The sequence below is a fragment of the Actinomycetospora soli genome (genome assembly GCF_021026295.1).
Taxonomy (GTDB): domain Bacteria; phylum Actinomycetota; class Actinomycetes; order Mycobacteriales; family Pseudonocardiaceae; genus Actinomycetospora; species Actinomycetospora soli.
In genome coordinates this window covers 1-53203 of the sequence record NZ_JAJNDA010000027.1, presented here as the reverse complement: position 1 = coordinate 53203, position 53203 = coordinate 1, and the positions used below count along the sequence as shown (strand labels likewise).

The 53203-nt window shown below is 74.8% G+C and carries 46 protein-coding genes, 4 tRNA genes, 1 rRNA gene and 1 pseudogene; 31 read left to right on the top strand and 21 right to left on the bottom strand.

Annotation, left to right across the window (positions count from 1 at the left end; translation table 11 throughout):
- Positions 1-64 (bottom strand): 16S ribosomal RNA (locus LN037_RS28370); the annotation flags it as partial.
- Positions 65-486: 422 nt separating this feature from the next.
- Positions 487-2397 carry a bifunctional copper resistance protein CopD/cytochrome c oxidase assembly protein gene (locus tag LN037_RS28365; RefSeq protein ID WP_230759796.1) on the bottom strand — a complete coding sequence of 637 codons (1911 nt, stop codon included), beginning with the start codon at positions 2395-2397 and terminating at the stop codon, positions 487-489.
- A gap of 72 nt (positions 2398-2469) precedes the next feature.
- On the opposite strand from LN037_RS28365, the gene LN037_RS28360 reads away from it, so the two are divergent.
- From LN037_RS28360 to LN037_RS32970, 3 genes are all read left to right on the top strand, one after another.
- Positions 2470-2546, top strand: a tRNA-Arg gene (locus LN037_RS28360).
- A 304-nt stretch (positions 2547-2850) separates the two neighbouring features.
- Positions 2851-3459 (top strand): alpha/beta fold hydrolase, encoded by a 609-nt coding sequence (locus LN037_RS28355; RefSeq protein WP_230759794.1) that lies wholly within the window; start codon positions 2851-2853, stop codon positions 3457-3459.
- A gap of 173 nt (positions 3460-3632) precedes the next feature.
- Entirely contained in the window at positions 3633-3767 is a 135-nt protein-coding gene (locus LN037_RS32970) for a hypothetical protein (RefSeq protein ID WP_255695151.1), read from the top strand.
- Here the strand turns inward: LN037_RS32970 and LN037_RS28350 are convergent.
- A complete protein-coding gene (locus tag LN037_RS28350) occupies positions 3716-4570 on the bottom strand; it encodes an NAD-dependent epimerase/dehydratase family protein (protein WP_230759793.1) in 855 nt (284 codons plus the stop codon). The genes LN037_RS32970 and LN037_RS28350 overlap by 52 nt on opposite strands.
- A 57-nt stretch (positions 4571-4627) precedes the next feature.
- On the opposite strand from LN037_RS28350, the gene LN037_RS28345 reads away from it, so the two are divergent.
- Both LN037_RS28345 and LN037_RS28340 read left to right on the top strand, forming a co-directional pair.
- Positions 4628-5056 (top strand): nucleoside 2-deoxyribosyltransferase, encoded by a 429-nt coding sequence (locus LN037_RS28345; RefSeq protein ID WP_230759791.1) that lies wholly within the window; start codon positions 4628-4630, stop codon positions 5054-5056.
- A 97-nt stretch (positions 5057-5153) separates the two neighbouring features.
- Positions 5154-6584 (top strand): WS/DGAT/MGAT family O-acyltransferase, encoded by a 1431-nt coding sequence (locus LN037_RS28340; protein WP_230759789.1) that lies wholly within the window; start codon positions 5154-5156, stop codon positions 6582-6584.
- Here LN037_RS28340 and LN037_RS28335 read toward each other — a convergent pair.
- On the bottom strand, positions 6581-8071 hold the full coding sequence (locus LN037_RS28335) for a gluconokinase (protein WP_230759787.1): 1491 nt from the start codon (positions 8069-8071) through the stop codon (positions 6581-6583). The two genes, LN037_RS28340 and LN037_RS28335, sit on opposite strands and share 4 nt — an antisense overlap.
- Positions 8064-9530, bottom strand: coding sequence for a GntT/GntP/DsdX family permease (locus tag LN037_RS28330; protein ID WP_230759785.1), 1467 nt, complete (start codon positions 9528-9530; stop codon positions 8064-8066). The genes LN037_RS28335 and LN037_RS28330 overlap by 8 nt, the downstream gene beginning before the upstream one ends.
- Positions 9531-9673: 143 nt before the next feature.
- Here LN037_RS28330 and LN037_RS28325 point away from each other — a divergent pair.
- The 7 genes from LN037_RS28325 to selB all read left to right on the top strand — a co-directional run bounded on the left by LN037_RS28325 (position 9674) and on the right by selB (position 19631).
- Positions 9674-9769: transfer RNA gene (locus LN037_RS28325), tRNA-Sec, on the top strand.
- A gap of 59 nt (positions 9770-9828) precedes the next feature.
- Positions 9829-13065 carry a formate dehydrogenase gene (fdh, locus tag LN037_RS28320; protein WP_230759783.1) on the top strand — a complete coding sequence of 1079 codons (3237 nt, stop codon included), beginning with the start codon at positions 9829-9831 and terminating at the stop codon, positions 13063-13065.
- 34 nt (positions 13066-13099) lie between these two features.
- Positions 13100-14197 (top strand): 4Fe-4S dicluster domain-containing protein, encoded by a 1098-nt coding sequence (locus tag LN037_RS28315; RefSeq protein ID WP_230759780.1) that lies wholly within the window; start codon positions 13100-13102, stop codon positions 14195-14197.
- Between the two features lie 49 nt (positions 14198-14246).
- Positions 14247-15335, top strand: a complete 1089-nt coding sequence (nrfD, locus tag LN037_RS28310; protein WP_230759778.1) for an NrfD/PsrC family molybdoenzyme membrane anchor subunit — start codon at positions 14247-14249, stop codon at positions 15333-15335.
- 98 nt (positions 15336-15433) lie between these two features.
- Complete coding sequence (locus tag LN037_RS28305) at positions 15434-16480, top strand: permease (RefSeq protein ID WP_230759776.1); 1047 nt, start codon at positions 15434-15436, stop codon at positions 16478-16480.
- Positions 16477-17820 carry an L-seryl-tRNA(Sec) selenium transferase gene (gene selA, locus LN037_RS28300; protein WP_230759774.1) on the top strand — a complete coding sequence of 448 codons (1344 nt, stop codon included), beginning with the start codon at positions 16477-16479 and terminating at the stop codon, positions 17818-17820. The genes LN037_RS28305 and selA overlap by 4 nt, the downstream gene beginning before the upstream one ends.
- Positions 17817-19631 (top strand): selenocysteine-specific translation elongation factor, encoded by a 1815-nt coding sequence (selB, locus tag LN037_RS28295; protein ID WP_230759772.1) that lies wholly within the window; start codon positions 17817-17819, stop codon positions 19629-19631. Before selA ends, selB begins: the two co-directional genes overlap by 4 nt.
- Here selB and LN037_RS28290 read toward each other — a convergent pair.
- The 3 genes from LN037_RS28290 to LN037_RS28280 all read right to left on the bottom strand — a co-directional run bounded on the left by LN037_RS28290 (position 19607) and on the right by LN037_RS28280 (position 21457).
- Positions 19607-20395 carry an RNA polymerase sigma factor SigF gene (locus LN037_RS28290; protein WP_230759771.1) on the bottom strand — a complete coding sequence of 263 codons (789 nt, stop codon included), beginning with the start codon at positions 20393-20395 and terminating at the stop codon, positions 19607-19609. The genes selB and LN037_RS28290 overlap by 25 nt on opposite strands.
- Positions 20392-20859 (bottom strand): ATP-binding protein, encoded by a 468-nt coding sequence (locus tag LN037_RS28285; protein ID WP_230759804.1) that lies wholly within the window; start codon positions 20857-20859, stop codon positions 20392-20394. The genes LN037_RS28290 and LN037_RS28285 overlap by 4 nt, the downstream gene beginning before the upstream one ends.
- Before the next feature lie 196 nt (positions 20860-21055).
- Complete coding sequence (locus LN037_RS28280) at positions 21056-21457, bottom strand: STAS domain-containing protein (RefSeq protein WP_230759769.1); 402 nt, start codon at positions 21455-21457, stop codon at positions 21056-21058.
- Positions 21458-21739: 282 nt separating this feature from the next.
- Between LN037_RS28280 and LN037_RS28275 the strand changes: the two genes are divergently transcribed.
- Positions 21740-22054, top strand: a complete 315-nt coding sequence (locus LN037_RS28275; RefSeq protein WP_230759767.1) for a WhiB family transcriptional regulator — start codon at positions 21740-21742, stop codon at positions 22052-22054.
- Positions 22055-22095: 41 nt separating this feature from the next.
- Here the strand turns inward: LN037_RS28275 and LN037_RS28270 are convergent, their stop codons facing one another.
- Positions 22096-22647, bottom strand: a complete 552-nt coding sequence (locus LN037_RS28270; protein WP_372460551.1) for a proteasome activator — start codon at positions 22645-22647, stop codon at positions 22096-22098.
- Between the two features lie 117 nt (positions 22648-22764).
- On the opposite strand from LN037_RS28270, the gene LN037_RS28265 reads away from it, so the two are divergent.
- The gene (locus tag LN037_RS28265; RefSeq protein ID WP_230759765.1) at positions 22765-23526 is read left to right on the top strand and encodes an ATP-binding protein; all 762 of its coding nucleotides are present in this window, start codon (positions 22765-22767) and stop codon (positions 23524-23526) included.
- 8 nt (positions 23527-23534) lie between these two features.
- Here the strand turns inward: LN037_RS28265 and LN037_RS28260 are convergent, their stop codons facing one another.
- Positions 23535-24584 (bottom strand): DNA topoisomerase IB, encoded by a 1050-nt coding sequence (locus LN037_RS28260; RefSeq protein WP_230759763.1) that lies wholly within the window; start codon positions 24582-24584, stop codon positions 23535-23537.
- A 75-nt stretch (positions 24585-24659) separates the two neighbouring features.
- Between LN037_RS28260 and LN037_RS28255 the strand changes: the two genes are divergently transcribed.
- The 3 genes from LN037_RS28255 to malQ all read left to right on the top strand — a co-directional run bounded on the left by LN037_RS28255 (position 24660) and on the right by malQ (position 29057).
- Positions 24660-26339, top strand: coding sequence for a RecQ family ATP-dependent DNA helicase (locus LN037_RS28255; protein WP_230759761.1), 1680 nt, complete (start codon positions 24660-24662; stop codon positions 26337-26339).
- A 78-nt stretch (positions 26340-26417) separates the two neighbouring features.
- Entirely contained in the window at positions 26418-26792 is a 375-nt protein-coding gene (locus LN037_RS28250) for a hypothetical protein (RefSeq protein ID WP_230759759.1), read from the top strand.
- A 219-nt stretch (positions 26793-27011) separates the two neighbouring features.
- Positions 27012-29057 (top strand): 4-alpha-glucanotransferase, encoded by a 2046-nt coding sequence (gene malQ / locus LN037_RS28245; RefSeq protein WP_230759758.1) that lies wholly within the window; start codon positions 27012-27014, stop codon positions 29055-29057.
- 79 nt (positions 29058-29136) lie between these two features.
- On the opposite strand, the gene LN037_RS28240 is transcribed toward malQ, so the two are convergent.
- Entirely contained in the window at positions 29137-29997 is an 861-nt protein-coding gene (locus LN037_RS28240) for a glycosyltransferase family 2 protein (RefSeq protein WP_230759756.1), read from the bottom strand.
- A complete protein-coding gene (gene rfaE2, locus LN037_RS28235) occupies positions 29990-31462 on the bottom strand; it encodes a D-glycero-beta-D-manno-heptose 1-phosphate adenylyltransferase (RefSeq protein WP_230759754.1) in 1473 nt (490 codons plus the stop codon). The genes LN037_RS28240 and rfaE2 (LN037_RS28235) overlap by 8 nt, the downstream gene beginning before the upstream one ends.
- A 182-nt stretch (positions 31463-31644) precedes the next feature.
- On the opposite strand from rfaE2 (LN037_RS28235), the gene LN037_RS28230 reads away from it, so the two are divergent.
- The gene (locus LN037_RS28230) at positions 31645-32004 is read left to right on the top strand and encodes an STAS domain-containing protein (RefSeq protein ID WP_230759752.1); all 360 of its coding nucleotides are present in this window, start codon (positions 31645-31647) and stop codon (positions 32002-32004) included.
- Positions 32005-32015: 11 nt separating this feature from the next.
- Here LN037_RS28230 and LN037_RS28225 read toward each other — a convergent pair whose 3' ends face one another.
- The 7 genes from LN037_RS28225 to LN037_RS28195 all read right to left on the bottom strand — a co-directional run bounded on the left by LN037_RS28225 (position 32016) and on the right by LN037_RS28195 (position 38871).
- Entirely contained in the window at positions 32016-32702 is a 687-nt protein-coding gene (locus LN037_RS28225; protein ID WP_230759751.1) for an SDR family oxidoreductase, read from the bottom strand.
- Positions 32699-34156, bottom strand: a complete 1458-nt coding sequence (rfaE2, locus tag LN037_RS28220; RefSeq protein WP_230759749.1) for a D-glycero-beta-D-manno-heptose 1-phosphate adenylyltransferase — start codon at positions 34154-34156, stop codon at positions 32699-32701. Before rfaE2 (LN037_RS28220) ends, LN037_RS28225 begins: the two co-directional genes overlap by 4 nt.
- On the bottom strand, positions 34153-34776 hold the full coding sequence (locus LN037_RS28215) for a D-sedoheptulose-7-phosphate isomerase (protein ID WP_372460549.1): 624 nt from the start codon (positions 34774-34776) through the stop codon (positions 34153-34155). Before LN037_RS28215 ends, rfaE2 (LN037_RS28220) begins: the two co-directional genes overlap by 4 nt.
- The gene (locus tag LN037_RS28210) at positions 34773-36032 is read right to left on the bottom strand and encodes a glycosyltransferase (RefSeq protein ID WP_230759748.1); all 1260 of its coding nucleotides are present in this window, start codon (positions 36030-36032) and stop codon (positions 34773-34775) included. The genes LN037_RS28215 and LN037_RS28210 overlap by 4 nt, the downstream gene beginning before the upstream one ends.
- A gap of 179 nt (positions 36033-36211) precedes the next feature.
- Positions 36212-37255: a glycosyltransferase gene (locus LN037_RS28205; RefSeq protein WP_230759746.1), complete on the bottom strand. Its 1044-nt coding sequence runs from the start codon at positions 37253-37255 to the stop codon at positions 36212-36214.
- A gap of 51 nt (positions 37256-37306) precedes the next feature.
- Positions 37307-38353 (bottom strand): glycosyltransferase family 9 protein, encoded by a 1047-nt coding sequence (locus LN037_RS28200; protein ID WP_230759744.1) that lies wholly within the window; start codon positions 38351-38353, stop codon positions 37307-37309.
- Positions 38353-38871, bottom strand: coding sequence for a D-glycero-alpha-D-manno-heptose-1,7-bisphosphate 7-phosphatase (locus LN037_RS28195; RefSeq protein ID WP_230759742.1), 519 nt, complete (start codon positions 38869-38871; stop codon positions 38353-38355). Before LN037_RS28195 ends, LN037_RS28200 begins: the two co-directional genes overlap by 1 nt.
- 199 nt (positions 38872-39070) lie before the next feature.
- On the opposite strand from LN037_RS28195, the gene LN037_RS28190 reads away from it, so the two are divergent.
- From LN037_RS28190 to LN037_RS28175, 4 genes are read left to right on the top strand one after another with little or no spacing between them, the layout of a single operon-like run.
- Positions 39071-39511, top strand: a complete 441-nt coding sequence (locus tag LN037_RS28190) for an ATP-binding protein (protein ID WP_230759740.1) — start codon at positions 39071-39073, stop codon at positions 39509-39511.
- Entirely contained in the window at positions 39508-40356 is an 849-nt protein-coding gene (locus LN037_RS28185; protein WP_372460547.1) for a SigB/SigF/SigG family RNA polymerase sigma factor, read from the top strand. The genes LN037_RS28190 and LN037_RS28185 overlap by 4 nt, the downstream gene beginning before the upstream one ends.
- Before the next feature lie 2 nt (positions 40357-40358).
- Complete coding sequence (locus tag LN037_RS28180) at positions 40359-41516, top strand: glycosyltransferase family 9 protein (RefSeq protein ID WP_308286205.1); 1158 nt, start codon at positions 40359-40361, stop codon at positions 41514-41516.
- Positions 41513-42379, top strand: a complete 867-nt coding sequence (locus tag LN037_RS28175) for a DUF1206 domain-containing protein (protein WP_230759738.1) — start codon at positions 41513-41515, stop codon at positions 42377-42379. The genes LN037_RS28180 and LN037_RS28175 overlap by 4 nt, the downstream gene beginning before the upstream one ends.
- Before the next feature lie 53 nt (positions 42380-42432).
- Here the strand turns inward: LN037_RS28175 and ligD are convergent, their stop codons facing one another.
- A complete protein-coding gene (gene ligD / locus LN037_RS28170; protein WP_230759736.1) occupies positions 42433-43443 on the bottom strand; it encodes a non-homologous end-joining DNA ligase in 1011 nt (336 codons plus the stop codon).
- Between the two features lie 195 nt (positions 43444-43638).
- Here ligD and LN037_RS28165 point away from each other — a divergent pair, with 195 nt between their 5' ends.
- Positions 43639-43833, top strand: a complete 195-nt coding sequence (locus LN037_RS28165; RefSeq protein ID WP_230759733.1) for a hypothetical protein — start codon at positions 43639-43641, stop codon at positions 43831-43833.
- Positions 43834-43837: 4 nt separating this feature from the next.
- Here the strand turns inward: LN037_RS28165 and LN037_RS28160 are convergent, their stop codons facing one another.
- Complete coding sequence (locus LN037_RS28160) at positions 43838-45019, bottom strand: acyl-CoA dehydrogenase family protein (protein WP_230759732.1); 1182 nt, start codon at positions 45017-45019, stop codon at positions 43838-43840.
- Between the two features lie 81 nt (positions 45020-45100).
- Here LN037_RS28160 and LN037_RS28155 point away from each other — a divergent pair, with 81 nt between their 5' ends.
- The 8 genes and pseudogenes from LN037_RS28155 (at position 45101) to LN037_RS28125 (ending at position 52477) form a co-directional block, all read left to right on the top strand.
- Positions 45101-46006 carry an AraC family transcriptional regulator gene (locus LN037_RS28155; RefSeq protein ID WP_230759730.1) on the top strand — a complete coding sequence of 302 codons (906 nt, stop codon included), beginning with the start codon at positions 45101-45103 and terminating at the stop codon, positions 46004-46006.
- A gap of 137 nt (positions 46007-46143) precedes the next feature.
- On the top strand, positions 46144-48189 hold the full coding sequence (locus tag LN037_RS28150) for an SDR family oxidoreductase (RefSeq protein WP_230759728.1): 2046 nt from the start codon (positions 46144-46146) through the stop codon (positions 48187-48189).
- On the top strand, positions 48186-49814 hold the full coding sequence (locus tag LN037_RS28145; protein ID WP_230759726.1) for an AMP-binding protein: 1629 nt from the start codon (positions 48186-48188) through the stop codon (positions 49812-49814). Before LN037_RS28150 ends, LN037_RS28145 begins: the two co-directional genes overlap by 4 nt.
- A gap of 69 nt (positions 49815-49883) precedes the next feature.
- Entirely contained in the window at positions 49884-50972 is a 1089-nt protein-coding gene (locus tag LN037_RS28140) for an acyl-CoA dehydrogenase family protein (protein ID WP_230759725.1), read from the top strand.
- Between the two features lie 104 nt (positions 50973-51076).
- The gene (orn, locus tag LN037_RS28135; protein ID WP_230759723.1) at positions 51077-51685 is read left to right on the top strand and encodes an oligoribonuclease; all 609 of its coding nucleotides are present in this window, start codon (positions 51077-51079) and stop codon (positions 51683-51685) included.
- A pseudogene (locus LN037_RS34080) lies at positions 51682-52137 on the top strand (cupin domain-containing protein); the annotation flags it as partial. The gene orn and the pseudogene LN037_RS34080, both read left to right, overlap by 4 nt.
- Before the next feature lie 132 nt (positions 52138-52269).
- Positions 52270-52342: transfer RNA gene (locus tag LN037_RS28130), tRNA-His, on the top strand.
- A gap of 62 nt (positions 52343-52404) precedes the next feature.
- Positions 52405-52477: transfer RNA gene (locus tag LN037_RS28125), tRNA-Lys, on the top strand.
- The last annotated feature ends 726 nt before the right edge of the window (positions 52478-53203 follow it).

Below are 53203 nucleotides of genomic sequence, written 5' to 3'. Positions count from 1 at the left end.
CGACTTGCATGTGTTAAGCACGCCGCCAGCGTTCGTCCTGAGCCAGGATCAAACTCTCCAACAAAAAACGTTAGAGACCAATCAAGACCTCTGACAAAAACTAGCTACTCAAAGAAACCCCAAAAAATATTTGGGGCCAGAACACAAAACGTCAGCACACTGTTGAGTTCTCAAAGGACGACCACACGCGTTTCTAACCAGCCGATTTCCCGGCGGTTTCCTTCGCGGTGTTTCCCACTGTACCGGAAGCGATTCGGGCCCGTTCCCGGGGGGTCGACCCCCGGCGCGGCCCGCCCGAAGGCGACCGGTGAGGCAGTCCGTTCCCCGGCTCGGAGCCGGCGGAGCGCCTCTGTCTTCGACTGTACCGGACCCGGAGGAGAGCTCCTCATCGTCGATCCGCTCTCCCGGCCGGCCGCTCGGCGTCCGTTCCCCGGGAGCGATGAGAACACTACGCCCCGCCGAAACGGCCCGTTCACCGGGGGTCGGTCAACGCGAAACCTGCACGTCGGAGCGGGTGCGGGCCACGACGAGGAGTGCGAGCAGCGGAACCACCGCCGCGCCGAGGACGAACCCACCCGCGGTCTGGTCGACGGCACGGTCCACGAACGGGAGCGCGAGCTGGCGCCAGTGGTCGGCCCCGACGACGCGGGACGACGTGGCCACGGTCACCGCGAGCGCGACCTGTCCGACGACGGCCACGGCGACCATGCCCACCCGGGCGCGTACCGGGAGGGTCGCGTTCGCGACGACCCGCGCGAACAGACACCCGGCGGCCAGTGCCCCGACCGTCATCGTCAGGTGGCCCACGTGCTCGGGGACCAGGGCGTCGAACAGCCCGCCGGCGTCGAGCACCCAGCCCGTGCCGACGAGGACGACGGTCGCCACCACCGGGGCCGTCGCCCACCGACCCACCCGCGAGCGCCGCAGCGCCGGGAGCCACTCCCCCGGGCCGGGCAGCTCGTCGGTCCCGGGCGGCCGGACCGCCCGCAGCAGGGCCACCGGGCGGCCGAGCACCCAGGCCGGCGCGACCACGAACGCGACGAGGACCTGCTGGATCATGTGCACGCTGAGCTGCGCCGGTGCGTAGGCGCCGATCCCGCTCGACGTCGCGAGGAGCAGGACGGCACACCCCACGAGCCAGGAGGCCGTCCGCCGTCCGGCCCACACCGCACCGCGGGCACACAGCCGGCGCACCCCGGCGAGGTATCCGAGCGCGGCGACCACCGCGGCGGTTCCCAGCAGCAGATCCGGTCGGGCGTCCATCACCAGGCCGACCAGGTCGAGCGGCCGGTCCAGCGAGTACCCGAGCAGTGCCTCGACCCGGCTCGGCAGCGGCGTCGTCATCTCCGGCGGCGGCGTCCGCCCGAGGGCGACCGCCACGCCCACCGTCGCGAACATGATCAGGACCTCGACGCCGCCCAGGCGTACGAGCGCCGAGCGCGAGCCGGCCGCGACGTCGGGCAGCGTCCGCGTGCGGTGCGCGGCTCCGAAGACACCGAGCACGACGAGGCCCGCGACCTTCGCCAGCAGCAGCAGGCCGTAGGTGCTCACGAGGAGATCGGCCGGGTTCACCCGGAGCAGGGCGTTCACGGTCCCGGAGAGCGCGAGGACCACCCAGCACCAGAAGGCCGTCGTCGAGAACCGTCCCAGGGCCGTCGGGAGGTCGGCTCCTCCCACGACGGCGTGCACGAGCACCGCGAGCAGTCCCCCGACCCAGAGCGCCGCCGCGACCACGTGCAGCGCGAGGCTGTTCATGGCCACGTCGTGGGCCGTGCCGGTCCCCGAGTGGCCACCGAACGCCGCCGGGAGCACCCCGAGGACGGCCAGCGCGAAGGCGCCCACCGCCGCGTGCCAGGACAGGGCGAGACGCGCGACGAGCGCGCAGCACACGGCCACACCCGCCGTCAGGAACCAGATGCGGGCCGCCGGGAGGCCGCCGAGGGACTCGGTCAGCGTGCTCGTCGTCAGGACTGCCGAGAGCGGGCGCGCGAAGGCGTCCGCGATCGCGAAGATCCCGGTGACCAGGGCCCCGCCGGCCCAGGCCGCGGCGGACCAGGAGGCGACGCGCACCGCGCGGTAGCCGTCCGCGGCGAGCCACCCGAGCCCGCGGGGCGGGACGAGGAAGGCCGCGAGGAGCAGGGCGCCGACGGTGACGACGGCGGCCGACTCGGTGAGCGCCCGCACCACCGGGAGGCCGTAGGTGACGACGGGCCCCGGGTCGGGCAGGCCGAGGCGGGCGTAGGTCTCCGCCCCGGACAGTGCGGTGAGCGCGAGGGCCACGACGGCGGCCACGGCCGCGCCGGGCAGGGCCTGGGAGAACACGGCCGACGCGGTGGACGGGCGCCGGTCCGCGGGGTCGGTGGGCACCGCGGCGTCGCGCGTGCTCGGTCGGGCCACGCCACCAGGGTAGGTGCCGCCTCGGGCAGCGGCTGCGATCCGGGCCACCCCGACTACGCTGGTCGCGGGTCGGCCCCCGTAGCTCAGCTGGACAGAGCAAGGCCCTTCTAATGCCAAGGTCGCAGGTTCGAGTCCTGCCGGGGGCGCCACGGTGGAGGGTGCGGGCATGCACACGGTGCGGGCGGGCGTCCTCGAGGTCGCCTTCCTCGACGACGGTCCGGTCGACGGGTGGCCCGTGGTGCTCACCCACGGCTTCCCCTACGACGTCCACGCCTACGACGAGGTCGTCCCGCTGCTGACCGCGCGGGGCGCCCGCGTCGTCCGGCCCTGGCTGCGGGGCCACGGCCCGACGCGCTTCCGGTTCCCGACGACGCCGCGCAGCGGGCAGCAGGCCGCGCGCTCGGCTCCGACCTGCTCGCCCTGCTCGACGCGCTGTCGCTCGACGCACCGGTCGTGGCCGGCTACGACTGGGGCGGCCTCGCCTCCTGCGTGCTCGCCGCGCTCCGACCCGACCGGGTCGCGGGCCTGGTGGCCCTGGGCGGCTACGACGTCATCGACGTCGCGGCCCAACGCCGGCCGCAGGCCCCGGGCCTCGAGCACGCCGTCTGGTACCAGCACCTGCTGCAGTCCGAGCGGGGTCGCGCTGTACTGGAGACCCACCGGCGGGAGCTCTGCCGGATGCTGTGGCACCAGTGGTCGCCCCGCTGGCGGTTCGACGACGCCCTCTTCGCGCGCACCGCCGAGGCGTTCGACAACCCCGACTTCGTCGACGTCGTGGCCCACGCCTACCGCCACGCCCTCGGCAACGCTGCCGGCGACCCCGCCTACGAGGCGCTGGAGGCCACGCTGGCCGCACGTCCGCCGATCACCGTCCCCGCCGTGACGGTCGACGGCACGGACGATCCCCTCAAGCCCGGCGGTACCGCCGACCACGCCGGGATGTTCACGGGCCGCCACGAGCACCGCGTCGTCGACGTCGGCCACGCCCTGCCCTACGAGGCACCGGCCGCGTTCGCCGACGCCATGCTGAGGGTGCGCGCCTGGACGACGTCCGCCGGCTGAACCCGTCCCTCAGGGGCCGACGAGGTCGGTGAGGATGCGCCGCAGTTCCTGCCGGTCGCCCGGGGAGATGCGCGTCAGGCGCCGGTCGAACTCGGCCGCCAGCACCGCGAGCGCCCGGTCCCGCGTGGTCCGGCCTGCGGCTCTGGGAGCTCGCCCCGAACCCCGTCGACCTCATGGTGGTCGAGGGCGCGGGCCACTACGAGATGTACGACGAGCCCGCGTACGTCGATGCCGCGGTCGCCCGGCTCGCGACCTTCTACGCCGAGTACCTCGGGAGCGACGTCCAGGCGTCCGCCACGATGCGCTGAGGGTCCGAGCGGTGGGGTCGCCAGCCGAGGTCGTCGGCGATCCGCGACGGGTCGGCGACGAGCCGGGCGGGTTCGGCGACGGCGGGCCCGTGCTCGACCGGGACGGGCACCCCGGTCACGCGCCCCACGACGTCCACGAGGTCGGCCAGCGCCGTGCCCCGCCCCGATCCCACCGTGTACGCCCGCCACGTCCCCGCCTCGGCCGCGTCGACCGCGGCGACGAACGCGTCGGCCAGGTCGGCGACGTGGAGGTAGTCGCGGACCGCCGAGCCGTCGCCGTGCACCGTGAACGGGCGTCCGGAGAGCAGGGCCGGGAGCACGCGGGAGGTGTCGGGGTCGCCCGGGCCGGCCACGTTGAAGGCCCGGAGGCTCACGACGCCGGGTCCTCCCGCGGCGGCGAGGTCGCGCGCCAGGAGGTCGGCGGCGAGCTTGCTCGCGGCGTAGGGACTGGCGGGGTCGAGCGGCGCGTCGGGGCCGATCGGGGTGTCGGCGGTCGCGTGCACCGCCGCGGTCGAGGCGAGGACGACCCGGGTCGCGGGTGAGCAGGCCGCGAGCACGTGGCGCGTCCCGTCGAGGTTCGTCCGCCAGTACGACGACGGGTCCCGGCGGGACTCGCGCACGCGCACCCGGGCCGCGAGGTGGCAGACGACGTCCGCACCCGCGACCGCCCGCGTGACCGCGGTCGGATCGGTGACGTCGAGGGCCGCGCGGTCGAGTGAGGACACCGCGTGACCCGCCGTCGAGAAGGCCCGGGCGACGTGGCCCCCGACGAAACCGCCCGCTCCCGTGATTACGACGCGCATGCCGGCTCTCCTGCCACTGGATGACAGCGACGACGCCTCGCTGCCAGCGTGGTCCGCATGATCGCCTACGTCGCCAGTCCCTACGGGTTCGCCGAGTCCACGCGCCCCTTCTACGAGGAGCACCTGCTGCCCCTCGTCCGGCGGCACGTCGACGTGATCGACCCGTGGACGGTCGACCTGCCGACCGGGGACGACCGCTGGCTCGCGCTCGGCGACGTCCACCTGGCGTCGATCGCGGAGCGCGCCGACCTGGTCGTCGCGTGCCTGGACCAGGAGCCGCCGGACAACGGCACGGTGGTCGAGGTCGCGTGGGCGGCGGCGCACGGGAAGCCCGTGCTCGCCTACCGCAACGACCTGCGCCAGGGCGGCGAGGAGGGGCTGCGCTACAACCTCATGATCGGCGCCGCGGTGCGACGCAGCGGCGGCGTCGAGGTCGGCACGCTGGCCGAGCTGGAGGCGGCCCTGGCCCGTTTGGTCGCCCCGTGAGACGGGCATCACGAAGATCGCGGTGGGGGCGGCGTCATCCGCGGGTCGCGCGACGCGTCCTTCCCTGCACAGGAACCGCGGCGGGAGGATGGGCAGCATGGGTGTGATGTCGTTCCGGGACTCGATGTTCCTGCTCGCCGAGTCCCGGGAGCACCCGACCCACGTGGGGTCCCTGCTGCTCTTCGACCGACCCGAGGACGCGGGTCCGGACTTCCTGGGGGACCTGCACCGTCGGCTCGTCTCCTCGCACGACGTCGCGAAGCCGTTCGCGCGCAAGGCGGTGCGCAGCGTCGGCACGCTCGGGCAGTGGGCCTGGGAGGACGACGACGACCTCGACATCGAGTACCACGTCCGCCTCTCGGCGCTGCCGAAGCCGGGACGCATCCGCGAGCTGCTCGAGCTGGTCTCCCGCCTGCACGGTTCGCTGCTCGACCGGCACCGGCCCCTGTGGGAGTTCCACCTCATCGAGGGCGTGGAGGGCGACCGCTTCGCCGCCTACTTCAAGTTCCACCACGCGATGATGGACGGCGTCACCGGGGTGAAGCACCTGCAGAAGACGCTCTCCACCGACCCCGAGGACCTCGACACTCCCCCGTTCTGGCAGGTCGACCCGCGGCCGCGGCGCACGAAGCCCTCGACCGAGGTCGCGACCCGCTCGCCGGGCGTGCTGGACCGCATCGGGGCGACGGTGACCGAGGGCGCCCGCACGGTCGGCTCGGCGATCGCCGACACCGTGCGCACCACGAACTCCGCGCTGGGCGTCGCACCGGCCCTGGCCAACGCGTTCTACGACGGGCTCGCCCACCGCGACACCGCGCTGCCCTTCGAGGCACCGCACAGCATGCTCAACGTGCCGATCACCGGCGCCCGGCGCTTCGCGGCGGAGTCCTGGCCGCTCAAGCGCATCCAGCGGGTGCGGGAGCGCACGGGATCGACGGTCAACGACATCGTCCTCGCGATGTGCTCCGGCGCGCTGCGCCGCTACATGGCCGAGCTCGACGAGCTGCCGGACCGCTCCCTGGTCGCCGCCCTGCCCGTCTCGCTGGGCTCCACCGGCTTCGGCAACCAGCTCGGCGCGATCCTCGTGACCCTCGCGACCGACGAGCCCGACCCCGGCGTCCGGCTCGAGCGCATCAAGGCCTCCGGCAAGGCCGCGAAGAGCAACCTCGACCAGCGCGACCCGATGGCGGTCGCCGCCCTGTCGCTGGCCGTCGCGGCGCCGCTGCCACTCGGCACGGTCCCCGGGCTCTCGTCGGTGATCAACCCCGGCTTCAACGTCATCATCTCGAACGTGCCCGGGCCGAAGTCGCCGCTGTACTGGGAGGGCGCGAAGCTCTCCGGCATCTACCCGGTGTCGATCCCGCTCGACGGCCAGGCGCTGAACATGACCGTCGTGTCCTACGCCGACAACATGGAGTTCGGCCTCACCGGCGACCGGCGCGCGGTGCCGAGCCTGCAGAAGCTGCTCGGCTACCTCGAGGAGTCGCTGGTCGAGCTGGAGGACGTCGCGGACGCGGCCGACTCCTAGGAGCCGCCGGCGCGCAGCTCGCCGACCACGTCGGCGAGCTGGTCGTGCACCCGCTCCACCACGTCCCGGCGACGGGTGTGACCGGCCGCGGCGGGCCCCGGCTCGAGGGTCTCGGCGATCGTGACGTGGTCCGCGGCGTCCGCGAGCGCCTCCGCCGTGTCCGCGAGCAGACCGACGCCCTGCATCCCGAGCAGGGCGGCGCCGTGCGCGGAGCCCTGGTGGCCCTCGGCGAACCCGACCGGGACACCGAGCACGTCGGCCAGCAGCTGCCGCCAGAAGGCGCTGCGCGCGAACCCGCCGGTCGCCCGGACCTCCTCGACCGCCATGCCCGCGTCGCGCACCGAGTCCAGCACGAGCCGCAGCTGCAGGCAGACGCCCTCGAGCAGCGCACGCGTCAGGTGCCCGCGGCCGTGGGCGCGCTGCAGGTTGAGGAACGTCCCGCCGAGCCCGCCGTCCCAGCGCGGGGCGCGTTCGGCCAGCAGGTGCGGGACGGCGAGCAGCCCCGCCGCGCCGGGCGGGGTGGCCGCGGCCTCGTCGAGCAGGGTGTCGGCGTCCGCGCCGAACGTCTCCGTGGCCCAGTCGAGGACCACGCCGCCGTTGGTGACGGCGCCACCGACGGTCCATCGGTCCCGGGTCAGTGCGTAGCAGAACAGCCGTCCCCGCGGGTCCACCGCGGGCCGGTCGACGGTCAGGCGCAGCGCCCCGCTCGTGCCGATCGAGCAGGCCAGGACGCCGGGCCGGATCGCCCCGAGGCCCAGGTTCGCCAGCGGTCCGTCGCCCGCGCCGGCCACGAGGGGCGTTCCCGACGGCAGGTCCCACTCCCGCGCCGTGGCCGCGGTCAGGTTCCCGACGACCGCGGTGGTGTCGACGATCGGGTCGAGGCGGTCCCGGGCGAGCCCGGCGAGGTCGAGGGCCTCGTCGTCCCAGCTCCGGCCCACGAGGTCCATGAGGCCGGTGCCCGAGGCGCAGGACGCGTCGGCGGCCCGGTGACCGGTCGCGCGCCCGAGCACGAACTCCTTCACCCCGCCCCACCGGGCGGGCGCCGCGTGCAGGCTCGGCCGGTCCCGGCGCAGCCAGGCGAGCTTCACCAGCGGGCTCATCGAGTGGATCGGCGTGCCGGTGCGGCGGTGCAGGTCCAGGGCGCCGTCGCGGCGGCGCAGCTCGGTGGCCACGCCGGCCGCCCGCGCGTCGGCCCACGTCAGCAGCGGCCCGACCGGGTCGCCGGCGTCGTCGACCCCGAGCAGCCCGTGCATCGCCGCCGAGAATGCGATCGCGGCGGGGCGGGTGCCGCCGGCCGCGTCGCGCACGGCGTCGCCGACCGCCTCCCAGATGGTCTCCGGGTCCTGCACCGCCGCGCCCGGCTCGGGCTCGGCGAGCGGGTAGCCGCGGTCGCCCTCCCCCAGCACGGCACCCGTCGTCGTGACCAGGACCGCCTTGGTGGAGGTGGTGCCGACGTCGATCGCGAGGACGGTCTCGTCCTCAGACAACGAGGCTCGCCGCCAGCACCGCGAGGAGCCCGACGACGGACACGAGGGTCTCCATCACCGACCAGGTCCGGAACGTGTCGCGTACCGACATGCCGAAATACTCGCGGACGAGCCAGAACCCCGCGTCGTTGACGTGCGAGAAGAACACCGACCCGGCGCCGATCGCGAGGGCGGCGAGGACGGGCGAGGCGGACGGCTCGGCCGCGAGGACCGGCGCGACGATGCCCGCGGCGGTGACGGTCGCGACGGTGGCCGAGCCGGTGGCCAGGCGGATGAGCACCGCGACGAACCAGGCCAGCAGGAGCACCGGGATGCCGGCGCCGGTCGCGGCCTTCGCCAGCGAGTCGCCGACCCCGGAGTCGACGAGCACCTGCTTGAACCCGCCGCCCGCGCCGATGATGACGAGGATCGAGGCCGCCGGGACGAGCCCCGCGGCGGCGAGCGAGCTCACCTCGGAACCGGAGAGCCCGCGCCGGAAGCCGAAGGTCCGGGTCGCGAGCAGCAGGGCCAGCAGCAGCGCGACGATCGGCTCGCCGACGAACTCCGCGACCGCCCGCACCGGCGAGCCCTCGGGGGCCGCGACGTCGGCGACCGTGCGCAGGAGCATGAGGACGACCGGCAGCAGGATCGTCGTGAGGGTGGCGGTGAGGCCGGGCGGCGGGTGCTCGGGGGTCTCGGGGATCTCGGCGGCGTCAGCGGTGGCACCCGGCCGACCCTCGGTGTCAGCGGTGGCACCCTGCTGACGTCCGGGGCCGCCCGAGCGCACCAGGGCGGCCGCCGGCTCGGCGTGCGCCCACCGCGAGGCGTAGTGGGCGAAGAGCGGACCGGCCACGGCCACCGTCGGGATCGCGACCACGATGCCGACGAGCAGGGTCTGCCCGAGGTCCGCGCCGAGGGCGTCGACCGCGACCAGGGGTCCCGGGTGCGGCGGCACGAAGGCGTGCAGGGCGGAGAGGCCCGCGAGCGCCGGGATGCCCACCCGCAGGATCGTCGAGCGGCCCTGCTCGTCGCGGCCGCCCTCGTGCCCCCGCTCGCGGTCGAGGCGCACCGCGACGGTGAAGACGATCGGGAGCACGAGCACGACGCCGATCTCGAAGAACAGCGGGATGCCGAGCACCATCGCCAGCAGGGCCACCGCCCACGGCAGCATCCGAGCCCCGGAGCGGCGCAGCAGCGCGTCGGCGAGCAGGTCGGCGCCGCCGGAGTCGGCGAGCAGCTTGCCGAGCATCGTCCCGAGTCCGAGCACGACGCCGACGTCGCCCAGCGTGCCGCCGACCCCGTCGGTGAACGACTCGACCGTGGCCGAGGGGCCGATCCCGGCGACCGGACCGAGGACGAGCGCGCCGACCATGAGGGCCGGGAAGGCGTGCAGCCGCAGCCGTGAGGTGATCAGCACGATCACCAGCACGACCGTCGCCGTCGCGGTGATCACCAGGCGCGTGTCGGTTGCGGTCCACACGGGCGCGGACCTTCCCGATGTGAGGGGCGGGTGAACCCGACGGTGCCGGATCTCCCGGCGCTCGGTGGCTGTGGCGACGCCCTGCTCGCACCCGTGTCGACCCCGCCCTGCGGACGCCCCGGCGGCTACCTAGGCTCGACGGCGGAGGCGTCAGGGTTCCTGGTGGGCCCCGCGGTCTTCAACACCGACGTGGCCGGGTATCTCGGCCAGGCGGGTTCGATTCCCGTCCGCCTCCGCCACACGTTCCCCCTGGTCCCGCGCGGTACCGGGGTCCACCACAGCACGGGAGGTCCACCTCATGGGCGTCCGCACCTGGCTCGGCGAATGGCCGATGTTCCGCCAGGCGACCGGTCCGGATCCGCTCGCCCGCGGAGCCGCGGTGCAGAGCCCGCGCACGAAGGAGCTCGCACCGCGGACCGACGCCGCCGACGAGGTGGTCAAGTCGGTCTGCCCCTACTGCGCCGTGGGGTGCGGGCAGAACATCTACGTGCGCGACGGCCGGGTCACCCAGATCGAGGGCGACCCCGACTCGCCGGTCTCCCGCGGGCGGCTGTGCCCGAAGGGCTCGGCGTCGACGTCCCTCGTGACGAGCCCCAGCCGCGTGACGACGGTGCGCTACCGGCGCCCGTACGGCACCGAGTGGGAGGACCTCGACCTCGACACCGCGGTCGACATGATCGCCGACCGGGTGATCGACGCCCGGCGTCGCGGATGGCAGGACACCGACGACGAGGGCCGCGTCCTGCGGCGCACGCTGGGCTTCTCGAGCCTCGGCGGCGCCACGCTGGACAACGAGGAGAACTACCTCATCAAGAAGCTGTTCATGGCGCTCGGCGCGATCCAGGTGGAGAACCAGGCGCGCATTTGACACAGCGCCACCGTCCCCGGTCTGGGGACCAGCTTCGGCCGCGGAGGGGCCTCGAACTTCCAGCAGGACCTGATCCACTCGGACTGCATCGTCATCGAGGGATCGAACATGGCGGAGGCCCACCCGGTGGGCTTCCAGTGGGTGATGGAGGCGAAGCGCCGCGGCGCCACGATCATCCACGTCGACCCGCGGTTCACGCGCACGTCGGCGGTCGCCGACCTGCACGTGCCGTTCCGCGCGGGCGCCGACATCGCCTTCCTCGGCGGGCTCATCAGCTACGTGCTGGAGAACGAGCTCGACTTCCGGGAGTACGTGCAGGCCTACACCAACGCCGCCGACCTCGTCGGTGAGGACTTCGCCGACACCGAGGACATGGCCGGCGTCTTCTCCGGCTACAACCCGGAGACCGGGCGCTACGACCCGGTGTCCTGGTCGCTCGAGGGCGAGGGCTACAGCGCGCCGGCCGCGGGCCAGCGCGACCACTGGGAGTCCCAGCTGCGCGAGCACCACGCCGCGATGTCCTCGGACACCGCGGGCGCGGCGGGCGACGCGGCGCACGCGACGGGCTCCCCGGAGCGCGACGAGAGCCTGCGCGACCCCCGCTGCGTCTACCAGGTGCTCCGCCGCCACTACGCGCGCTACACGCCCGAGGCGGTCTCGCGGGTGTGCGGCATGGGCGTCGAGCAGTTCCTCCAGGTCGCCCGCGCGATCACGGCGAACTCGGGGCGCGAGCGGACGACGGCCTGGGTGTACTCGGTGGGCTGGACCCACCACAGCGTGGGCGCGCAGTACATCCGCGCGGCGGCGATCCTGCAGACCCTGCTGGGCAACATGGGTCGCCCCGGCGGCGGCATCCTGGCGCTGCGCGGGCACGCGTCCATCCAGGGGTCGACGGACATCCCGACGCTCTACGACCTGCTGCCGGGCTACATCCCGATGCCCAACGCCCACCTGCACTCCGACCTGCAGAGCTTCCTCGACGCCGACGCGGCGAAGACCGGCTTCTGGGGCAACATGGACACCTACCTGGTGTCCCTGCTCAAGGCGTGGTGGGGCGACGCCGCGACGGCGGAGAACGACTTCGCGTTCGACTACCTGCCGCGGCTCACCGGTGACCACGGCACGTACGGGATCGTGCGGGACCAGATCGACCGGAAGACCTTCGGCTACTTCCTCGTCGGCGAGAACCCGGCGATCGGGCACGCCAACGGCAAGATGCAGCGCCTCGGCCTGGCGAACCTGGAGTGGCTCGTCGTCCGGGACATGCAGATGATCGAGTCGGCCACCTTCTGGAAGGACGGGCCGGAGATCGAGACCGGGGAGCTGCGGACCGAGGAGATCGGGACCGAGGTCTTCTTCCTGCCGTGTGCCAACCACACGGAGAAGTCCGGCACGTTCACCAACACGCAGCGGCTGCTGCAGTGGCGCCGCGAGGCGGTGCACCCGCCGGGCGACGCCCGCTCGGAGCTGCACTTCTACTTCCACCTCGGGAAGCGGATCCGCGAGAAGCTCGCCGCCTCGACCGACGAGCGCGACCGCCCGTTGCTCGACCTGACGTGGGACTACCCGACGTTCGGCATCCACTCCGAGCCGGACCCGGAGTCGGTGCTCGCCGAGATCAACGGGTACGACGCCGAGGGTGCCCCGCTGTCCAGCTACACCCAGCTGACGGCGGACGGCTCGACGTCGGCGGGCTGCTGGATCTACACCGGCGTCTACGCCGACGGGGTCAACCAGGCCGACCGGCGCAGGCCGGGCTCGGAGCAGGACTGGGTGGCCGCCGAGTGGGGCTGGGCGTGGCCGGCCAACCGCCGCACGCTCTACAACCGCGCCTCGGCCGACCCCGAGGGCCGGCCCTGGAGCGAGCGCAAGGCCTACGTCTGGTGGGACGAGGAGAACGAGCGCTGGACCGGCCACGACGTCCCCGACTTCGAGGCCACGAAGCCGCCGTCGTTCAAGCCGGAGGAGGGGGCGACCCGCCAGGACGCCCTCGGGGGCACCGACGCGTTCATCATGCAGGCCGACGGCAAGGCGTGGCTCTACGCGCCGGCCGGCATGGCCGACGGGCCGATGCCCACGCACTACGAGCCCGTCGAGTCGCCGGTGGCGAACCTGCTGCACTCCCAGCAGGACAACCCGGCGCTCGAGCGGATCGACCGGGCGTGGAACCGCATCAACCCCGCGCAGAGCGAGGTCTTCCCCTACGTCTTCCTCACCTACCGGCTCACCGAGCACCACACCGCGGGCGGCATGAGCCGCACGCTGCCCTACCTCTCGGAGCTCCAGCCGGAGTTCTTCTGCGAGATCTCCCCGGCGCTGGCCGCCGAGCGGGGTCTCGAGCACATGGGGTGGGCGACGCTGGTCTCGGCGCGCACGGCGATCGAGGCGCGGGTGATGGTGACCGAGCGCATGAAACCCCTGCGGATCGGGGACCGTGAGGTGCACCAGATCGGGCTCCCGTACCACTGGGGCTCGAACGGCATCTCGACCGGCGACCCGGCGAACGACCTGCTGGGCGTCGTGATGGACCCCAACGTGCACATCCAGGAGTCGAAGGTCGCGACCTGCGACATCCAGCCCGGACGTCGACCACGCGGCCCCGAGCTCCTCGAGTACGTCGCCGACTACCGCCGCCGCGCGGGGGTCGAGCCGGGAGGGATCGAGTAGTGACGACGGAGACGAAGCGCAGCGGAGTCCGATCATGACCAACGTCTTCGACGCGTTCTCCGGGACGGCGAACTCGCTCTACGGCGAGCTCCCCGACCCGGCCGCGGACGCGGGCTTCGACCCGTCGCACCCCAAGCGCGTCGGGTTCTTCACCGACACCTCGGTGTGCATCGGGTGCAAGGCCTGCGAGGTCGCCTGCAAGGAGTGGAACCTCGTCCCGGACGACGGGACCGACGCCTCCGACCTCTACCGGCTGACCGGGATGTCCTACGACAACACCGGTGACCTCGGGGCCTCCACCTGGCGGCACGTGGCGTTCATCGAGGACGTCCGGCCGCACGGGTCGGCGACCACGGCCCATGGCGGCGCGTCGACCGCGGACGTCACGACGGGCCACATCCCCAGCGGGCTGCCCGCGCTCGGCGGCGGGGCGCTGCCGAAGGCGCGGGACGCGGCGACCGCGCCGCCCGGCCCGGGGGGTTCGGGCACGGGCACCGTCGACCTGCTGACCCTGCTCCCCGACGCCGGGGCGCACGGCCAGCAGACGCCCGACGACGAGCGCGACGTCCGGTGGCTCATGTCCTCCGACGTCTGCAAGCACTGCACGCACGCCGGGTGCCTCGACAACTGCCCGACCGGCGCGCTGTTCCGCACCGAGTTCGGCACCGTCGTGGTGCAGGACGACATCTGCAACGGCTGCGGGTACTGCGTGCCGTCGTGCCCCTACGGCGTCATCGACGTCCGCGGGTCGGACGGCGGCGCCCACAAGTGCACGCTCTGCTACGACCGGCTGGGCAGCGGGCTCGAGCCCGCGTGCGCGAAGGCCTGCCCGACGAAGTCGATCCAGTTCGGCGACCTCGACGAGCTGCAGGCCGCTGCGGACGCCCGCCTGGCCGAGCTGCACGACCGCGGGGTGAACGAGGCCCGCCTGTACGGCCGCGACGAGAACGACGGCGTCGGCGGCGACGGGGCGTTCTTCCTCCTGCTCGACGAGCCGGAGGTCTACGGCCTGCCGCCGGACCCGATCGTCACGACCCGGGACCTGCCCGAGATGTGGCGCAACGCGGCGCTGACCGCCGTCGGGCTCGGGGTGGCCGCCGTCGCGGCGTTCTGGAAGGGCGGCCGGCGGTGAGCCGATCGACGGAGCATCGGGACGAGCACGCCGACGGGGGAGTTCGACCGTGACCGAGGACCTGAACCCCCGGATGCCGCAGCGCTCCCGGATCGACCACGACCAGGTCAAGCCCCGGCGGGGGCGCAGTCGCGGTCGGAAGGGCGAGCAGCTCCAGGTGCCCGAGGCGGAGTTCCGCAGCTACTACGGGCGCCCGATCATCAAGGCGCCGGTCTGGAAGAACCCGGACGTCCCGCTGTACCTGTTCCTCGGCGGGCTCGCGGGCTCGTCGTCGGTGCTGGCGGCGATGGCGGTCGCGACCGACCGGCCGACCCTGCGCCGGGCGGGCCGCTACGTGGCCGCCGGCGGCGCGATGGGCGGCACCGTCTTCCTCATCCACGACCTGCACCGGCCGAGCCGCTTCCTGCACATGCTGCGGGTGTTCAAGCCGACCTCGCCGCTCTCGGTCGGCTCGTGGATCCTCTCCCCCTTCGCGGCCTTCGCGACGGCGGCGGCGGGCGCCGAGGCGCTGCGCCCCTACCTGGGCGAGCGTGGCACCGGGCGGTTCGTGCAGCGCGCGGGCGACGTCGCGGGGGTCGGCGCGGCCGTCGTCGGGCCGGCGCTCGCGACGTACACCGCGGTGCTGATCTCGAACACCGCCGTCCCCACGTGGCACGAGGCGCACCGCCACCTGCCCGTGCTGTTCGCGGGCAGTGCCGCGGCCGCCGGCGGCGGGTTCGGCCTCGTCGCCGCGTCGGTGCGGGACAACGAGCCGGCCGCCCGGCTGGCGGTCGCGGGCGCGGTGGTCGAGCTGGTCACCGAGGAGAAGATGACCCGTGACCTCGGGATGCTCGCCGACGTCTACGACAAGGGCCGCGCGAAGACGCTCATGACGCTCTCGAAGGCCTGCCTGGCCGCCGGTGCGGTCGGGGCGGTCGTCGGGCGGAAGAAGCGGTGGTCGGCGGCGCTCTCGGGGCTCGCGCTCATGGCGGGCTCCGCCCTCACCCGCTTCGGCGTGTTCGACGCCGGGATCGCCTCGGCCAACGACCCCGCGCACATCGTCGTGCCCCAGCGCGAGCGCATCCGCCGTCGGGAGGAGGCCGTGCAGGCCGGCACCACCCCGCCCGACCGGCACTACGTGCCCGCGGCCGGGAACTGACGCCCCGCCCCGGAGACGGACGAACGGCCCGTTCGTCCGTCTCCGGGCGGCGATGATCAGCCTGCGGACCGTCGACCGGGCGCGCAGACTCGGTCGCCGTGACCACGACACCGACCGCTCCCCGTCGCACGTGGATCCCGGTCGTCGGGGTCGGGCTGCTGGCGGTCCTGCTGCTGGTCTGGGCCAAGTGGCAGCCGTACTGGGTGAAGGTGCCGTCGGTGGCGGGGTCCGGGTCGCTCGGGTCGTCGATCCTGCCCGCGGACGGGGTGTCGCTGCGGGCCGGCCTGGCGTTCGCGGGGACCTACTTCCTCGCGATCTGGCCGGCGCTCGTCACCGGGCTCGTCCTCGCGGCGGCGATCCGCACCGTGCTGCCGGCGGACTGGACGGCGCGGGTGGTCGGACGGCGCGGCAGCGTCGTCGGGAGCGCGCTCGCCGTGCCGGGGATGATGTGCAGCTGCTGCTCGGCGCCGGTGGCGGTGGGGCTGCGGCAACGGGCGGCCGACGTCCGGGCCGCCCTCGCGTTCTGGCTGGCCAGCCCCGCGTTGAACCCGGTCGTGCTGGTGTTCTGCGCGTTCGTGCTGCCGTGGCCGTGGACGCTGCTGCGGCTGGCGGCCGGGCTCGGCGTCGTCGCGGTCGGGGCACTCGCCGCCCGGCGGGCGGGCGACGCGCCCGACCCGACCGGCCTCGTCGTCGCCACGGACTCGGGCGACGACGGACGCCCGCTGCCGATCCGGTTCCTCGCCGCGCTCGGGAGCCTGTCCGTGCGCCTGCTGCCCGAGTACCTGGTGCTCGTCGTCGCCCTGGGCGCCCTCCGGGGTGTGCTGTTCCCGGTCGGCGCGGGGCTCGCCGGGACGCACGGGGCGGTGGTGGTCGCGATCGTCGTGCTGCTCGCGGTGGCCGGCACGCTGCTGCCGATCCCGACCGGCGCGGAGATCGCCGCCGTCGCCGCGCTCCTGGCGGCGGGGGTGTCGCCGGTGATCGCCGCGGCGCTGCTGGTCACGCTGCCGGCGATCAGCCTGCCGTCGCTGCTCATGGTGCGGCGGGTGTTCCCGACGCGGGTGCTGGCGACGGTGACGGTCGGGACGGTGCTGATCGGGGTGGTGTGCTCGGTGGTCGTGGCGGTGGGTGGATCCTGGACGGCATGACGACCGATCCCCGACGGCGGATCCCGCGCACCGACGCCGTCCTCGCCGACCCGCGGGTGGCGCAGGCCGTCGCGGTCGTCGGGAAGGCGCGGGTGAAGGACGTCGTGCTCGCCGCGCAGAAGCGGGCGCGCGCCGGGGAGATCGGGCCGGACGACGTCGTCGACGCCGTGGTGGCGGACCTGCCGCGCAGTGCGGCGAGCCTGCGGCCGGTGCTGAACGCGACCGGGGTCGTGCTGCACACCAACCTCGGGCGGGCGCCGCTGTCGGGCGCGGCCCGCGAGGCGCTGGTGACCGCGGCCGGCACCACCGACGTCGAGCTCGACCTCGCGACCGGAGGCCGCGGGAAGCGGGGCGCGGGCGCGATGGCGGCACTCGCGGACGCGGTGCCCGACGCGGGCGGCGTGCACGTGGTGAACAACGGCGCCGCGGCGCTGGTCCTCGCGGCGACCGCGCTCGCCGCCGAGCGGGAGATCGTCATCGCGCGCGGCGAGATGGTCGAGATCGGCGACGGCTTCCGGCTGCCGGAGCTGCTGGAGTCGACCGGGGCGCGGCTGCGCGAGGTCGGGACGACGAACCGGGTGCGGGTCGACGACTACGCGGCCGCGGTCGGTCCGGACACCGGGTTGATCCTCAAGGTGCACCCGTCGAACTTCGTGGTGCAGGGCTTCACGTCCAGCGTGCCCGCCGGGGAGCTGACCGGGCTCGGCGTGCCGGTGGTCGCCGACATCGGGTCGGGCCTGCTCGCGCCGCACCCGGTACTCCCGGACGAGCCGGACGCGGCGACCGAGCTGCGGGCGGGGGTCCCGTTGGTGACGGCGAGCGGGGACAAGCTGCTCGGCGGGCCGCAGGCGGGGCTGCTCCTCGGCGACGCCGACCTGGTGCACCGGCTGCGGCGGCACCCGCTCGCGCGCGCCCTGCGCGTGGACAAGCTGACGCTCGCGGCGCTGGAGGCGACGCTGCGCGGGCCCGTGCCGCCGGTGCGGGCGATGCTCGAGGCGGACGTCCCCGCGCTCCGCGACCGGGCCGCGGCGGTGGCGGCGGCCGTGGGCGGGGAGGTCGTGGACTGCGCCGCCCAGGTCGGCGGGGGCGGCGCGCCGGGCGTCGACCTGCCCAGTGCCGCGGTGGCCCTGCCGGTCGCGTACGCGGAGGCGTTGCGGGCCGGGGACGACCCCGTCGTCGGGCGGGTGGAGCAGGGCCGCTGCCTGCTCGACCTGCGGTCGGTACTCCCGGACGACGACGCGCGGCTGGTGGCGGCGGTGCGGGCGGTCACGGAGTGGCGTTCCGGGCACTCATCGCACGCAGTGACGCATTGCTTGCACCCGGAGGGTGCGTCGTCGTGAAGGTCCTGGCGACCGCCGGGCACGTGGACCACGGCAAGTCGACGCTGATCCGCGCCCTGACCGGGATGGAGCCCGACCGCTGGGCCGAGGAACGGCGGCGCGGCATGACGATCGACCTGGGCTTCGCCTGGACCGACGTGGGCGGCGACACCCTCGCGTTCGTCGACGTCCCGGGGCACGAGCGGTTCGTGACGCAGATGCTGGCCGGGGTCGGGCCGGTGCCCGCCACGATGTTCGTCGTCGCCGCGGACGCCGGGTGGATGCCGCAGTCCGGCGAGCACCTCGACGCCCTGCACGCGCTGGGCGTGCACGACGGCGTCCTGGTGGTGACGCGCTCGGACCTCATGGAGCCCGAGCTGGCGCGCGACGAGGCCCTGGAGCACCTCGCGGAGTCGACGCTGGGACGGCTGCCCGCGGTGTGCGTGTCGGGGACGACCGGCGCGGGACTGGACGACCTGCGCGCCGAGCTGACCGCGCTCGCCGGGCGGCTGCCCGACCCCGACCCGACCGCCGACGTGCGCCTCTGGGTGGACCGCGCGTTCACGATCCGCGGCGCGGGCACGGTGGTCACCGGCACGCTCGGGGCCGGCCGGATCACGGTCGGCGACGAGCTGGAGCTCGGTGGCCGGACGGTGGCGGTGCGGGGCCTGCAGTCCCTGGGAGCGGCCGTCGGGACGGCGACCGGGGTCGCACGCGTCGCGGTGAACCTGCGGGGCGTCCCGCTGGAGGAGGTCTCGCGCGGCGACACGCTGCGGACGCCGGGCCGCTGGCTCGACGCGGGGATCGTCGACGTGAGGGTGCACCCGCCGCGGGGCGCGGAGGTCGTCGGGCGGCTGCCCGCGCAGGTGATGGTGCACGTCGGGTCGGCCGCGGTCGCGGCACGGGTGCGTCCGCTCTCCCGCGAGGACGCGCCGGACGCCGCACCGGGCGCGCGGACGGTGCGGCTCACCCTGCGCGAGCCGCTCCCCCTCCGGCCCGGGGACCGGGCGCTGCTGCGCGACCCCGGCGCCCACGCCGTGCTCGGTGGCGTCACGGTGCTCGACGTCCGCCCGCCGGAGCTGCGGCGTCGCGGCGCGGCCCGGGCGCGCGCGGGCGAGCTCGCGGTCAGCGACGGCACCCCCGACACCGCGGTCGAGCTCTCCCGACGACGGGTCCTCCGCGCGGCCGACCTCGCGGGCCTCGGCCTCGCCGACCCGCCGTCGGGAACACCCTCCGCCGCGGGCTGGTACGTGGACCCGGAGCACCTCGGGAACCTGGCCGCGCGGCTCGTCGAGCTCGTCGCCGAGCACGCCGCGGCCGACCCGCTCGAGCCGGGCCTGCCGACGCGGGCGGCGCAGCGCGGCCTGGACCTGCCCGAGCAGCGGCTCGTCGCGCTCGTCCTCGCGCGCTGCCCGGACCTCGTCGAGGAGGGCGGACGCATCCGGCGGGCGGGCGACGGCGGACTGCCCGCGGCGGTGCGCGAGGCGGTGGGGACCGTGCTGGCGGACCTCGCCGACGCGCCGTTCGCGGCGCCGGAGGCGAACCGGCTCGCCGAACTCGGGCTGGGCGGCCGTCAGCTGGGGGCCGTGGTGAAGGCCGGTGAGCTGCTGCGTGTCGCCGACGGCATCTACCTGCGGCCCGACGCCCCGGACCGCGCGGTCGAGGTGCTCGCGACGCTCGAGCAACCGTTCACGGTGTCGGCCGCGCGCCAGGCCCTCGGCACGACCCGCCGGGTGGCCGTGCCGCTGCTCGAACTGCTCGGCCGCACCGGGCGGACCCGCCCCGAGGGGGACGGGCACGCGGTGCGTCAGCTGCCCTCGGACAGGTCCTGACGCAGCGCGGCGAGGGTGCGGGTGAGCAGGCGTGAGACGTGCATCTGTGAGACGCCGACGCGCTCGGCGATCTGCGTCTGGGTCATGCCACCGAAGAAGCGCAGCATGACGATCGTGCGTTCGCGCTCCGGCAGCCGGCGCAGCGCGGGCTGCACGGTCTCCCGGTGCTCGACCTGGGTCAGCTCGTCGTCGTCGGTGCCGAGGACGTCGGCGAGCCGGCCGGACGACGGGTCGTCGACGAGCATGTCGTCGAGCGAGCTGGAGCGGTAGGCGTTGGCCGCCTCGAGCGCCTCGAGGATCTCCTCGCGCGGCTTCGAGAGCCGCTCGGCGAGCTCGCCCGCCGTCGGGGCGCGGCCGAGCTCCTGGGAGAGCGCGGGCATCGCCGAGCCGATGGCGAGACGCAGATCCTTGAGCCGCCGCGGGACGCGGGTCGACCACGCCTTGTCGCGGAAGTAGCGGCGGACCTCCCCGGTGATGGTGGGCACCGCGTAGGAGAGGAAGTCCGAGCCGCGCTCCGGAGAGAACCGGTCGACCGCGTGGATCAGGCCGACCGTCGCGACCTGCTCGAGGTCCTCCTGCGGTTCGCCGCGCTGCGCGAAGCGGCGCGCGATGTGCCGTGCGAGCGGCAGGTAGCCCTGGACCAGGCGGTCCCGCAGCGCCTCGCGGCGCCCGTCACCGGGCGGGAGCGAGGCGTGCTCCGCGAGCAGGGGTGCGAGATGGGAATAGGAGTCGTCCCGCTTCTCCTGCTCGGCGGGGACGCTCACGTCGTCGTCCGGTCCTTGAGCAGTCGGATGCCGATCCACGCCGGGTCGCCGTCGAGCACCTCGGCGACGTCGGTCAGCGTGTCGAGCACCCGCCAGCCGAAGGTGTCCTGCCGCAGCGTCGTCGGGCGGTCCACGGGCACGCGCGCGACGACCGCGACCCGGCCGTCGATGACCGTGAAGCCGCAGCGCAGCTGCCCGCCGTCACTGGCGAGCGGCACCAGGGCCGAGCACGCCTCGTCGACGGCCATGCGCAGGTCGGACACCGCGTCCAGGTCGAAGTCCGCCCGGGCCGCGAGGTCGGCCGCCACCGCACGCACGGAGGGGATCAGCGCCGGGTCGGCGTGGACCCGCACCTCGACGGGGCTCGGGACCTCCGCCAGGTTCGTCACGTCGGGCAGGCCGTCGACCTCGGTCGCCACGCCCGCGGCGGGAACCTCGGGAACGCGCTGCTGCGGATCGGGCATCTGCACGACTGCTGGTCTCCGTTTCGCGGGTCGGGGGACGCCCGTCGGGCGTCCGGGTCTGGCGACGGGGACCACCCCGCCGCGTCACCGTATCGGCGCAGACGCCGCTGGTCACCATCGGTTCTCGCCGCGCGTGTCGACGTCGTCGACGAGGGCGCGGCGCGACGTGGGTCGAGCCGCGTCGTGCGCCGGGCGGTCAGGCCGCGAGGGCGTCCTCGACGGTCGTGTGGATCTCGAACAGATCCGTCAGCCCGGTGGCCTGCAGCGGACGGCTCACGGGACGGCTGTCGGCGACCAGGCGCAGGGCGACCCCGCGGTTGCGCGACTCGTCGAGGGCCTCGACCAGCAGCGCGAGCCCGCTGGAGCCCAGGAACTCGACGGCGAGCATGTCGAGCACGAGGACCGACAGCCCGGCGGCCAGCTCCTCGGTCACCTTCGCCCGCAGCGCCGGCGTGGTGAGCATGTCGATCTCGCCGGTCAGGCGGATGACCGAGGTCTCCCCCGACCGCCGGACGTCGACGCCCATCGGCTCCTCGGTGGAGAACTCCTCCTCGGTGGCCACGGCTTCCCGCCCCCCATTCCCTGCGCTGTCAGTCATGCACCGACTCCTCGACCTGCTATGGCGTCCCGTGCCGTCCGGTCATCACGGACGGTCAGGTGGCACGCACGATACCCACCGCCGCGGACACTACTCGCGACGCAGGGTCGTCGGACGGTCGCACGGTGGCGACCGGACGCACGACACATCGGCGACGGCGAACGCGTCCGACCGGGTGACCCGATCTGGTTTGTGATCGCGAGCCCCCGGTTATACCCGCGTCGCCCCCGTCGGGCAGGTCGCCCGCGACCGCCGACCCTGTTGGAAGGCCTGGAGGTTCCCGTGGCTGATGTGCGTCTGCTGCCCGGCCCGATCATCGACGAGTGGGACTGGCAGCTGCACGGGTCGTGCCGCGGCATGGACTCGAGCTTCTTCTTCCACCCCGACGGCGAGCGCGGGCCGCGCCGCGAGCAGCGGGCCAGCCAGGCCAAGAAGGTCTGCATGAGCTGCCCGGTGCTCGACCCCTGCCGCCGCCACGCGCTGGCCACCCGCGAGCCCTACGGGGTCTGGGGCGGTCTCACCGAGGACGAGCGCCGCTCCGCGCTGCGTCGCCCGCGCGCCGGCGCCGCCGCCGGTGAGGTCGTGCTCGAGGGCTGATCGAGCCCGTCCGACCCTGCGGTCCCCCGGCGGTCAGGGGTTCAGAGGTACTGACCGCCGAACTGGCCGCCCTCGGCGGGCGCCGATCCGCCGGGCAACGCGGTCCCCGTCCGACCGGGACGTCCCTGCCGCATCTGCTCGAGCTGACCCCGGGCGGCCATCTGCTGGGCCAGCACGGCGCTCTGGATGCCGTGGAAGAGCCCCTCGAGCCACCCCAGCAGCTGCGCCTGTGCGATCCGCAGCTCCGCCTGCGACGGCACCTCGTCCGTCCCGAGCGGCAGCGAGATCCGCGCCAGCTCGTCGCGCAGCTCCGGGGCCAGACCCTGGCCGAGCTCCTGGATCGACCGCGCGTGGATGTCCGCGAGCCGCGCCCGACCGGCCTCGTCCAGCGGCGCCGAGCGCACCTCCTCGATGAGCTTGCCGACCATGCCGGCCACGCGCATGACCGCGCCGGGCGACTCCACCAGCTCCGCGGTCCCCGCCCCGTCGCCTGCTCCGCTGGCGGCCGCGGCGGCCAGGGCGGACGGGTTGGCGGGACGGTCCTCGGCGCCCTCGGCGCCCTCGCCGGCTTCGGTGCTCACGGCGTCCATCATGGCGTGCCGCCCGGCCCCGCGCGCTCCGGCCGCCGGAGTCCCGATCGTGCCCGCATCGTCGTGGGTGGCGGCGCTTGCCCCGGGTCGAGCCGGGGTATCACGGCCGCGAGGTGAATCGTGCAGCAGCTGGCGTGGGAGACCCGCGACGCCCCCTCGGGCGGCGCGGTGGTGGTGACGGTCCGGGGGGACCTGGACCGCGCCGGCCGTGAGCAGTTCGTGCGCGACCTCGCCGACCTGCTCGTGGAGCACCACCGGGTGGTCCTGGAGTGCTCGGAGCTGCGACCGCAGCACGCGTCGGTGGTGCACGCCTTCACGGAGGCCCTGGCCCGCACCCGCGGGTGGCCCACCGCGTGCCTCGTCCTCGTCGCGCCCGAACCGGCGCTGGCCGCCCTCCTGACCGGATCCGGCGTCGTCCGGCGCTTCCCGGTGTTCGACGCCGTCGCGGAGGCGCTGGCGCACCTCGACGACCGGCCGTCGGTGCTGCGGGAGTGGTGGCGCTTCGCCGTCGACGCCCACGCCCCCGGCCGGGCGCGCGGCCACGTGCGGGACACCTGCCGGCGCTGGAGCGTGTCGGACTCGGTGCGCGAGGCCGCGGAGATCGTCGTGACCGAGCTCGTGACGAACTCCGTCGAGCACGCCAGCAGCGCCTCCGTCGTCGAGGTGGAGGGGCGGGGCACGACCCTGCGCATGACGGTGCGCGACTACGGCGTCGGCTTCCGCATCCCCGAGGCCGACACCTGGATCGCCCCGCCGACCTCCTCGCCCCGCGGACGGGGCCTGGCGATGGTGGCCGCGGTCTCGCGGGAGTGGGGCCTGCAGCGCCATCCCGACGGCACCACGATCTGGGCGGAGATGACCCCGGAGTCGGTCGGGGCCTGAGCGCCCCCTCAGTCCCGGTCGGTGACGAGCTCGAGCACCGCCGCCTCGACCTGCTCGCGCATGGCGAGGTCGGACGGGTCGGCCTCGCGCACCGCGTCGAGCACGGTGCGGCCGGCCTCGAAGTGCTCAACGAGGACCGGGTCGACGTAGGACCGCTTGCAGACCGCCGGGGTGTTGCCGAGCTGGGCGGCGACGGTCTTCATGGTGTGCGTGACCGCGGCCTTGCGCTTGCGCTCCGCGGTCGGCGGGGCGCCGTCCGCCCCGACCTGGGTGGCGAGCGCGACGGCGGCGACCACCCCGGCGTTCCACGTGCGCAGGTCCTTCGCGGTGAACTCGTCGCCGACCAGCTCGTGCACGGCGTCGTTGACGTCGTCGGCGGTGACGTCGTGCCACACCCGCTTGCGCTGCCGCGTCGCCGACCAGGCGAGCAGGTCGTCCCCTCCCCCGCGGCGGCGCTTGAGCGAGGTGACGAGGCGGTGCGTGGCGGGGTCCGCGATCGTCAGGGTGCGCGGCACCCCGGCCTTCGCGACGTAGCGGAACTGCACCGTGCCGTCCTTGCGCGCGCTCGCGTGCTCGCGGCGCAGCGTCGCCAGGCCGAAGGACGCCTCGGAGTACTTGTCCCCCTCGGCGTACTCCTCGCCGCCGACGCGGAACACCCCGAGGTCGAGCAGCCACACCGCGCCGGCCATCACCCGGTCCCGGCCGAGGCCGTCGGACTCCAGGCGCTCGAGGAGATGCTTCCGGACGTCGGGCAGGTGGGCCCCGAGCCGCGCGACCCGCTCGAACTTCTCGCGGGACTGCTGCTCGGTCCACTCCGCGTGGTAGCGGTACTGACGACGTCCCGCCGCGTCGGTGCCGACGGCCTGGATGTGTCCGTCGGCCCGCGGGGAGATCCACACGTCGCGCCAGGCGGGTGGGATGACCAGCGCCGTGATGCGGTCCAGCGTCCCCGCGTCGGAGACCGCCTCACCGGAGGTGAGATCGAAGTAGCTGAAGCCCTTCCCCCGGCGGCGGCGACCGAGTCCGGGCCCATGGGGGTCGACCCTCGTCAGCGTCACCGCTCCGGCGTACCCGCTGGTAGGACGGGCGCAACCGGGCGTTTCCGGCGTCGGGCGCCGGCCCATCCCCGCGCCGTGACAGCGGTCCGCGCTCCTCAGACCTCCTCGCTCACCGGCCCGTGCGGCCCCGTCGACGTCGACGCCGCGGGCCTCGACGCCGCCGCCGTCCGCTACCTCGGCGACGACGCCGAACTCACCGACGGCCAGCGCGACGCGATCCTCGCGGCGCTCGCCACCGACACCCTCGCGGTGCTGCCGCCCGCCGCGGGCAAGACCGCCATCTACGCGATCGCGGGGGACCTGCTGGGCGGGCGCACCGTCGTGGTGTCGCCGACCCTGTCGCTGCACCGCGACCAGGTCGCGCACCTCACCGACGCCGGGGTCGCCGCGGCCGCGCTCAACTCCGAGTCCGGCCGGGACGCGCTGTCCGCCTTCGCCGCGGGCGAGCTCGCCGTCGTCGTGACCTCCCCCGAGCAGCTCGCCCGGCCCGACGTCCTCGAGCAGCTCGCGCTCGCGGAACCGACCCTGCTCGTCGTCGACGAGGCGCACTGCGTCAGCGACTGGGGCCCGGACTTCCGGCCCGACTACCTCGCGCTCGCCGCGGCCGGGCGGGCCCTCGGGTCGCCGCGGGTGCTGGCCCTCACCGCCACGGCGTCGCTCCCGGCCCGCGAGGAGATCCTCGACCTGCTCGCCGTGCCCGACGCCTGCGTGGTGGTCCGCGACGTCGACCGGCCGCGGACGCACCTCACGGTGCGGCTCGTGCACACCGAGGAGGCGAAGTGGGAGCACGTGGTGGAGACCGTGACCGCCCTCGAGGGCGCGGGCATCGTCTACGTGACCACCCGCGGGCACACCTCGGTCCTCGCCGAGCGGCTGACGGACGCGGGTGTCGCAGCGCGGGCCTACCACGGCGGGATGCGGAAGAAGGAGCGTCAGGAGGTCCAGGACGCGTTCATGGCCGACGAGCTCTCGGTGGTCGTGGCGACCAGCGCCTTCGGCATGGGGATCGACAAGCCGGACGTGCGGTGGATCGTCCACGGTGACGTCCCGACCTCGATCGACGCCTACCACCAGGAGATCGGACGGGCGGGCCGCGACGGCGGCACCGCCTCGGCGGTGCTCTTCCACCGGCCCCAGGACCTCGCCCGCCCGAAGCTGTTCGCGTCCGGGCGCGACGCGCGGGCCGCGGCCCTCGCCACGGTGGTGGAGGCCATCCGCCTGCACGACGACGGGGTGGCGCAGGCCGAGCTGGCCGACGCCGCCGGACTGTCGAAGGCCGCGCTGTCCCGCGCGATCCCGGCCCTCGTCGTCGGCGGCAGCGTGGTGCAGGCACCGGGACGGCGGCTGATCGCCGGGCTGAACGGGGCCCCGGCGATCGAGGTCGCCCGCGCGGCCGCCGAGCTGGTGGCGCGCAGCCGGGAGCGGCAGCGGTCGAAGGTCGAGCTGGTGCGGCGCTTCGCCGAGGGCTCCGGGTGCCGTCGACGCACCCTGCTGGAGGTCCTCGGCGAGCCCCGCGACGAGCCGTGCGGCAACTGCGACCACTGTGACAGCGGCGACGTCGGCGACCCCGGGGAGCGCTCCGGCGCGTCCCACGGTGAGCCGGTGCCCGGTGAGTCCGTGACCCACGACGAGTGGGGCCGCGGGGTCGTGCAGACGGTCGGCGACGACACCGTGGTCGTGCTGTTCGACGACGCCGGTTACCGGACGTTGTCGATCCCCGTCCTCCGGGAGCGGGGACTGTTGACCTCCGTGTGACCGTGCAGGCGTTTGCCTGTCACACAGGGTGCCGATTCTGTTAGTACTGACATCCCTGCCCCCGAACGGAAGGTGCTCGTGCTCCTCGACCCCATCTCGACCCGGCCGTCCGCCGATCACCCCAGCCTCCCCGCCGTCGTCCCCGATCCGACCGACCTCGCGGTCCTCCCCGACCCCACCCGCGTGCTCCCCGCCGACCTCGGCGCCCTGGTGACCCGCGCGCGTCGTGACCGTGGCTCCGCGCTCGCCCTGGTCCACCTCCTCCTCGAGCGCGAGTGGTCCGCGGCCGAGGTGGGCTCCGCCCTCGACGGGCTGGTGGCCCTGACCCGCCCGCAGATCGAGGCGCTCGCCACCGTGCGCCGGCCCCGGACGTCGGCCTCCGACGTCGCCGACCGGCTCGTCGCGAACCGGCGTCCGCTCACGTCCCGCGTGCCGCACCCGCGGACGAGCTGAGCGGAGCACCCTCCCGGGTGCAAGCAATGCGTCGCTGCGTGCACCGGACGCCAGGAGAGGCGGCATCGTCGATCACCTGACGACGGTGCCGCCTTCGCTGTCACCGGGTGCATGCAGTGACGCATTGCTTGCACCGGGAGGTGCAGATCGGCGGGTCCTCACGGCGGGCAACGGGTAGGACTGGGAACCTCGTCCGCGAGTCCCCCCGAGAGGAGCCCGGTGCCCGGCGTCAGTGCTGATCTGGCCGACCTCGCCGCCGCGTACGGCGTCGCCACCCGCTACCGCGACGCGGACGACCGCGACGTCGACGTCGAGGCCGACGTGGTGGTCGACGTGCTCGCCGCGCTCGACGTGGACGCGTCCGGGCCCGAGGCGATCGCCGCCGCGCTGGCGAACCGGCGCCAGGGCGCCCTGCCGCCCACGCTCGTCGTCGGGAACGCGCCCGTGGAGCTGCCCGAGCCCGGGGAACTGACCCTCGAGGACGGGACCACGAGCCGGGTGTCGACGCTCGTCGACCTGCCCGTCGGGTACCACCGCGTGGTCTGCGGGCACGAGGCGGCCGCGGTGCTCGTGCCGCCGGCGCGCCTGGCCGAGGTGCCGCGGACGTGGGGCTGGATGGTGCAGCTGTACTCCCTGCACTCCCCCGGCTCGTGGGGCTGCGGGGACCTCGTCGACCTGCGCGACCTGCTCTCCGCGGCCGCCGGGCAGGGCGCGGGCGCGGTGCTGTGCAACCCGCTGCACGCGCTGCGGCTCGAGCCGACGGTCGAGTCGTCGCCGTACTCGCCGTCGTCGCGCCGGTTCCTGCACCCGGTGTCGCTGCGGATCAGCGCGACCCCGGCCTACCGGGCCGCGCCGGCGCACGTGCGGTTCGCGGTCGACCGGCTGGCACCCGACCGCGACCTCTCCCGCGACACCGACCCGACCGACCTCATCGACTACGACGCGGTGTGGGCCGCCAAGCGTGCCGCGCTCGCCCTGCTCCGGCCGTTCGCCGGGTCGGTCGGCGCGACGCCGGGGATCGAGCACGAGGTGCCGCCGGTGCCGGGGGCGTACGTGGAGCCCGCCGACGCCGACGACCCGGACGCCGCGCTCGCCGCCGAGCACCGCGCCGTCGTCGCGGCACTGCCGCCGGCGCTGCGGGACGTGGCCACCTGGTACGCGCTGGCCGAGCGCCACGGCCCGGAGTGGCGGAGCTGGCCGGAGGACGTCCGCTCCCCCGACGGGCCGGGCATCGAGGCGGCCCGCGACGAGCTCGCCGACCGCATCTCCTTCCACGGCTGGTGCCAGTACCTGCTCGACCACCAGCTCGCCGAGGCGCACGCGGCGACGTTCGGCATGCCGGTCGGCCTGATCGCCGACCTCGCCGTCGGCTGCGCGCCCGACGGCGCCGACGCCTGGGCCCTGCAGTCCTTCCTGGCGCCCGGCGTGCACGTCGGTGCCCCGCCGGACGACTTCAACCAGCGCGGCCAGGACTGGTCACTGCCGCCGTGGCGCCCCGACCGGCTCGCCGAGGCGGGCTACGCGCCGCTGCGCGACATGCTCGCCGCCGTCCTGCGCCACGCCGACGGCGTCCGGATCGACCACGTCGCCGGGCTGTGGCGGCTCTGGTGGATCCCGCCGGGCCGGCCCGCCACCGAGGGCACCTACGTGCACTACGACGCCGCGGCCATGCTCGCGGTGCTCGCCATCGAGGCCTCGCGGGCCGGGGCGGTCGTCGTCGGGGAGGACCTGGGGACGGTCGAGCCCGAGGTGACCGAGGGGCTCGCCGACCACGGGATGCTCGGCTGCGCGGTGCTGTGGTTCCAGCGCGACGCCGACGGCGACCTGCTCCCGCCGTCGCGGTGGGACGAGATGACGCTCGGGACGATCTCCACGCACGACCTCCCGACGGCGGTCGGGTTCCTGCGCGACGAGCACGTCCGGATCCGCGACGAGGCCGGGCTGCTCACCGACGTCGACGCCGCCCGCGAGCAGGCGGAGCGCGAGCGCGGGGAGCTGATCGACCTGCTGGTGTCGCAGGGCGCGCTCGGGGACGACCGGAGCGAGGCGGCGGTCGTCGCCGCGATGCACCGGCTGCTCGCCGGGGCCGGGTCGCGGATCGTGCTGGCCGCGTTCACCGACGTGCTCGACGAGGTCCGGCAGCCGAACCTGCCCGGCACCACGGACGCCTACCCGAACTGGCGGATCCCGCTGCCCCTCGCGCTCGACGAGCTGCTGGCCGACCCGCGGGTGCGGGCGACGGTGGAGGCGCTGCGGGGTCGGTAGTCCTCCCCTTCTATGGGCAGGAAAGCGTCGTTGCTGTCACTGGCTGACAGCAACGACGCTTTCCTGTCACGAAGGAGGTTCACAACGGCAGCAGATCCACCGCCGACGAGCCCCGGTCGGGCAACGTCGTCGCCGACTCCTGGTGGTAGGCGCCGCTCGGCAGGATCCCCGCCGCGCCGGAGCGGGCCATGACGCGCTGCTGCACGAGCACGTCCTCGCCGTGCGCGTCCTCGGGGACCTCGCGCCAGAAGTCGAAGCCCCCGGCGTCGAGCAGGGCGGCGCGGTCGAACAGCACGCAGCCCGCCGCCCAGGCGATGCGGTAGGCCGACCACGACGACGGGTCGGGCACGGCCGCGCCGGGCGCGTCCAGCCCCTCGGCGAACGCCAGGTGCATCCCGTTCGCGGCGTTGCCGAGCCGCCAGCGCTGCCAGGCGGCCGACTCCTTCTCGATCCGCTCCGGGCCCGGCGTCCACGGCTCGTAGGTGGCGCGCTCGTGGGGGCGGTCGTCGTCGAGGTGGGAGAGCCCCTGCATCGCCGCGGCGACCATCCCGCAGCCGAGCGACCGCAGCGCGGTGTACAGCCGCGCGAGGACGCCCGGCTCGAGCCAGACGTCGTCGTCGAGGAAGAGCACCGCCGGCGCCGAGGACGCCGACAGCAGGAAGGATCGCTGCTCCGCGATCCCGCGGCGCGGCAGGTGCCGCAGCAGCTCGACCTCGACGCCCCGGAACCGCAGCGCCCGCACGAGGGTCGCCGCGGACGGGGTGTCGAAGGACGCCTCGTCGTCGGACTGGTCCGAGACGATCACCCGGAACGACACCCCGGACTGGGCGGCCAGCCCGGCCAGCGTCGCCGCGAGCTCGGTCGGGCGGTCCTTCGTCGGGATGAGGACGTCCAGGACCGGAGACGAAGCGGAGCGGAGCTCGACCGTCGAGTCAGCCACGGGCCTTGATCCGTTCGACGATGAGCGAGGTCGACCGGTCCGGCAGGTAGTCCAGGATCGCGACCCGTCCGCCGTAGGCCTGCACCGTCGGGGTCTCCGGGAGCATGTCCGGCGTGTAGTCGCCGCCCTTGGCGTAGACGTCGGGCCGCAGCGCCTCGAGCAGCGCGACCGGGGTGTCCTCGCCGAACCCGACGACGTGGTCGACGCAGGACAGCGCCCCGACGACCGCAGCCCGGTCGGCGAGCGGGTTCACCGGCCGCTCCGGACCTTTGAGCCGGGCGACGCTCTCGTCGGCGTTGAGCGCGACGACGAGCACGTCGCCGAGCCGTTTCGCCTGGTTGAGGTAGGCCACGTGGCCACGGTGGACCACGTCGAAGCAGCCGTTGGTGAACACGATCCGCCGACCCTCGGCGCGGTGCTCGGCGACGAGCCGTTCGAGCTCGGCGGGGGTCGACAGCGAGCCGCCGGACTCCCCGACGCGCGCGACGAGGTCGGCGGTCGAGCACACCGCGGTCCGGGCGCGCCCGACGACGACGTCCGCCGCCGCCTGCGCCAGCTCGACGGCGGTCGGGGCGGGCGTACCGGCGGCGAGCGCCAGCGAGAGCGCCGCGGTGAAGGAGTCGCCGGCCCCGCAGGTCCGGCTCTCCGGTGCGGGCCGGGCCCACGTGCGGTGCGCCGGCTGCTCGGCGGAGAGCAGGACGGCGCCGTCGCGGTCGAGGGTCGCCACGACGGCGGCCGCTCCGGACCGCCGTCGCAGCTCGCCGGCGGCGGCCTCGGCGGCCGCCGCCCGGTCCGGGCCGCGCAGGGGGCGGCCGAGCAGGGTGGCCACCTCCCCCGCATTCGGGGTCACGACGTCGGGTGTGGTCGGCTCCCAGCGCGCGACCGCGTGAGCGTCCACGACGAGCACGCCGAGCCGGTCGCGGCGCGCCGCGACCGCGGCCACCGCGTCGTCGTCGAGCGCGCCCGCGGCATAGTCGCAGACCACGGTCGCGTCGGGCGTCTCGTGGAGCACGGCGTCGAGCGCCGCCGTCAGCCCGGGGACCGGGTCGGCGGGCGGCACCGTGTCGTAGCGGGCGACCATGGCGTCGTCCGCGACGATCCGGCGCTTGGCCGCGGTGGGCCGGCCGGGGTCGACGACGACGCCCGCGGTGTCCACCCCGGCGTCGGCGAGCAGCGCGCGCACCGTGCGCCCGTCGTCGTCGTCACCGACCACCGAGACCAGTGCGACGCGCGCGCCGAGGGCGGCCAGGTTGACCGCGGTGTTCGCGGCGCCGCCCGGCGCGCAGCGGGTGCGGTCGATCTCGACGACGGGGACGGGGGCCTCCCGCGAGAGCCGGCGGCTGGGGCCGGTCATCCAGCAGTCGAGGACCGCGTCGCCGACGACGACGACGCGCGGGGCGGCCTCGGCCAGCCGTCGGGGCAGGTCCGCGGCCAGCGGGGCGCGGTCGAGTGGCGTCAACGACACGGGGCCCTCCACTCGGACGGGGCGGGGACCTCGACACGTGGCCGGTACCGGGAGTCCTCGCTAGTCTTCGGCCACCGCACCCGCGGGGTCGAGCAGCCTGCCCCCGGTACCCGACGACGATCTTCGCGAGTCACCCGCCGGTTCCCGGCTGCCCGGAAGTCGTCCGTGCCACAGGAGGCCGAGTGCACGACCCGGGCACCGTCGAGGTCGCCCTGCGCGAGGCGAGCGACGGCGTCGCCGTGGTCGCGATCGCCGGTGACGTGGACGCTGCCGCGACGGCCGCGGTGCGGGCCGGGGTCGACGAGGCCGCCGCCGGTTCGCGCGCGGTGGTGCTCGACCTGGAGCAGGTGGACCTGCTCGCCTCGGCCGGGATGACGCTGCTCCTCGAGGTGACCGAGGACCTGCGTCGACGCGGCGTCCCGCTGGTGCTCGCCTCGCGGGCCCGCACGGTGCGCCGCCCGCTGCGGATCACCGGTCTGGACAAGGTCCTCGACCTGCACGACGACGTGGCGAGCGCCCGCGCGGCGGTGGACGGGGGCTGACTGGTGTCGGCTCACGGGTAGGACGACTCCCCGGACGCGGCCACCAGCAGCTCGCGGACCTCGCTGCCCGGGGGGCGGGTCAGCGCGAACAGCACCGCCTCCGCCGTCTGGGCCGGGTCGTTGAGCTGCGCGTCCGGGCCGGGCTTGTACTGCTCGGGGCGGTCGTCGAAGAAGTGGGTCCACATGCCGCCGGGCACGAGCAGCGTCACGCCGACCTTGCCCGCCCACTCGGCGGCGATCGCCCGGGTGAAGCCGACGACCCCGAACTTCGAGGCGCAGTAGGCGCTGGCGTCGGAGACGGCCTTGACCCCGAGCGTCGAGGAGATGGTGACGAGGGTGCCGTGGCGCTCCTCCAGCGACGGCAGGGCCGCCCGGACGACGGCCGCGGTGCCGAGCAGGTTGACCGCGACGACGCGCTCCCACTCCGCCCACTCGACGTCGACGATGCGCCCGCACCGGTCGATGCCGGCCGCGGTGACGACGCCGTCGAGGGCGCCGTGCTCGTCGATCGCGCGGGCGACGGCGGTCTGGGCGGCCTGCGGGTCGGCGAGGTCGACCTCGACGAAGGCGTACCCGGCGTCGGGGGCCTTGAGGTCGAGGACGACGGGGGTGCCACCGGCGGTCGCGACGGCCTCGGCCACGGCGGCGCCGAGGCCGGACGAGCCGCCGGTGATGAGGACGGTGCCGGGGTTCGTCATGCGGTTCCTCCTGGGATCAGTGCCGAGAGCAGCCGGGTCGACGAGCGCCCGGCGTGGTACGGGACGGCGACGACCTCGCCGCCCCAGGAACGGACCAGCGGCGCCTCGGGGAGGTCGTCCGCCGCGTAGTCGCCGCCCTTGACCCAGACGTCGGGCCGCAGGCGGGCGATGAGGGCCTGGGGGTCGTCCTCGTCGAACACCGCGACGGCGTCGACGCAGCCCAGGGCCGCGAGCAGTTCGGCACGGTCGGCTTGCCCGACGACCGGGCGCTGCGACCCCTTGAGCCGCCGCACCGAGTCGTCGGAGTTCAGGCAGACGACGAGCACGTCGCCGAGGGCGCGGGCCGCCGCGAGGGTGCGGGCGTGCCCGGCGTGCAGGAGGTCGAAGCAGCCGCCGGTGGCGACGACCCGGCCTCCCCGACGGCGGGTGGCCTCGGCCAGGGCGACCGCCGCGTCGGCGTCGCCGGGTCGGGACGGGCTCGCCGACTCCTCGTGAGGGGAGGATTCGAGCGCTCTCGCGGCACGAGGGTTCCCCTCGCGCGGGAGGCCGGGGTGGGACCACGTCCCGTCCGCGGTGCGCCGGACCGCGCCCGCTCCCCCGCCGGCGACGAACGCCCCGGCGGCACCGACCGCGGCCGACACGGCCTCGTCCGGGGCTGCCCCGCCGGCCAGCGCCAGGGCGGCCGCGGCGGCGAAGCGGTCGCCGGCGCCGCACGGGTCGCCGCCGGTGACGGCGGTGGCGGGCACGGCCGCGTTCCCGGCCGCCGAGCGCAGCAGCGCACCGTGCGAGCCGGCCGTGACGACGACGGCCTCGACGCCCCACCGCTCCCGCAGCGTGGCGGCCGCGCGCGACGCGGCCGGCAGCCAGTCGGCGGCACCCGCGGCGCCCGCCTCGGCGAGGTTCGGGGAGACGAGCGTCGCGCCGGGCACCGGGTCGGCGCCCCTGGGGTGCGGGTCCCACACGAGCGGCAGGCGCCGGGCGGTCGCGGTGAGCAGGTCGCGCAGGGCGGGGTCGGCGGTCACGCCGCGGCCGTAGTCGGCGACGAGCACCGCGCCCGCGTCGGCCAGAGCGTCGGCGACCGGGCCGAGGTCCCACGGACCGGTGCCGAGACCGCCCGTGTCGAGGCGGAGCAGCGGCCGGTCGCCCGCGAGCATGCGCGTCTTGCGCGGCACCGCACCCGTCGTCGGGAGCCCGACCACCTCGACCGTGCCGGCGAGGAGGTCGCGCAGCCGCGCGGAGTCCTCGTCGTCGCCGAGCGGGGCGACGAGTCGGACCGGGCGTGGGGTCGACAGGGCCGCGAGCAGCGCCGCGAGGGCGGCGCCGCCGGGGCGCGGGCGTTCGGAGTCGGCGTCGAGGACCGGCACCGGCGCGTCGGGGCAGAGGCGGTCGGCGGACCCGTCGACATCGACGTCGAGCAGGGCGTCGCCGATCACCACCAGGGGCTGGAGGCTCATGCGACCGACCTCCCCAGCGCGGAGTCGACCATCTCGCAGAGCAGGTGCACGGCGACGAGGTGCGCCTCCTGCACCGACGGCGTCACGCCGGGCAGGCAGATGGCCTCGTCGCTGGCCTGCGCCAGCGGGTTCGGGGCCGGGCCGGTGATCGACCAGACGGTGACGCCGAGCGCCCGGGCCACCTCGGCGGCCGCGAGCAGGTTCTCGCTGCTGCCGCTGGTCGAGAGCAGGATCAGCACGTCGCCGGGCCGGCCGTGCGCCCGCACCTGGCGGGCGTAGATCTCGACGAAGCCGTAGTCGTTGCCGAGCGCGGTGATCGTCGAGGTGTCGGCGTGCAGCGCGAGCGCGGAGAGCGGTTCGCGCTCGCCGCGGTAACGCCCGACGAGCTCGGCCGTCAGGTGCTGGGCCTCCGCGGCGCTGCCCCCGTTGCCGGCGGCGAGCAGCCGCCGCCCGGCCGAGAGCCGCGCCGCGAGCTCCGTCCCCCACGCCGCGAAGACGGGGGCGTGCGAGCGCACCGCGGTCAGGGTCGCCGCGAGGCCGTCGAGGTGGTTCCCGACGACGAGCTCCGGGTCCGGTCGGGTGTCGGTGCGGACGGGCGGGGTGGCGGGGACGGCGCTCACGAGTGCACTCCCGTCATCTCGGCGACCACGGGTCCGACCGGCGAGCGGCTGTCGAGCACGTCGCGGTAGACGTCGGCGGTCGCGGCGGCCACGCGGTCCCAGGCGTAGTGCTCCAGCACCCGGGCCCGGCCGGCGCGCCCGAGGCGGGCGCGGGCGGCGGGGTCGGCGAGCAGGGAGCCGAGGGCGCGGGCGGCCGCCTCGGGGTCGCCGGTGGGGACGTGCAGGCCGGTGACGCCGTCGACGACGGTGTCCGCCAACCCGCCGACCTCGGCGGCGACCACGGGACGCCCGGCCGCCATGGCCTCGAGCGGCACGAGGCCGAACGGCTCGTAGGTGGGCAGCTGCACGACGACGTCGGCGTCGCGCATCAGCTCGGGGACGGCGGCGGGGTCGACGGCGCCGACGAGGTGGACGCGGTCGGCGACGCCCTCGGTCGCGGCGAGCGTCTGCAGCCGCACGACCTCCGGGTCGCCCGCGAGCTGCGGCCCCGCGGGGCCGCCGGCGACGACGAGCTCGGCGTCGCCCGGGATCCGGGCCAGGGCGCGGATCGCGGTGTCGACGCCCTTGCGGGGCACCAGGCGGGAGACGGTGAGCACGCGCGGCGGGCCCGGGCGCCGCGGGCGGTCGTCGGGACCGAAGCGGTGGACGTCGACCCCGCAGGGGACGACGTCGACGTTCGTGGTCGGCACGCCGAGCGCCATCAGCTCGCGGACCTCGTCGGCGCAGGTGGCGACCACGCGGTCGACCTGGGCGCCGAGGTCGGACTCGAGCGCGACGCGCGAGGGCGGGCTGGTGTCGGCGGCGCCCTGGTGGCGCCGCTTGACCGACCCGAGCGCGTGGAAGGTCTGCACCACCGGCACTCCGAGGGCGCGTCCCGCGTCGAGCGCGGCCAGGCCGGACATCCAGAAGTGCGCGTGCGCGACGTCGGGCCGGGCGAGCGCCCAGCGGTCGCGCAGGACCGCCGCGAACGCGCCCATGTGCTCGAGCAGGTCGTCCTTGGCCAGCTCGACGGCCGGACCGGCCGGCACGTGGTCGACCACCACGCCGGACGCCAGGCGCACCTGGTCCGGGGTGTGGGGGTCGGTCCGTCGGGTGTGCACGACGACCTCGTGGCCGACGAGCGCGAGGGCCTCGGCGAGGGCGTGGACGTGGACGTTCTGCCCGCCGGCGTCGACGCTGCCGAGTCGGCCGTGGCCGGCCCCGTCGGAGCGCACGGCGAGCGGACTCGCGTGCTCGGAGACCATGGCGATGCGCATGGCGGTGTCCTCCCGGGTGCGCGGGCGCACGCCGATGCGCCGCCTCGTAGGCGGGGCACGTGGGCGCGCGGGAGCGCACGACGTTGCGAGGGGATCGACCGGCGACCGTGGGCTCAGGTCGGCGATCGCGTGACGGTCGTGCGGGTTGGGGGCCGGACCGACGGGGGTCCGGCCGGAGGTCACAGCGGAACCGCGGCGTCGAGTTCGCTGACGGGTGCGGCGGGACGGCTCGCGACGGTCTCGGCGAGGACGTCGTCCCAGTCGTGGAGGAACCGGCTCACGGCGAACCGGCTGGTCGCGATCTCCCGGGCGCGGGTGCCGTGGGCACGGGCGAGATCGGGGTCGGCGCGGTAGGTGCGCAGGGCGTCATGCAGGACGGAGAGGTCGGTCGCCACGACACCGGCGTCGGACGGGACGGACACGGCGGCCTCGGCGGTCGCGAGACCGACGACGGGCAGCCCCAGCATCATCGCCTCGATCAGGGCGAGACCGAGGGAGGTCCAGCGGATCGGGTGCAGGTACACCCGACGGAGCGCGAGCTCGGCGTGCATCCGGTGCTGCGGGAGGTCGCCGACGACCCGCACGTCGGGGTGGTCGACCGCCTCCGGCAGCCGCTCGGACCCGATGCCGAACACGTCCAGGCCGATCGTGTCGGCGAAGCCCGGCAGCAGGTCGGTGCCCGTGACGCGGTGCCGGCGGACCGGCTCGTTCACGACGACCGCGGCCCGGTCGAGCTCGCCGGTGTACCGGTGGCCCGGGTCGAGCACGCCGTGCTCGACGACGCGGACCGGGGCGCGGCCGCAGTCCCACATGAGGGCGTTGAAGTGGGTCACGTGGACGACCGGGATGTCGTCACGCTCCGCAATCGGGTGCCGGGTCGCCGGCGCGTCGCTGCGCGGGGTGTTGTGCTCCAGCCACACCGCCGGGAGATCGACGCCGGGCGTCCGGCCGGTCCAGCGCGTGACCAGCTCGATCTCCTCGGGGCGCTGCAGCACCACGACGTCGATCTCGTCCGCGCGGGCGGCGAGATCCTCGGGCGAGCACTCCTCGGCGGCATCGGGCCAGGTCCAGGCGGCGGGACGGCCTCCACCCCAGGGGCCGCGTTCGGGCAGGGTCGGCAGCAGGTAGCGGTGCCGTCCCTGGACGAAGGCGGTGGACCACGAGCCGTGCACGTGCCAGTGCAGCACCGTCAGCGACGGTCGCGTGGTCGGGGTGGAGGTCACCGGCGAGGAATCCCTTCGGCTTCGACGTGGTAAACGCCTGGCCGGAAACTACTACTCCCCGTGACGATCGGCAGGGCGACTACCGCTGACCAGCGACGACACCGCTCGCACCACGTCAGCGGCGCCCACCGAGGTCAGGCAGGGGTGGCCCGGGACGGGGCAGATGCGGGCCCGTGAGCCGCGACACGGCGCCTCCTGGTCGCCCAACAGGACGTGCGGCACCCCGTACGGCGCCCACCGCACGGCCGGGACGACGGGGGCGAACAGCGACACCACGGGCGTGCCGACCGCGGCGGCGAGGTGGGCGGGTCCGGTGTTGCCGACCACGACGGCCGCGGCGTCGCGCAGCACGGCCGCCAACTGGGTGAACGAGGTCGCGCCGCCGAGGTCGAGCCCGTCGGTGCCCGCGACCTCGGCCGTGAGCGCCGTCTCGGCCGGCGAGCCGGTCACCACCACCCGCCACCCGGCGGCGCTCAGCGCGGTGACCGCCTCGGCGCAGCGGTGGGCGGGCCACGCGCGCGCGGGCACGGACGCGCCGGGGTGGAGCACGACGTACCGGCCCGTCACGGGGGACGGACCGGGCGCGTGGACCGCGAGCCGCCCTTCGTCGGGACGTGGGAAGCCCCCGCGCGCCGCGATCGCCAGCGCCCGCTCGGGCTCCGGGAGGTCGTCGTCGAGATCGGTGGTCGGGTCGAGGGCCGGGTCGCCGGGCCGGAGCCGGACGTCGAGCAGGCCACCCGGGAAGTCGACCGAGGCCGCGGTGATGCGCCCGACCCCCGCCATCCGGAGCACGAGCGCGGTCGGCAGCGGCGACTGGTGGAAGGAGGTGAACACGACGGCCTCGTCCGCCCCCAGCGCCGCGAGCCGCTCGACGGTCTCCGCGACCGAGTCCGGCGTCACCGGCGGCGCGTCACCGTCCACCCAGCCGCAGTGCCACACCACGACCTCGTCGACCCCGGGGAGCAGGGCCGCCGCCTGGCGGCCCTTGGGCCCGACGACGGCGACGACGGAGTCCGCGCGGGCGGCGACGGCCCGGACGGCGGGGCCGGAGAGCAGGACGTCGCCGTCGGAGTCGAGCCGGACGGCGAGCACCCGCATCAGGGACAGCCCAGCAGGTCGAGGGCGTGCAGCAGGTCGCGGGCCACGAGCGGGGCGGCCTCGATCTCCGCGCGGCGCGTGACCGGCGTCGGGACCAGCACCGACCGCGCGCCGGCGGCGGCCGCGGCGCCGACGTCGGCACCGATGTCCCCGATGACGGCCACCTCGTCGGGCGCGACCCCGAGCCGCCGGGCGGCGTCGAGGACGAGGCCCGGGGCGGGCTTGCGGCAGGCGCACCCGTCGTCGGGACCGTGCGGGCACCAGGCCCAGACCCCGATCGGCCCCACGAGCGCGTCCAGCCGGGCGTTGACGGCCTCGACCTGCGCGGGGGTGAGCACGCCGCGGGCGATCCCGGACTGGTTGCTGACGACGCCCGTGCCCAGACCGGCCGCCCGCAGGCGCTCGAGGGCGGGGCGGGCGGTGTCGACCGGGGCGACGAGGTCGGGGTCGCCGTTGTAGGGCACGTCGTGGACGAGGGTGCCGTCGCGGTCGAAGAGGACGGCCCTCGGGATGGTCACGGGCTCCCGCACGGCGGGGAGCAGACCACGCCCGACACGAGCGTGCACGGCGTCGCCCGGTTTGTGGGAGGAGGCCCCGGGTACACGACCCGCGACCGGGAACGGCGCGGAGCACCGCTCGCGCCGCGGGGACGAACGTCCTCGCCGGGCCCCCGTGGAGCACCGGGGACCACGAGGTGTTCGAGACGAGGAGGTGCTCGTGGCGCGGCCCGATCCGAATCCGCCCGACGGGGACGAGCCCCCCGAGGACGTCGAGGTCCGCGTCCCGGCCGTCCCCCGGGCGGTGGTGACGATGCGCACGGTCGCGGCCGATCTGGCTGCGCGCGCCGAGTTCACGCTCGATGCTGTGGCGGACCTCCGGATGGCGGTCGACGAGGCCTGTTCCAGCCTCGTCTCGCTGGCCCGTCCGGACACGAAGTTGACCTGCACGTTCATCCTCGACGAGGAGCGCATCACGGTGACCGCCTCGGTCTCGACGTTCGGCCCGGAGCGGCTGCCGACCGACTCCTTCGGCTGGCGCGTGCTCACGACGCTGGCCCACGACGTCCGCATGCTCTCGGCGACCGGTGAGCGGGACGGCAACCCGTTCCGCCTCACCCTGCGCTTCGCGGTGCCGAGCCTCGGGACCGTGCTTTCGTGACGGCCAGCGACACCGGCACGACGGCGAGCGGGACGACCGCGGCCGAGCCCGCCCGGCCGGAGCGCCGGGAGCGCAAGGGCTCCCGCGGCGAGTACGACCACCTGATGCCCAAGCTCGCCGAGCACGCGGCCCTGGAGCCCGGCTCGCCGGAGCGCCTGCGGCTGCGCGACGAACTGGTGCGCGGCCACCTCCCGGTCGCCCAGCACATCGCGCGACGCTTCTCGCGGCGTGGCGAGCCCGAGGAGGACCTCGAGCAGGTCGCCACGCTCGGGCTGATCAACGCCGTCGACCGGTACGACCCGGAGCGCGGCACCGACTTCCTCTCCTACGCGGTCCCGACGATCACCGGCGAGGTCCGGCGGCACTTCCGCGACCAGGCCTGGTCGATGCGCGTGCCGCGCCGGCTCAAGGACCTGAACGTCACGCTGTCCGCGGCCATGGGCCAGATGTCGCAGTCCCTCGGCCGGGCGCCGACGGCCGCGGAGCTCGCCGAGCACCTCAGCCTCCCCAAGGAGGACGTGCTCGAGGCGCTCGAGGCGTCCAACGCCTACCGGTCGGGCTCGCTGGACGAGATGCTCGTCGACGACCCCGACTCCGGCACCGTCTCCGACCTGCTCGGCGAGGCCGACGCGGCGCTGGAGAAGGTCGAGTACCAGCAGTCGCTCGCACCGCTGCTGGCCGCGCTCCCCCAGCGCGAACGCACGATCATCATGCTGCGGTTCTTCAAGAACATGACGCAGTCGCAGATCGCGGCCGAGGTCGGGATCTCGCAGATGCACGTGTCCCGGCTGCTGGCCCGCACGCTCATGCAGCTGCGCGACGGCCTCGGGGAGAACGCCCGCTGACGGTGCACGTCCTGCGGGACCTCGGGCTGGGCGACCTCCTCGTCGCCGTGCCCGCCCTGCGGCTGCTGCGCCGGGCCCTGCCCGACGAGCACGTCGTGCTGCACGGGCCGGCGTGGGTGCACGACGTGCCCGGGTTCCCGGTCCTTCCCGACGACGGGTCGGTGCCGGGTGTCAGCGGTGGCCCACGGCTGACACCTGACGTCAGCAGCGCGCCACGGTCGGCGCCCGGTGTCAGCGGTGGCCCACGGCTGCCGCCTGACGTCAGCAGCGCGCCACGGTCGACCGTCGATGTCCCGTGGCGCGCATCGAGTGGGAGCAGCGGGACATCGTCGGCCGACCCTGATGTCAGCGGTGGCACACGGCTGCCACCGAGCGTCAGCGGTGGGCCACCGCTGACGCTCGTCAACCTCCACGGCGCCGGGCCGCAGAGCCACGCCCGGCTGGACGCGATCGCCGGCGACCGACCCGCCGTCCGGATCGGGCACGCCGCGCCGGGCTGGGACGGCCCGCCCTGGACCGACGACCCGACCCGCCCGGAGCGGCGCCGCTGGTCCGACCTGCTCGCCGCCGTCGGCCTGGTCACCGCGGACGAGGCGGCCGCCGCCGCGGACGACCTCCGCCTGCCCCGGCCGGCCCCACCCGCCGTCGGGAACGGGAGCGTCGTCATCCACCCCGGCGCCGCGTTCGGCAGCAAACGGTGGCCCGTGGAGCGCTTCGTCGCGGTGGCGCGGGCGGTGGCCGGGGCCGGGCACGAGGTCGTCGTGACCGGTGGGCCCGAGGAGCGTGCGCTGACCGCCGCGGTGCCCGGGCGGGATCTCGCGGGCCGGACCTCGATCGGCGAGCTGTGCCGGCTGGTGGCGCACGCCCGGACGGTGATCGCGGGTGACACGGGGATCGCGCACGTCGCGACCGCCTACGGCACGCCGTCGGTGACCCTGTTCGGGCCGGTCGGGCCGGAGCAGTGGGGCCCACCGGCGGACGACCCGCGGCACGTGACCCTGACCGACGCCGCCGTCCGCCGCGGCGAGCGCTTCGCCGACGACCCCGACCCGGCGCTGCTCGCCGTCGGGGTGGAGGACGTCCTTCGGGTGGTCATGCCACAGCTCACAGACACGTCACAGGGACAGCGCGGGGATCCGGGGGTACCACTGAGCCCATGAGCATCGTGCCCGCCTCCGTCGTGGGCGCTGCGCTCGACCGATCGGAGTCCGACGAGGTGCGCGACGCCCCGGCATGGGTCGAGGCCATCGGACGCGTCGGTCTCGTGGCCTACGGCCTCGTGCACCTCGGCATCGCGGTGCTCGCGATCCGCATCGCCGCCCTCGGGCCGCGGTCCGGCGCCGGCGAGGACGGGCACGCCGACCCGCGCGGCGCGGTCGCCCTGGTCGCCGCGGGCGGTGGGTTCTTCGGGCGCTGGCTGCTCGGGGCGGCCGCCGTCGCGCTCGTGGCGTTCGCGTTCTGGCAGCTGCGGGCGGCCGCGGTCGGCTTCTGCTGGGCGAGCCCCGAGGAGCGCTGGCGCAAGCGGCTCGGCGCCGCGGCGAAGGCCCTCGGCGTGCTCTCCGTGGCCTACCTCGCCGCGGAGTTCGCGGTCCGGCTCCAGGGCCGCCGCAACGCGTTCGGGGACACCGTCCGCGAGGTGTTCACCTACTCCGCGGGCCGGTGGGCCGTCGGGATCGCCGGGCTGATCGCGATCGGCATGTTCTTCTCGATGACCTACACCGGGGTCCGCGCCACGTTCATGGGCGACTTCGTCCCGGAGAAGCTCCACGGATACCGCTGGCGGCTGACCCTGATCACGGGATCGGTGGGGAACCTGACGCGGGCGGTCGTGTTCTGCGTGGTCGGCATCCTGACCCTGGGCGCGGCGATCAACGACGCGCCCGACGCGATCGGCGGCGTCGACGTCGCGCTCCGCACGATGGCCAGCCACACGGTGGGCGCGGCGATGTTCGTGATCACCGGACTCGGCTTCGCGGCCTACTTCGTCTACTGCTGCATGGACGCGTACGCGCGGCATCCGTAGCGGTGCGCTGGGCGCCCGTGAGCACTTTCCGGGGCTGTGACCACGGAGAGTGCTCACGTGGCGGAGCCACTCTCCCGCACCACCTCGCGGGCGTCCTTGTCCTCGCGCAGCCCCTGGTACCGCGGGTGGCGCAGGCGGCCGTCCGAGGTCCACTCCCCGAACCCGACCTGGCACACCAGCTCCGGGCGCACCCAGTGCCGGCCGCGCTCACGGGGCGCGTCGGAGAACGGGTCGGTGTCCGTCGTCAGCGGGTCGAGCCGGGAGCGCAGCAGCTGCAGCGCCGCGTCGTCGAACCCCGTCCCGACCTTCCCGGCGTACCGCAGCACCCCGTTCTCGTGGTAGCCGACGAGCAGCGCGCCGAGGACGTGGCGTGACCCCGCCGGGTCGGTCCACCCGCCGACGACGAACTCCTGGTCGCGGACGCACTTGAGCTTGCGCCAGTCGTGGCTCCGGCCGCCGGCGTAGGGCGCGTCGAGGCGCTTCGCGATCAGCCCCTCCCAGCCGTCGGCGCAGGCGGCGTCGCGGAGCGCGAGCGGGTCGCCGTCGAGGTCCGGGGAGATCACGAGCACCGGTGGGTCCGGCCGCACGACCGTCTCCAGCAGCGCCCGCCGCGTCGACAGCGGCAGGCGGGTGACGTCGAGGTCGTCGAGCACCAGCAGGTCGAAGAGGTGGCACTCGATCGCCACCCCGGTCGCGCGCGCCCGGCGGGGGTCGGACAGGTGCATGCGGGCCTGCAACGACCCGAACCGCCCGTCCGCCGCGATGATCTCCCCGTCGAGCACGAAGCGGTCCGGCCCCGCGGCGTCGAGCGCGTCCACGACCTCCGGGTAGCTCGCGTCGGCCGACTTCTGGTTGCGGCTCCACAGCCGGGGCCGCTCCCCCCGCTCGCGCGTCGCGATCACGCGCACGCCGTCGAGCTTGCGTTCGAACGACCAGCCCTCCCGCGGGGGCGGCGGGTCGGTCGGCTTCGACAGGGACGCGAGCATGGGCGCCCGGAACCCGGCGTCCGGCGCGCGCTTCAGCGCCCGGACCTGCTCCGGCGGGAGGTTGGCGAGGTCGACCACGGGCACTGCCTACCCCGTGCGAGGGCCCCGCGGCGATCCCCGTCGGGTGCTTTCCCGACGTCGGGTCGGTGCCGGTCGCGCGCGGGCCCCGACGTCAGCGGTGGCACACGGCTGACACCCACCGTCAGCGGTGGCACACGGCTGACGCACCCCCGCCGTCGTTTGGGAAGCGCCCCGATTGCCGACTCCGCACCCATGAGCGACCCCGCACAGCGCGCCGCGAACCTCGAGCAGCAGTACGTGGACGAGTACGAGGACACCGAGCAGGCGCTCACGGGTCTCGACCCCGACAAGGACGAGCGCGACCAGTCGAAGGACCGGATCGAGGCCGTCGCGAAGGACTCCGAGGCCGAGGAGCACGTCGAGACGATGGCCGACGAGGACCGCTGACCGGTCACTCCACGAGCTCGAGGAACACCCACCGCGCGTCGGGCGCCAACCCGGCGAGCCGCTTCCCCGCGCCCTGCACGACGGCGGGTGACGACGTCACGTGCTGCGTCCCGCCGTGCAGGTCGCGGAACACGCGGTTGAGCGGCCCGGAGCGCAGCGCGGCCGTCCCGGCCCACCGGTAGACGGTCTGCCCGACCTCGAGCGCCGCCTCCGTCGTCGAGGCCAGCGCGAGCCGGGTCAGCGTCTCCTGGTCGGTGGACAGTGCCGAGCCCGTCGCGAGCGTGGCCTCGTTGTCCGCCCAGACCTCCGTCGTCCAGGCCCGCGCGGCCCGCAACGTGGCCTCGGCGCGCGCGTAGGCGGCGTGGAACTCCGAGGTGTCCACCCCGGCCCGGTAGGTCCCGGACTTCGCCGCCGCCAGCGCGGCCATCTCGTCGAGCAGCCGCCGCCCCACGCCGAGCGCCCAGCCCGCGTGGCAGATGCCCGCCATGTTCGCGAGGCCGCAGCGGTAGACCGCGCCGCCGACGAGCGGCTCGGTGGTGGTGGCGACGTAGGTGCGCCCGGCGGGGACGAAGACGTCGTCGAGCGTGTAGTCGATGCTCCCGGTGCCGCGCAGGCCCATGACGTCCCAGTTCTCCACCAGGGTCGCCTGCTCGCGCGGCAGCGTGAACACGAGCGCCTCGCCGGTCTCCTCGACGATCGCCGCGGTGTGCACGTGGGTGCAGTGCAGCAGGCCGGAGGCGAACTGCCAGGACCCCGACACCCGGTAGCCGCCCGGGGCCTGGCGCGCGCGCCCCGGCCGCGTCCCCTGCCCGGCGGCGAGCATCCGGTGCGACCCGTCGAGCATGTCGGCGACGGTGTCCGCGCCCAGGTACGCGACCGTGGTGCCCGCGATCATCTGCAGGGCCATCACCACCCAGCCGGTCGACGCGTCGGCCCGCGACAGGGTCTCGACGGCCCGGATCAGCTGCCGCGGCGTGAACTCGGGGCCGCCCAGCTCGGCGGGCATGCCGATGTCGAAGGCCCGGGCGTCCTCGAGGGCCTCCACCACGCGCGGGGTGAGGCGGCCGGCGGCCTCGACCGCGTCGGCCTCCGCGCGCAGGAGCGGGTCGAGCGCCTCCAGGCGGGCGACGATCGCGTCGAACTCGTCACCGACGTGCAGGCCGGGGCGGGTGAGCTGCTCGGTCATGGCCCGACGCTAGGTGTGGCCCGGGTCTCACCGCTCTCGCTACAGTGCACGGACCTCTCCGACGGGCGCAGGGGTGAGCCGATGGATTCCGACGCCACCGCGTGGTCGGACGTGGTCTCCGACGCCCTCGTCGCCGCGGACTTCTCCTTCTCCCGGCCGGAGCGCTTCCGCGGCCACGTGACGCGCCGCCGGCTGGGCCCGACGTCCCTGATCGCGATGGTCGCCCACCCGCACGTCGCGGTCCGCGAGGCCGGGCACATCGCGCCCGACGACCCGCCGGAGACGCTGCTCTCGGTCCAGCTCGCGGGCCGCGCCGAGTTCCGTCAGGACGGCCGCACCGCCACCGTCGAGCGCGGCGACCTCGTCTTCTACGAGTCCGCCCGCCCGGTCGAGATCGTCGCCCGCGAGGGCTACCGCAGCCTCTGCTTCCGCTTCCCGACGGCGGGTGGCCGTCGCTCCGGGGAGCTCACGGCCACCCGGCTGCGCGGCAGCGAGGGGCTGGCACCGGCCGTGGCGGGCCTGCTCACGGGGTTGCAGTCCGCCCGGAGCAGGCCCGCCGGTCTGGCCGCGACCGCGCAGCAGGCCGTCGAGCTCGCCCGCACCCTGTTCGACGACGAGCTCGCCCGCCGCGGCCTGCTCGTGGCCGACGACCCGCACGACGCGCTGCGGGCGGCGTTCGACGACCACGTCGAGGCCCACCTCGCCGACCCCGACCTGACGCCCCGGGCGGCCGCGGCGGCGCTGTTCGTCTCGCCCCGCCACCTGCACGCCCTGCTCGCCGAGGACGGCCGCACCCCGGCCGGGACCATCCGCACCCGGCGTCTGGAACGGTGCCTGGCCGACCTCGCGGACCCGGCCGACGCCGCCACCCCGGTGTCCGCGATCGCCCGACGCTGGGGGTTCACCAACGCGACCCGCTTCGGCCAGCTCGTCCGCGACCGGACGGGGCACACCCCGACGGCGTACCGCCGGGCGATGCTCACCTGACCGATCCGTGGCGGGCCAACCGATCGTGCACGAGGTTGCCCCGGTCCGCGTCACGATCGGCCCGACGGTCGCCCGGGAGCGACGATCGGTTCACTCCCCGTAGCGCGCTCCGGTGTCTCGTGCCACGATCCTCCGCCATGCGCTATCTCGTTACCGGCGGTACCGGGTTCCTCGGGCGCGCCGTGCTCGCCCGGCTGCTGGAGCGCGAGGACTGCGAGGCGGTCTACGCCCTGGTGCGGTCGGGGTCGGTGCGGAAGCTCGAGCGGCGCACCCGCGAGCTCGACGGCGCCGAGAAGATCGTGCCCGTCACCGGCGATCTGGCCCGGGACCGGCTCGGGCTCGACGACGACGCCGTGACCGACCTGTCCGGGCAGGTCGACGAGGTGCTGCACCTCGGCGCGATCTACGACATGACCGCCGACGAGGAGGCGAACCGGGCCGCCAACGTCGACGGCACCCGGAACGTCGTGACCCTCGCCGCCGAGATCGGCGCGCGGTGCTTCCACCACGTCTCGAGCGTCGCGGTCGCCGGGGAGCACGAGGGCGTGTTCACCGAGGACGACTTCGACCTCGGGCAGCGCTTCGGCAACCCGTACCACGAGACGAAGTTCGCGGCGGAGAAGATCGTCCGCGAGGAGTCGACGATCCCGTGGCGGGTCTACCGCCCCGCCGTCGTGGTCGGCGACTCGCGCACCGGCGAGATCGACAAGATCGACGGCCCGTACTACCTGATGGGCGCGATCAGCGCGCTCGGCCGGCTGCCGGGGTTCCTGCGGGTCCCCGCGCCGGAGCTCGGGACCACGAACATCGTGCCGGTCGACCACGTCGCCGACGCCATGGTCCGGCTCGTCCACACCCCCGACCTCGACGGCCGGGCGTTCCACCTCGTGCACCCGCGCCCCCAGCCGCTGAGCGAGATCTACAACGCGCTCGCCGGGGCCCTGGGCGCACCGAAGCTCCTCCCCGTGCTCCCACCCGCCGTCGGGAAGGCCCTGACCCGGGCCGTGGGAGCGGCGGCCGACACCGGGGCCGGCGGCTCGGCGCGCGACATCGCGCTGGCCGAGTTCGACATCCCGCCGGAGGTGCTGCCGCACCTGACGTTCCCGTGCGTCTACACGGCCGAGGAGACGGTGCGGGCGCTCGACGGCCTCCAGCCGCCGGAGTTCGGCGACTACGCCCCCGCGCTGGTGCGCTACTGGCGCGAGCACCTCGACCCGAACCGCGCGCGCCGCCCCCGCCCGGGGCCGCCCCTGCTCGGCCGGCGGGTCGTCATCACCGGCGCGTCGAGCGGGATCGGGCGCGAGACCGCGATCCGGGTGGCGCGCAACGGCGGCGTGCCGCTGCTCGTGGCCCGCCGTCAGGAGGAGCTCGACGAGGTCCGCCTCGAGATCGAGCGCGAGGGCGGCCAGGCGCACACCTACACCTGCGACATCACTGACGCCGAGTCCGTCGACGCGACGGTGAAGTCGATGCTCGCCGACCACAGCGGGGGCGAGCGCAGCGACGGGGGAAGCGCCGGGCCCGACACCGGCATCGACATGCTGGTGAACAACGCCGGCCGCTCGATCCGCCGCTCGGTGAAGCTCGAGCTCGACCGGTTCCACGACTTCGAGCGCACGATGGCGATCAACTACTTCGGCGCGATCCGCCTGACGATGGCGCTGCTGCCGCACATGATCGAGCGGCGCTTCGGCCACGTCGTCGACATCTCCTCGATCGGCGTGCAGACCGGTCCGCCGCGGTTCAGCGCGTACGTCGCGTCGAAGGCCGCGCTCGACGCGTGGGCGCGGATCGTCGCGACCGAGGTGATCGGGGACGGCGTCACGTTCACTACGGTGCACATGCCGCTCGTGCGCACCGACATGATCGCGCCGACGAAGATCTACGACGCGTTCCCGACGCTCTCCCCCGGCGAGGCGGCCGACATGGTCGTGGGCGCCCTGATCGACCGACCCAAGCACGTCGGCACGGCCCTGGGCACGCTCGGCGCCGTCTCGGCGTCGCTGACCCCGCGGATCGTGGACGTCGTCATGCACGTCGCCTATCGCGTGTTCCCCGAGTCGCGGGCGGCACGCGAGGGTAGTGATGCGGTGACCCCCGGAGAGGACCGTGCCCTGCAGGCCGGCCCGCTCTCGCGCGGGGCGCAGGCCTTTGCCCGACTTCTTCCTGGAGTGCACTGGTGAGGACGCCGTTCGGAACCCCGACCGAGCTCGCGACGGGGGTCCGTCTGCTGATCGGAGCCGGGGTCGTCGCCCCGATCGCGCCGCACCGGGTGGTGAAGTTCCCGGTCGCGCTGTACCGCTACGGCTTCACCCCCACCACCGCCTACACGATCGGCGCGTGGCGGCACCCGAAGCAGGTCGCGATCATCGACGACCGCGGGACGCTCACCTACGGCGAGATGCACGAGCGGACGAACCGGCTGGCGCGGGCGCTGGCCGACCGCGGCGTCGGCCCGGGCAGCAAGATCGCGGTGCTCTGCCGTAACCACCGCGGCCCGATCGAGACGATCATCGCGGCGTCGAAGATCGGCGCCGACGTCGTCCTGATGAACACCGGCCTGTCGACCGGCCAGATGAAGGCCGTCGCGGAGGAGCAGGAGCTGACGAGCATCGTCGTCGACTCCGACCTGGCCGACCGGCTCGACGAGGTCCCGGAGTCGGTGAAACGCATCGGCGGCTGGCAGGACGCCGGGTCGGGCTGCTGGGGCGACGACACCCTGGAGGGCCTGATCGCGGTCGACGGCTCGAAGGAGCTGCCGACGAAGCCGCCCACGGGCAAGACGATCGTGCTGACCTCGGGCACGACGGGGACCCCGAAGGGCGCGGAGCGCCCCTCCCCCAACGGCATCGGGCCGGTGAACGCGATCCTGTCGCGCATCCCGCTGACCGCCCGGGAGCCGGCGCTGGTGTCGGCGCCGCTGTTCCACACGTGGGGCTTCGCGGCGTTCCAGATCGGCTCGCTCATGGGCTCGACGCTGGTGCTGCGCCGCAAGTTCGACCCGGAGGACGCGCTGCGCCAGCTCGCGATCCACCGGTGCACGTCGATGTTCGCGGTGCCGGTGATGCTGCAGCGCATCCTCGAGCTCGGCGACGACGTGATCGCCCGCTACGACACCTCGGCGCTGAAGACGGTCACCGCGACCGGCTCGGCGATGCCGCCGCACAAGGTCACCGAGTTCCTCGACACCTTCGGCGAGAAGCTCTACATGCTCTACGGCTCCACCGAGGTCTCGTGGGCCTCGATCGCGAAGCCCGAGGAGCTGCGCCAGGAGCCCGGGACGGCGGGGCGTCCGCCGGCGGGCACCGAGGTCAAGATCCTCGGCGACGACGACCAGGAGCTGCCCGCGGGTGAGACCGGTCGCATCTTCGTCGGCAACGACATGCTCTTCACCGGCTACACCGGCGGTCGCGGCGAGACCGAGGTGGTCGACGGGATGCTCGGCACGGGCGACCTCGGCCACTACGACGACGACGGGCTGCTGTTCATCTCCGGCCGCGCCGACGACATGATCGTCTCCGGCGGGGAGAACATCCACGCCGGTGAGGTCGAGGGCCTGCTCGGCTCCATGACCGGCGTCAAGGAGGCCGCGGTGATCGGCGTGGACGACGAGGAGTACGGCCAGCGCCTGGCCGCCTACCTCGTGCTCGAGGACGGTGCGAAGCTCACCGCCGACGAGGTCCGCGACCACGTCAAGAACAACCTCGCCCGCTTCGCGTCCCCGCGCGACGTGGAGTTCCTGGACGAACTGCCCCGCAACCAGACGGGGAAGGTCGTCAAGAAGGAGCTGGGTCAGTCGTCGTCGTGACCTCGGCGTGACAATTCGATTTGGTACAACGGTTCTCGACTCCCCCTCCCCCCAGGAGAACCTGCGGTCATGATCGTCCACCCGCCGGACCTGTCGATCGGGTCCGATCCCCTCGCGCTCGCGCGGGGGGCCGCCGAGATGCTGCTCGAGAACGCCGCGGACAGCGACGACCCGGCGCTCGGCGTCCAGCGCTGCCTGCTGCGCTGGCTCGCCGCGCAGGGGCTCTACGGCGTGGCGGCCCCGTCGGAGTTCGGCGGGATGGGCCGGGACGAGCGCACGCTCGCCGAGGTCGAGGAGATCCTGGCGGGCGCCGACGCCGCGACGTGGTTCGTGCTCACCCAGCACCGCACGCCGCAGAAGCTGACGCTCGACTCGCCGTTCCCCGCCGCCGAGCAGTACCGCGAGGCGCTCTGCCGCGGCGACGAGCTCGGCGGGATCGCGGTCGCCCACCTGCGGCGCCCGGGGCCGCCCGCGATCCGGGCCGTTCCCGACGGCCGGTCCGGGTGGCGGTTCACCGGTCGGGCCGAGTGGTGCACCGGGTGGGGCCTGGTCGACCTCGTGCTGATCGCCGCGCAGTCCGACGCCGGCGAGGCCGTGTTCGCGCTGCTGCCCGCGCACGAGCGGCCGGGGCTGGTGGCCTCGGAGCCGTACGCGCTGGCCGTCATGGGCGGGACGCACACGGTGGGGCTGGCGCTGGACGACATGGCGGTGGACGCCGACGAGGTGGCCGCGGTCGTGCCGGTGGACGAGTGGCGGCGCCGAGACGCCGGCACCGTGGTCGACACGAAGCCCGCGACCCTGGGACTCCTGCGCCGCGTGATCGACGAGACGCTGCGAACCGGGCACGAGCGCGACCGCCCCGCCGCCGTCGAGGAGGCGCAGGCCCTGGCGTCGACGGCGTGGCCGCTGCGCGAGCGGGCGTACGAGCTGCGGTTCTCGCCCGAGCGGGACCGGTTCGTCGACGAGCGCCTGGAGCTGCGCGGCCGGATCGCGGAGCTGACCGTCCGGGCGGCGGCCGGGCTCGTGGCGGCCCGGGGCGGGTCGGCGATGTACTCGTCGTCGCACGAGCAGCGGTGGTCGCGCGAGGCGATGTTCCACCTCGTGCAGGCGCAGACCGACGACGTGCGCGCGGCGCAGCTGGCGGCGTTCTCGCACTAGCCCTGTGGCAGCAAAGCGTCGTTGCTGTCATCCAGCGGCAGGAACGCCACTTCGTCGATCACGCCCGCGCGCCGGGATCGGTCGAGGTCAGTAGGGTCGACCGGGTGAACGGACGGCTGGTGTGGATCGATTGCGAGATGACCGGGCTCGATCTCGGCAAGGACAAGTTGATCGAGATCGCGGCGCTCGTGACCGACCAGGAGCTCGTCCCCCTCGGTGAGGGCGTCGACGTGGTCATCCACGCGTCCGACGAGGACCTCGACAACATGCCCGAGGTCGTCGTCGAGATGCACGCGAAGTCGGGGCTGACCGAGGAGGTCCGGGCGTCGTCGGTGACGCTCGCCGAGGCCGAGAAGCTCGTCCTCGACTACATCCGCGAGCACGTGCCCGACGCGCGCACCGCTCCCCTGTGCGGCAACTCGATCGCCACCGACCGCGGCTTCATCTCCCGCGACATGCCGGAGCTGGACTCCTACCTGCACTACCGCATGATCGACGTCAGCTCCATCAAGGAGCTGTGCCGGCGCTGGTACCCGCGCATCTACTACGCGCAGCCGGAGAAGGGCCTCGCCCACCGCGCGCTCGCCGACGCCCGCGAGTCGATCCGCGAGCTCGAGTACTACCGGCGCACGGCGTTCGTGCCCCTGCCGGGCCCGACGACCGACGAGGCCCGCGCGGCCGCCGCCGACGTGGTGGACGCCGAGGGTTCCTGACGGCGGGTCGCGCGTCGCGTCCCCGGGCAGCGGCAGGACCCGACGTCGGGAAGGGGCGGTTTCCGCCCTCCGTCCCTCGGTCGACCCCTGTCGGTCCGCCTCGAGACCCGGGGACCGCACCTCTCGCCCGGGAGGCCCGATGTCGCTGCTCACCGCGTCGCGTCGACCAGCCGTGGGAGACGTGGGACGACCCCGTCCGCGGGCACCTGCGCTGGTGCCTGCTCGACGACGGCACCGACCCCGCCCCGCACGCCATCACGACCGGTCTCCTCGACCTCGACCACGGCGACTGGCTCGGTCGGCACCGGCACGCGGCGACGGAGCTGTACTTCGTGGTGTCGGGCCGCGCGGTCGTCTCGCTCGCGGGCGAGGAATCGACGGTGGACGCGGGCACCCACGTGCGCCTGCCCGCCGGGATCGAGCACGGCCTCCGTGCGGACGACGGGCCGGTGCGGGTGCTCTTCTCTTCCCGACGACCGCGTTCGCCGACGTCGTGTACCGCTTCCGCCAGGACCCCGCCGGAGGAGGCTGGGGCGCGGCTAGTACAGTTGAGCGCGTCGCCGGGACGCCGGGGACAGCCAATGGTGGGTGTAGCTCAGTTGGCAGAGCACTGGGTTGTGATCCCAGGTGTCGCGGGTTCAAGTCCCGTCACTCACCCGGACGGCAGTGGCACCCCCGCTGCCGGACCGGAAGATCAGCAGTGTTAGTCTTCTGGTCACGCGCCGTTAGCTCAATGGGCAGAGCAAGTGACTCTTAATCACTGGGTTCGGGGTTCGAGTCCCTGACGGCGCACCCCACATGAAGGCCCTGACCGGATCGGTCGGGGCCTTCGTCGTGTGTCTGGACCTCCATGACTTCAGTGGCATCGAGGCGCCCTGTGGGCGCTCCGTGCCGCTGAAATCGTGCTGCGGTGCATCACAGGTGCCACCTCCTGCTCGTGGTGGACGGACGCTCCACCGGGCCGGACCCGCCGTCGGGAAGACCCCGGTCGGACCCGGGGCCGTGGGTGGAGGAGCCGCGCCGCCTCCACCGCTCCGTAGGCGCCGCGGGGCCGCCGCGGCTCGCGGTCCAGGGCCGGACGACGTCCGGTCGCGCAGCGGCGCCGCAGGCGCCCTCGACCGAGAGAGCGGCCGCGACAAGCTCCGCGGACCGACCGGTCGCATCGCCGGAGGCGACGGCCTCCACCTGTACGGCCCGCGCGGCCAAGAGCGCACTGATGACGGGCGGCCGATCACTGCTTGCCGCCGTTGAGAGCCGGAGGTCGTCGCCTGGTCGACGGTCGGCATGACCTTGCCGACCGCTCCCGGCACGGCCTGACCGACCGGCGTGCCGATGAACAGCACCTACGCGATCAGCGAGAACACGACCGCGCCGGACCGTGGCTGCACCTGGCTGCTGACGACGCCTGAATCCTGACCCCTCTGCGACGGGTGAATCTGGACCCCCTTGCCGATGGGAAGGGGTGTTGAAGGTGGAGGACTGGGCGGAGATCCGGCGCCTGCATCGGGCGGAGGCGAT

Excerpts from the sequence above, each read along its gene's own strand:
- LN037_RS32970 (WP_255695151.1), top strand. The coding sequence starts at position 3,633 with ATGGTGGTCGAGGGCGCGGGCCACTACGAGATGTACGACGAGCCCGCG.
- LN037_RS28350 (WP_230759793.1), bottom strand. The coding sequence starts at position 4,570 with ATGCGCGTCGTAATCACGGGAGCGGGCGGTTTCGTCGGGGGCCACGTC.
- LN037_RS28345 (WP_230759791.1), top strand. The coding sequence starts at position 4,628 with ATGATCGCCTACGTCGCCAGTCCCTACGGGTTCGCCGAGTCCACGCGC.
- LN037_RS28340 (WP_230759789.1), top strand. The coding sequence starts at position 5,154 with ATGGGTGTGATGTCGTTCCGGGACTCGATGTTCCTGCTCGCCGAGTCC.
- LN037_RS28315 (WP_230759780.1), top strand. The coding sequence starts at position 13,100 with ATGACCAACGTCTTCGACGCGTTCTCCGGGACGGCGAACTCGCTCTAC.
- selA (WP_230759774.1), top strand. The coding sequence starts at position 16,477 with ATGACGACCGATCCCCGACGGCGGATCCCGCGCACCGACGCCGTCCTC.
- LN037_RS28285 (WP_230759804.1), bottom strand. The coding sequence starts at position 20,859 with ATGCCCGATCCGCAGCAGCGCGTTCCCGAGGTTCCCGCCGCGGGCGTG.
- LN037_RS28280 (WP_230759769.1), bottom strand. The coding sequence starts at position 21,457 with ATGACTGACAGCGCAGGGAATGGGGGGCGGGAAGCCGTGGCCACCGAG.
- LN037_RS28270 (WP_372460551.1), bottom strand. The coding sequence starts at position 22,647 with ATGATGGACGCCGTGAGCACCGAAGCCGGCGAGGGCGCCGAGGGCGCC.
- LN037_RS28225 (WP_230759751.1), bottom strand. The coding sequence starts at position 32,702 with ATGACGAACCCCGGCACCGTCCTCATCACCGGCGGCTCGTCCGGCCTC.
- rfaE2 (WP_230759749.1), bottom strand. The coding sequence starts at position 34,156 with ATGAGCCTCCAGCCCCTGGTGGTGATCGGCGACGCCCTGCTCGACGTC.
- LN037_RS28210 (WP_230759748.1), bottom strand. The coding sequence starts at position 36,032 with ATGCGCATCGCCATGGTCTCCGAGCACGCGAGTCCGCTCGCCGTGCGC.
- LN037_RS28200 (WP_230759744.1), bottom strand. The coding sequence starts at position 38,353 with ATGCGGGTGCTCGCCGTCCGGCTCGACTCCGACGGCGACGTCCTGCTC.
- LN037_RS28175 (WP_230759738.1), top strand. The coding sequence starts at position 41,513 with ATGAGCATCGTGCCCGCCTCCGTCGTGGGCGCTGCGCTCGACCGATCG.
- LN037_RS28165 (WP_230759733.1), top strand. The coding sequence starts at position 43,639 with ATGAGCGACCCCGCACAGCGCGCCGCGAACCTCGAGCAGCAGTACGTG.
- LN037_RS28160 (WP_230759732.1), bottom strand. The coding sequence starts at position 45,019 with ATGACCGAGCAGCTCACCCGCCCCGGCCTGCACGTCGGTGACGAGTTC.
- LN037_RS28155 (WP_230759730.1), top strand. The coding sequence starts at position 45,101 with ATGGATTCCGACGCCACCGCGTGGTCGGACGTGGTCTCCGACGCCCTC.
- LN037_RS28150 (WP_230759728.1), top strand. The coding sequence starts at position 46,144 with ATGCGCTATCTCGTTACCGGCGGTACCGGGTTCCTCGGGCGCGCCGTG.
- LN037_RS28140 (WP_230759725.1), top strand. The coding sequence starts at position 49,884 with ATGATCGTCCACCCGCCGGACCTGTCGATCGGGTCCGATCCCCTCGCG.